The sequence below is a fragment of the Amycolatopsis sp. NPDC057786 genome (assembly GCF_042797905.1).
Classification (GTDB): Bacteria; Actinomycetota; Actinomycetes; order Mycobacteriales; family Pseudonocardiaceae; genus Amycolatopsis.
The window spans coordinates 1-57,671 of record NZ_JBHVKW010000045.1 but is presented as its reverse complement, the minus strand read 5'-3'; the positions used below and the strand labels follow the sequence as shown (position 1 = coordinate 57,671).

Sequence of the window (57,671 nt, the reverse complement as noted above, 5' to 3'; positions counted from 1 at the left end):
CGTGTTCAAGGGCGGTTCCGGCGGCTTGTTCGACGTAGACGCGATCACCTTCGAGGAGAACTGATGAGCCGTCCGATCACCCTGTTCACCGGCCAGTGGGCGGATCTCCCGTTCACCGAGGTGTGCAGGCTGGCCAGTGAATGGGGCTACGACGGCCTCGAGATCGCGTGTTCCGGCGACCATTTCGAGGTCGACCGCGCACTGTCCGAAGAGGACTACGTGCCCGGCCGCCTGAAGCTGCTGGCCGAGCACGGCCTGAAGGTGTGGGCCATCTCCAACCACCTCGTCGGCCAGGCCGTCTGTGACGACCCGATCGACGAACGCCACCAGGCGATCATCCCGTCCAGGGTGTGGGGCGACGGTGAACCGGAAGGCGTCCGTCAGCGGGCGGCGAAGGAAATGGCCGACACCGCCCGCGCGGCGGCGAAACTCGGTGTGGACACGGTGATCGGCTTCACCGGTTCGAAGACCTGGAAGTACGTCGCGATGTTCCCGCCGGTGTCGCAGGCGGTCATCGACGACGGCTACCAGGACTTCGCGGACCGGTGGAACCCGATCCTCGACGTCTTCGACGAGGTGGGCGTGCGGTTCGCCCACGAGGTCCACCCGTCGGAGATCGCCTACGACTACTGGACCACGAAACGTGCGCTCGAAGCTGTCGGCGACCGTCCGGCATTCGGGCTGAATTGGGATCCTTCGCATTTCATCTGGCAGGACCTCGACCCGGTCGGCTTCATCCTCGACTTCGCCGACCGGATCTACCACGTGGACTGCAAGGACACCAGGAAGCGGTTCGACGGACGGAACGGACGGCTCGGCTCGCATCTCCCCTGGGGAGATCCCCGACGCGGCTGGGACTTCGTTTCGACCGGGCACGGCGACGTGCCCTGGGAGGACTGTTTCCGCGCACTGAATTCGATCGGCTACGCCGGTCCGATCTCGGTGGAGTGGGAGGACGCCGGCATGGACCGGCTCCGGGGCGCGGCGGAGGCCGTGACCTTTCTGCGGGGGCTCCTGTTCGACAAGCCGTCGGCGGCCTTCGACGCGGCTTTCAGCAACCAGAAGTGAGGGCGGTTTCATGTGCGGTGAAGAAGCTGAGCAGTTCCACTCTCGGCGGGCGCTCCTCCGCGGCGCGGCGACGGCGGCGGTCGCGGTCGGCGCGGCGGTAGCCCTGCCGAGCCTGGCCAGTGCGGCAACCGAGGCGGAGACCCAGGGACACGGCCACCACGGTCGGGGCCGTGTCCCGGTGGACAAGATCAGCATCCAGCTCTACTCCCTGCGCACCGCGCTGCAGGCCGATCTGCCGGGAACCCTGTCCGCGCTGGCGGACATCGGCTACCGGAAGGTCGAACTGGCGGGCACCTACGGCCGCACGGCCGAGGAGTTCCGCGGGCTGCTGGACAAGAACCACATCAAGGCGACGTCCACGCACATCGGCATCGACGGTGACCTCGACAAGACCATCGCGGACGCGAAGATCCTCGGGAACACCCGCGCCAACGTGCCGTGGGCGAACTTCGACACCATCGACGGCTGGAAGCAGTTCGCCGGGCGGATGGACACGGCGGCCCGGAAGTTCCGCCAGGCCGGTATCCCGCTCGGCTACCACAACCACGCGCACGAGTTCGCGCCCATCGACGGCGTGCGCCCGTACGACGTGCTCACCAGGAACACGAACCCGCGTTACGTGCACCTGGAGATCGACCTGTTCTGGGCGGTGGAAGGCGGGATGGACCCGGTTTCGCTGTACCGGCAGCACTGTCCGCGCGTGGTGCAGTACCACGTCAAGGACCGGACCGCGGACGGCAAGATGGTCGACCCCGGCAAGGGTGTCATCGACTTCCCCCGCATCTTCCGGCACACCCGTCCCCACCTCGCCGAGTACATCGTCGAGCACGACAACCCCACGGATCCCCTGAGCACCGCCCAGACCGGATTCACCTATCTCCGTAACGTCCGCTTCTGACTGGGGAATCCACAATGGACAAGCAGAAACGCGGGCTGTCCCGCAGATCGATGCTCGCGGGCACCGCGGCCGGGGTCATCGCCCCGGTCGTGGTGTCGGCGAGCGCGGGTTCGGCACCGGCCGCCGCGGCCGGGATGACCCGCCACATCACCATCTACGCCGACTACGTTCCCGGTTCGACCCGGGTCGGTTACGGGCTGGAGCCCGGGAAACCGACGATCCCCGGGCCGCTCCTGGAGTGCTACGAGGGTGACACGCTGGTGATCGAGCTGGTCAACAACACCGACCAGCGGCTCTCGATCCACCCGCACGGCGTCAACTACGACACCAAGTCGGACGGTTCGCCGTTCAACGATTCCTTCAACAAACCGTACGAGACCAAGACCTACACCTGGCGGACGCGGACGGCGTATCAGGCGGCCAACGGTTTCTGGATGCCCGGCAGCGCGGGGTACTGGCACTACCACGACCACGCGTTCGGCGGCGACCACGGCACCGTGGGCCTGATGAAGGGCCTGTACGGCGGACTGATCGTGCGCAAACGCGGGGATCTGCTGCCCAGCAAGCAGTTCACCGTGGTGTTCACCGAAATGTGGATCAACCACCAGGTCGCCCCGAACACGCCGATCTTCGAGGCGAACCTCGGGGAACGCGTGGAGTTCATCTGCATCGGGCACGGCAACCTGATGCACACCTTCCACCTGCACGCGCACCGCTGGGCGGACACCCGCACCGGCATGCTCACCAGCGCGACCGACAACGCCCCGATCCTCGACAACAAGACCCTGGACCCCGGCAACTCCTTCGGGTTCCAGGTGATCGCCGGTGACGGCGTCGGGCCGGGCGCGTGGATGTACCACTGCCACGTCCAGCAGCACTCGGACGACGGCATGTCCGGGGTGTTCCTGGTCCGCAACGCCGACGGCGGGATGCCCGCGGGCGCCCAGGAGGCGATCGACCGCTTCAAGGGGCACCAGCACACCACGTCCACGCCGAACGCCACCGGCGCCTCGGCCCACCACCACTAGTCTTGAAAGGAGCGAGAACTTGAGACGAGTATTTTCGCAACGTCGGCTCCGCAGACGTTCGCTGGCCGCACTGGCGGTCGGCGCCGTCGTCACCTCCGGGCTTCCGCTGGCCATCGCACCGGTGACCGCCGAAGCCGCGACGAACGTCCCGATCAACGTCCTGGTCTTCCACGGCACCGCCGCGGACCAGAAGGACCCCGTCCTGCGCGCCACGGACGCGATCGCGAGCCTCGGCCAGGCGAACGGCATCTCCGTTTCGTCCTCTTCGGACCCCGCGGTGTTCACGCAGGCGAACCTCGCGAAGTACCGCGGCGTCGTTTTCCTGTCCGCACAGGGCATCACGCTGAACCGTGACCAGGAAACCTCGCTGCAGAACTACATGAAGGCGGGCGGCGGTTTCCTCGGCCTGTCCGACGCCGCGCGGGCCCAGGACGGTTCGCAGTGGTTCTCCGGGCTGATCGGCGCCCGTCCGGTGGGCGCGCGTCCCACACCGGAGGCGGTCGCCTCGGTCACCGCGAGCGCGGAGAACCCGCCGAACGAGACCAAGGAAAAGCTCGCCGACAACAACGAGAACACCAAGTGGCTGGCCTTCCAGCCGACCGGCTGGGTCGCCTACAAGATGGCCGCCCCGGTGGCCGTGAGCAGCTACGACCTGGTGTCGGCGAACGACTTCGCCGGGCGCGACCCCAAGAGCTGGACCCTGCAGGGATCCAACGACGGGACGACGTGGACCGATCTGGACACTCGCACCAACGAGACGTTCCCCGACCGGTTCGTGAGCCGCAAGTTCACCTTCGCCAACACCACGGCGTACGCGAACTACCGGCTGAACATCACCGCCAACGCCGGTGACCCGCTCATCCAGCTGGCCGATTGGAAGCTGTACAAGGACAACTCGACCACCCCGCCGCCGCCGGAGGCCCCGCCTGCCGAGGCGACCGTCGACGTCCTCGACAAGGCGAACCCGGCCACCGCTGGCCTGCCGCAGAAGTGGGTTCGCACCGACCGGTGGCTCAACTGGGAGGTCAACCCGGTCGGCACCGTGCACACGGTCGCGCAGGTCGAGGAGTCGACCTACAAGCCGGGTGTCGGCGCGAACGGCGCCTTCCACCCGATCTCGTGGTGCCGTGACTACGACGGCGGCCGCTCCTTCTACACCGGGATGGGCCGGACCGAGGCCAGCTACGGCGAAGCCCAGTTCCGCAGCCACATCCTCGGCGCGCTGAAGTGGACCACCGGCATGGTGCGCGGTGACTGCAAGGCGGGTATCGCGGCCAACTACAAGGTCGAACGCCTCACCGGGATCAACCAGCCCGGTCAGATGGACCAGATCGGCGAGCCGCACGGGCTCACCATCGCGCCGAACGGCCGGGTCTTCTACATCGGCCGTGCCGCCTGCGCCGGCAACGTCGTGCCCGCGCCGAACGACTGGACCAACCCCGAGATCGGCGCCGGCTGCGGCACGATCCACCAGTGGGACCCGGTCACGAAGAAGCCGAAGCTGCTCACCACGCTGAAGGTGATGGGCAACCGCGGCAGCGGCGACGAGCTGGTCAAGAACGAGGAAGGCCTCCTCGGTCTCGTGCTGGACCCGAAGTTCAGCGAGAACGGCTTCATGTACGCCTACTGGATGCCGCACGCGTCGATCGACCTCGACAAGCGGATCGGCAAGCGCACGGTCTCGCGGTTCACCTACGACCTGAAGAACCAGACGCTGGACCAGGCGACCCGCAAGGACCTGCTGTCCTGGGACGTCCAGATCCACAGCTGCTGCCACGCCGGCGGCGGGATGGACTTCGACAAGGACGGGAACCTCTACATCGGTTCCGGTGACAGCAACTCGTCGCAGGGGTCCAACGGGTACTCCGGCAACAACTGGACCCAGGACTACAAGGGCGTCTCGTTCCAGGACGCGCGCCGCACCGCCGGTAACACCAACGACCTCAACGGCAAGATCCTGCGGATCCACCCGGAGCCGGACGGTACCTACACCAACCCGGCGGGCAACCTGTTCCCCGAGGCCAACGACCCCGGTGACAAGACCAGGCCCGAGATCTACGTGATGGGCGTGCGGAACATCTCGCGGCTGCAAGTCGACAAGAAGACCAACTGGCTGACCGCCGCGTGGGTGGGCCCGGACGCGAGCTCGCCGAGCCCGGAACTCGGCCCGGCCAAGTACGAGACCGCCACGATCATCACCGAGGCGGGCAACCACGGCTGGCCGTACTGCATGGGCAACAAGCAGCCGTACCGCGACCGCAGCAGCACCGACGCCGCGGTGCTCACCGGCTGGTACGACTGCGACAACCCGGTCAACACGTCACCGCGCAACACCGGCCTGGTGAACCTGCCGCCGATCAAGAAGAACATGATCTGGTACGCGCCGGACGGCGGCGGACCGGTGTTCCCCAACCGGCCCAACAGCTCCGTCCCGACGTACAACGCGGCCGAGGCCACCTACACGCAGCCCTACCTCAAGGGCGGCGGCCAGGCGGTCATGACCGGGCCGACGTACCACCGCGAACTGGTCAACACCAACAGTGGTGTCGCGTGGCCCGCCTACTGGAACGACAAGTGGTTCATCGGTGACCAGAGCAACGGGCAGAACCGGATCGCGGTCACCGTCGACCCGAACGGTGTCGGGAAACAGGATCCGCCGTTGTTCGCCGAGACGGTGCGGCAGATCATCCCGACCGGTGGTGGCGACACCAAGCTCAACCAGTGGATGGACGCCAAGTTCGGGCCGGACGGCGCGCTGTACGTGCTCGACTACGGCGGCGGCTTCTTCACCCTGACCAACAACCAGAAGCTGCTGAAGATCAGCTACGTCGGCGGCGAGGCCACCCCGTCCGCGGCGGCTTCGTCGACCATGGTGCAGAACAAGCCGCTCACCGCGGCCTTCACCGGGTCGAAGTCCGGCGGCGTCTCCTACAAGTGGGAGTTCGGCGACGGCACGATCTCGACGCAGCCCGACCCGCGGCACGCCTACCCGCGCACCGGGCTGTACACCGCCAAGCTGACCGTGACCTACGCGAACGGCGAGACGGTGACCACGCGGAACTCGGTGAACGTCGGGTGTCTCGTGGCGGACCCCAGTGCCACGGTGACCATCGGTGACACCGACACCGGGGTGACCAACCGGAACGCCGGTGGTGGCTGCACGGTCGACGACATGATCGACGACGACAGCACGTGGACCTCCCACGCCGGCTTCGTCAATCACGTCACCCAGGCCGTGGACCGGCTCGGCGACCTCGGCGTGCTGAACGCGGCCGAGTCGGACAAGATCAACGCCGCGGCCGCCGCGTCGCCCATCGGCAACAAGGGCGTCACCGGCTACGACGCGATCTACGACGGCACGCCGGAGTCGTTCCGGAACTGGTCGCAGGCGCCGTCCGGGCAGTTCGCCATCCAGCCGGACGGGTCACTGCGACCGTCGGGCGGGCTGGGCATGCTGTGGTACTCGGCACGGCAGTTCGGCAACTTCTCGGTGAAGCTGCAGTTCAAGGACATCGCCCCGAACGGCAGCGCGAACAGCGGTGTGTTCGTCCGGTTCCCGGATCCGCGCACGCCGCTGGAGCAGCGTCCGCCGGGCAGCTGCGGCACGGTCGGTTCGGCTCGGACGTCGCAGGCCTGGGTCGCGATCTACTGCGGTCACGAGGTCCAGCTCTACGACGGGGCCACCGGTGAACCGCAGAAGACCGGGTCGATCTACAACTTCGACCCGCGGCCGCTGGACCAGGCGGGCGTGAAGCCGAAGGGGACCTGGAACGAGTACGAGGTCAAGGTCGTCGGGCAGAAGTACACGATCATCCGCAACGGTGTGGTGATCAACGAGTTCGAGAACGCGCCGGGGATCCAGTCGTCGCGGGCGGGCGATCCGTCCACCGACTTCCGGCAGTTCGTCAGCGGGTTCATCGGTCTGCAGAACCACGGTGACAACGACCTGATGGAGTTCCGCAACATCCGGGTGCGGCAGCTGTAGCGCGAAAGCCGGCCGGGCGCGCGGGTCCGCGTGCCCGGCCGGTCTCCCTTGTACGGAAGGTTTCCCTGCGATGTCCCCAAGAACCCTCGTCGCGGCGTTGCTCGCCGCGGCGCTCGCGATACTGGGCCTGGTGTTACCGAGCTCGTCCGCCCCCGCCGTCGCCGCCCCCGTCCAGACCCTGGAATGGACCGCGGGCGACAGCACCGACCACTACCTCAGCGCGCCGTCGACCGCGGTGGCCGGTGAGACCACGATCGTCTTCAAGAACACCGAAGAGCTCGGCTCGACGATGTCGCACACGCTGACGTTCGACACGTCGACCGCGGGCTACAACCACGACGTCAGCCTCAACATCCTCGCCAACCCCTACGACGACAAGAACGGCGTGCACCAGGCCACGGTGACGCTGACCCCTGGCAAGTACCGGTACTACTGCACGATCCAGGGCCACACCAAGATGATGGGCGAGTTCGTCGTCACCGGCGAGCCGACCCCCGACACCACGCCGCCGACCGTGACCGCGAACGTGACCGGTACCAAGGACACCGCCGGGAACTACGTCGGTTCCGCGACGGTGAACCTGGCCGCTTCGGACAGCCAGTCCGGTGTGGACAAGGTCGAGTACCAGCTCGACGGCGGCGCCTGGACGGCCTACACCGCACCCGTGGCGGTCACCGCCGCCGGTTCGCACATGGTCCACTACCGGGCGTCCGACAAGGCCGGAAACGTTTCACCGGAAGGGATGTCGTCGTTCACCGTCGTCACCGGGCAGCCCGGCGACACGACTCCGCCGACGGTGACTTCCGAGGTGACGGGCACCAAGGACACCGCGGGCAACTACCTCGACACGGCCACCGTGAAGCTCACCGCGACCGACGCCGGCACCGGTGTCGACAAGGTCGAGTACAAAGTGGACGAAGGCGCGTGGACCGCGTACACCGCTCCGGTCGCGGTCTCCGCGCCGGGAATGCACATGGTCCACTATCGCGCCTCGGACAAGGCGGGCAACGTTTCGCCGGAAGGCATGGCGCACTTCACCATCGTCAGCAGCGACACCACCGCGCCGACGGTGACCTCCGAGGTGACCGGGACCAAGGACACCGCCGGGAACTACGTCGGCAAGGCGACCGTGACCCTCACGGCCACCGACGCCGGTTCGGGGGTCGGCAAGGTCGAGTACCAGCTGAACGGCGGTCCGTGGCTGACGTACTCGGCGCCGCTCGCGCTCACCGTCGTCGGCGCGCACACGGTGAAGTACCGCGCCACCGACAAGGCGGGCAACGTCTCGGCGGAAGGCACGGTGACGTTCACCATCGTCGAGGGCGACGACAGCACCGCGCCCGCCGTTTCGGTGGTGGTGAGCGGTGATCTGGACGGAAGCTGGTCGTACATCGAAGACGCGACCATCAACCTGACCGCGACGGACACCGGGTCCGGTGTGGACAAGATCGAGTACAAACTGGACGGTGGGGCCTGGACGGTCTACACCGCGCCGGTGAAGGTGACCGAGCTCGGCACGCACACGCTGACGTACCGGGCTTCGGACAAGGCGGGCAACGTCTCGGCGGAACAGGGCGGCGCGTTCACCATCGTCGCCGCACCGCCGGGCCCGGACGCCTGCCCGGACTCCGACGTCCGGGACACGGTGATCCTCGGCACGGCGGACAGCCAGGTCGAGAACCGCGACACCGGTAACGGCTGCACGATCAACGACGTGATCGACGACGAGTCGGACTACTCGTCGAACGACCAGTTCGTGACCTACGTGCGGGCCGTGACACAGGAACTCCTCGACGGCGAGGTCATCTCGTCCTACGAGCGTGAACTGATCGTCACGGCGGCGATCGACTCCGGTATCGGCGGCACGACCGCCGAGCCCGAGCCGGAGCCCGAACCCGGCAAGACGAAGAAGCCGAAGACGTCGAACCCGGGCATGAAGAAGGTCGTGAAGACGCCGATCCGGGACGTCTGAGCGAAGTCGGTTACCTTTCTCGCGTCGCGCTCGTCATGTCCATGACGGGTTCGGCGCGAGAAAGGTATCGACATGACCGGCGAAGCCCTGGCCAGCGCGTTCGAGGAGCAGCGCGGGCGTCTGGTGGCCGTGGCGCAGCGGATGCTCGGCTCGCGCGCGGACGCCGAGGACGCCGTCCAGGAGGCCTGGCTGCGGCTGGCCCGCCAGGACGCCGACACGATCGACAACCTCTCCGGCTGGCTGACCACCGTCGTCGGCCGCGTCTGCATCGACGTCCTGCGCTCCCGCAAGACGCGCCCCGAGGACTCCTACGACGAGCCGCCCGAGCTGCTGGTGCTCGAGGACTCGCCGGAAGAGGACGCACTGCTCGCCGAATCGGTCGGGGTGGCGCTGGTCGTGGTGCTCGACACCCTCGGCCCGGCCGAGCGGCTGGCCTTCGTCCTGCACGACCTGTTCGGGGTCCCGTTCGCCGAGGTCGGGGAGATCCTCGGCAAATCCGCGGACGCGGCCAAGATGCTCGCGAGCCGGGCCCGCCGGAAGGTGCGGGGACAGCGTCCGGCCGACGAGCCCCGGCAGCACGCGGTCGTCGAGGCGTTCCTCGCGGCAGCGCGCGAAGGAGACTTCGAAAGCTTGGTCGAGATGCTCGACCCCGACGTGACGTGGCGTTCGCGGAGCCGTCACGGCGAGGTCGTACGGCTCGGTGCGTACGAGGTGGCCACGCGGGTCCAGCGCGGGGCGCGCGCCGTCGTCACCACCCGTCCCGCGCTGGTCGACGGCAAACCGGGAATCGTGTCGTGGAGCCGGACCGGCAAGCTGCTGGGCGTGATGTCCTGCACCATCGTCGACGGCCGCATCGTCGAAATCGATTCGGTGAGTGACCCGCGTCGCCTCGCGGCCATGGGTGTTACCTCTCGGGAGCCCTCCTCGTCGGAGTAAGTGAAGACCGACGAGAAGGAGAAATCCCATGCAGGCAAGGATCGATTACCTCAAGACCGCCCTCGCGCCGAAGCTGGTGAAGCACCTCGTTTCCGCTGCGAAAGTCCTCGACGGCAGCGAACTTCCTTTGGCGACAAGGGAATTGGTGAACATCCGGGCCAGCCAGATCAACGGCTGCTCGGGCTGCCTCGACATGCACACCAAGGACGCGGCGCACGCGGGGGAGACCACGACCCGGCTGAACCTGGTCGCGTGCTGGCGCGAGGCGACGGTCTTCACCGAGGCCGAGCGCGCCGCGCTGGAACTCACCGAGCAGGGCTGCCGCCTCGCCGACGGCAGCGGCGTCACCGACGAGGCGTGGGCGGCGGCCGCCAAGCACTACGACGACGAGCAGCTCGTGGCGCTGGTGACCCAGATCGCGCTCATCAACGCCTTCAACCGGCTCAACGTCATCACCCGGCAGCCGGCGGGCGACTACACGCCGGGCCAGTTCGCGGGGCACTGATGGACACCGCACTGTGGATCGTCGCCTGGCTGCTGGCCGTCATGTATGTCGTGTCCGGTGTCGGGAAACTGTTCCTGCGAAGGGAAACGATCGCCGGGGTGGGGTCGGCCGCGGGCTGGGTGCTGGATGTCACCCCCGGCACCGTGAAGTTCATCGGGGTCGTCGAGATCCTGGGCGCGGTCGGCCTGATCCTTCCGGCCCTGCTCGACATCGCGCCGGAACTGGTGCCGCTGGCGGCCCTCGGCCTGGCGCTGGTCATGGCGGGTGCCGTGGTCGTGCGGCTGCGGCGGCGCGAACCCCTGGTCGCGCTGCTGGATCTCGGCTACCTCGCGCTGTGCGTTTTCGTCGCCATCGGGCGCGCCTGAAGTACATGAAGGCCCCCATCCTTGCGCCTAGGTACAGGATGGGGGCCTTCATGTACTCACGGGATCAGGTGCGCTGTTTCGCCCGCCCGAGGATGCGACGGCGTCCGCCGTGGCTGTTGGTGCGTTCCTCGTGGAGTTCCTTCAGCGACAACATCATCGCGTCCTCCTGCTTCATCAGCGGGTCGTTGCGCAGGTCCTTCCAGACCGACACGCACAACCCGACCATCACGAACACGAACGGCACCGCGATCAGGATGGTGAGGTTCTGCAGACCGGTCAGCGCCTTGTCCCCGCCGACGAGCAGCATCACCGCCGCGACGGCGCCCATCAGCACGCCCCAGAAGATCACGACACTCTTCTTCGGATGCACGCTTCCGCGCTGGGACAAGGTGCCCATGACCACCGACGCCGCGTCCGCACCGGAGACGAAGAAGATGGAAACCAGGATCATCACCAGGATCGCGATCGGGATGAACCACGGCAGCGTCTCGAGCAGTTCGAACGTCGCCGACTGGGCGCTTCCCGCGCCCGCGATGTCCGTCCCGGCCCGTTGCCTGCTGATCGCCGCGCCACCGAAGATCGCGAACCAGATCAGGCTCACGATGCTCGGGATCGCGATGACACCGAAGATGAATTGCCGGATCGTGCGGCCGCGCGAGATCCGCGCGATGAACATGCCGACGAAGGGCGTCCACGAGATCCACCACGCCCAGTAGAAGACCGTCCAGCCGCCGAGCCAGGTCTGCATCTCCTCGCCGCCGGTCATCCCGGTGCGTCCCGACATCTCCGCCAGTTCGCGGAAGTAGTCGCCGATGGCTCCCGGCACGATGTTGAGGATCAGCACGGTCGGCCCGACCACCAGCACGAACACCGCGAGCACCGCGGCGAGCACCATGTTGATGTTGGACAGCCACTGGATGCCCTTGGCCACGCCGGAAACCGCCGAAGCGATGAACGCGATGGTGAGAATCGCGATGATCGCGACCAGCAGTCCCTTGCCGGGGTCGTCGATCCAGCCGACGGCACCCATACCGCCGCCGACCTGGAGCGCGCCGAGGCCGAGTGAAGCGGCGGAACCGAACAGCGTGGCGAAGATCGCCATGATGTCGATCGCCTTGCCCAGCGGGCCTTCGGTGCGCCGCTTGCCGATCAGCGGCGCGAACACCGAACTGATCAGCTGGGTGCGGCCCTTGCGGAAGGTGCTGTAGGCGATCGCGAGACCGACGACCGCGTAGATCGCCCACGGGTGCACGGTCCAGTGGAACAACGTCGTCGCCATCGCGGTGTGGACGGCTTCGTCGGAGTTCGGGGCCGCGGTGCCCGGGGGCGGGCTCGCGAGGTGGGAGACCGGTTCGTACACCCCGAAGAACATCAGGCCGATGCCCATCCCGGCGCTGAACATCATCGCGATCCACGACGATGTCCGGAATTCGGGCAGTTCCTTGTCCCCGCCCAGCGGGATCCGGCCGTAGCGGCTTATGGCCAGACAGACCGCGAAGAGCACGAAACCACTCGCGGTCAGCACGAAAGCCCAGCCGCCGTAAGGGATCACGGCGTCGTTCAACAGGGTCGACGCGACACTCGCCAGGTTCTCCGGGGCCAGCACGCCCCAGACGATGATCGCGAGCGCGAGCACCGCCGCGATACCGAAAACGGTCCGGTCGGTCTCGGCGGGTCGTTCGGAGGCGAGGTCGAGGGGGACGTGCTCGTCGGGCGGGTGGCCCGGGCCTGTCGTGTCCGGTGCGTGGGCGAGATCGGCCGCGGTCTCCGCGACGACCTCTTCTTCCGCTTGTTTACCGTCCTGCGAACTCATGTTCAGTGACGCGCCGACTGCGGCGCGCTCTCCTTCCGCCCGATGTTAACCCGTTTGCACCACTGCACCCTAACCAGAAAACTGGTAACCGGCAGAAAATACGGGCGAAGTGGTTTAAAGCCGTGATTACGGGTTTGACCTCGGCGGATGACGGTCAGGTTCGCGGTCCGGGCGGGGAACGTGGCGCTCGTGACACCGGGGCCTTCGCGGCCCGGTGTCCTCAGATCGTGGCGCCGCCTCTCCAGAAGGGGCGGACCAGCGGGTCTCCGCCGGCGGTGTCCGGACGGCCCTGGCGCGTGTGGTTGCGTTCCAGCAGGTAGCCGACGAGGGCGAGCAGGGCGAGGGTGACGAGGATCGCGGTCATGGCAGTAATTTTGCGCCACCTGAGATCCTGCCAAAAGTGGCAGTTCTGTCGTTGTGCGACAAAATCCTGCCAGCTATGCTCCGGTCATGCTGAAGAGCGTCGCCGTGGTGCTGCTGGACGATTTCGCCGCCTTCGAGTTCGGTGTCGTCTGCGAGGTGTTCGGCTACGACCGCACCGATGACGGTGTGCCACTGCTCGACTTCCGCGTGTGCGGGGAGCGGGCGGGAGAACCGCTCAGCCTCGGCCACGGCGTCAAAGTGACCCCGGAGCACGGCCTCGAAGCGACGGAGAACGCGGATCTCGTCGTCGTCCCCGCGTGCGACGTCCGCGACGAGTATCCGCCCGCGGTGCTCGAAGCGCTCCGGGCGGCGTCGGAGCGCGGCGCCACACTGCTTTCGGTTTGCACGGGCGCGTTCGTGCTCGGCGCCGCCGGGTTGCTCGACGGACGGCGGTGCACGAACCATTGGCGCCACAGCGCGGCGTTCCGCGAGCGGTTCCCGCAGGCCCAGCTGGATCCGGACGTCCTCTTCGTCGACGACGGCGACATCGTCACCAGCGCGGGCACGGCCGCCGGTATCGACGCCTGCCTGCATCTGGTCCGGCGCGAACTCGGCTCGGCCGCGGCCACCGTGATCGCCCGGCGCATGGTGGTGCCGCCGCAACGGGAAGGCGGGCAGCGCCAGTTCGTCGAGGTGCCGATCCCGGAATGCACCGGGGAAAGCCTTCAGCCGGTGCTCACCTGGATGCTCGACACCATCGCCCACGACCATCCGGTCGCCGATCTCGCCCGCCGGGCACGGATGTCCGAGCGCACCTTCGCGCGGAAGTTCGTCGCGGAGACGGGCACCACGCCGCACCGATGGCTTTCGACGCAACGGGTTCTGCACGCGAGGTCGCTGCTGGAGGAGACGACGATGAGCATCGACGAGGTCGCGCGCCGTTGCGGCTTCGGCTCGGGAGCCTTGCTGCGGCACCATTTCCACAAGGTCGTCGGCGTTTCCCCGCAGGACTATCGCCGGACCTTCGCGCCGCAGCGAGTTTGACCGTCGTTCGGGCGGAACGCCGTCCGACGACCTCGAAGACCGGTACTAATCCTTCGGTGCCTTGGTGAACAGGCCGAGGGATTGAGCCAGCGCCGCCCCACCCGCCAGGAAGACGAGCGGCAGTGTCTTGGCCCAGAAGGCGCCGACGTCGAACGAGATGAGCAACGCGAGCAGCCCGCCGGCCAAGGCGGCCAGAACGAGCATTCCCAAGGCGAGGCGGGGTTTCGAGACCATGTGTCCTCCCAAGAAACGGTTCGGAAGAGCAAGCCTCGCGAGGGTTCCGCAGGGAAAAGAGGTCATTTTTGCCGCGCCGCGACTTTCAGAGCGAGCCCCAGGAACGCGCGCGTTCCAGCAGTCTGTCGCGAATGAGGGTCACCACCGGCCGCGCCGTCCCCGACCGGTGCGCGACATAGATCGTGTTGAGCGGCGGCACTTCCGGGGTGTGCACGATCGAGACCGAGCCCGCTTCGAGCGCCGCCGCGGCGATGTAGCGCGGCAGCACGCTCACTCCGGCGCCCGTGACGACGACGGCGAGGATCGCGCGGAGGTCGGGGACGACCATCGCGACGCGGTTCGGCGGCCGCCGCCCGAATTCGCTGCGCCAGTAACGGCGGATGATCGGCAGATCGTCGGCGTACGCGATCAGAGGTAGATGCGCCAGCGCGGGCACCGGGTCGGTCGCGAGCAGTGCGGGATCGACGCTCCGCGCGAGGGCAGGAGCGGCGACGAGGACGAATTCCTCGTCGATCAGCGGAATGGCGGTGATCCCGCGCTGCCTCGGGCGGATCGAGGAGATGACGAGGTCCAGACGCGCGGCTTCGAGCGCGGACAGGAGTTCGTCGGCGAGCCCGAGGGTGACGGAGACGCGCAGCCCGCGTTCGGTCAGCGGAGCGAGCGCGGGCAGGAACCGCGTCGCCATGCCGTCGCTCGCACCGCCCAGCGCCACCCGCTCGCGGTACTGGACGTCGTCGTCGCCTGTCGTCAGCGCGCCCCGCAGTTCGTCGATGCGGGTGCCGATCCTGGCGGCGAGTTCGGCCGCGCGGGCCGTCGGCGCCGCGCCTTGGCGCGACCGGACGAACAACTGCTCACCGAGTTCTTCCTCGAGTTTGAGCAACTGCCCGGTGACGGCGGGCTGGGACAGGCCGAGTTCGGCGGCGGCCGCGGAGAGCGAGCCCTGACGGTAGATGGCCAGGAAGGTCGCCAGCCGATCCAAGTTGGGCATGCAAGTCGCCTTCCATAAGAAATCTTATGGATCGTAGCCGACTGGTCGGAGTACGCGCAGGGAAGACCTCGTTGAAGCCGCCAGTGGGGCACACCGCCCCGGAGAAACGAAAGGAACAGTCATGGCGCGGATCCTCATGATCGTCTCGGCCGCCGACCACGTGCGGCTCACCGATGGCACCGACCACCCGACCGGGTTCTGGGCCGAAGAGGTCGCCGCATCGCATCGGGTGCTCGCCGCGGCGGGGCACCGGGTGGAGATCGCGACCCCGGCCGGGCTCCGGCCGACCGTCGATCCCATCAGCCTCGACGAACGCGGCGGCGTCGACCCGGCCGAGGGCGCGAAGTTCGCCGAATACCTCAAAGGGCTCGATCTTTCGGCGCCGCTCAAGCTTTCGGACGTCTCGGCCGATGCCTATGACGCCTTCTACCTGCCGGGCGGGCACGGTCCGATGACCGACCTGGTGGACGACGCCGAACTCGGCGCCCTGCTGAACGACGCCGACGCACGCGGCAAGACCATCGCGGCGCTCTGCCACGGACTGGCCGCCTTGCTCAGCGCGCGTGGCGAAGACGGCTCGTTCACCTTCGCCGGCCGTTCGATGACGTCGTTCAGCAACGAAGAGGAGCGGCAGGGCGGGCTGGGCGACAAGAGTCCGTTCTTCGTCGAAACCCGGCTTCGGGAGCAGGGCGCGATCGTCACTCCGGCTGCCGCCTGGTCGAACGAAGTCGTCGTCGACGGAAACCTCGTCACCGGACAGAATCCGCAGTCCAGCGTCGCGACCGCGGAGCGCGTGGTGGAGCTTCTCAAGGCGGTCTGACCGCCGTGTTTGCGTCGCGGCCGGATCCGGGCATACGATCAGGGCAGTCGTACAGGACGAACGCCCTAGGAGATGAACCGGTGGCAGGATCCCCGGCCGCGGCGCGCGGTCAGCTCGTTCGGCGGCGGTTGCTCGAAGCGGCCGTCGCGCTCGTACCCGAGCTCGGCTGGTCCGCGGTCAGCACGCGGATCCTGGCCGAACGCGCGGGTGTCACGCCGAGCGTCGTGCACTATCACTTCCCTTCGCTGCAGGCCTTGTTGATCGAGGCCGTACTGGGGGCGATGCGCGAGGTCGCCCTCGCCTTCGAGCCGGCGCTGGAAACCGTCGAGACACCCGCGGACGCGGTCGACGCGCTGCTGGCGTCGGTCGGCGGATACTCCGGCACCGACCCGATGTCGTTGCTGTTCGCGGAGTCCTACCTCGCCGCGACCCGCGACGACACCCTGCGCCAAGGCATCCGTGAACTGCTCGCCGACCTGCGCACCCGGCTCGGCGACTGGCTGGCGCGGCATGGGGTGGCCGACGCCGAGGACACGGCCTCGGTTCTTTTCGCGGCGGTGGACGGGCTTTTGCTGCATCGGGCGCTCGGGCCGGATTCGGGCACTGTCTCTCCTGCCGTCCTGCGCAGGCTGGTCGACTGAACCGAAAGGGAGGAACTCCATGAAGGTGGCGATCTGCGGTGCCGGGATCACCGGGCTGGCGCTGGCGCACCGGCTCGCGACGCTGGACGTCGAGGTCGTGGTGCTGGAGCGGGCCTCGGGGCCGCGGGAACAGGGCTACATGATCGACTTCTTCGGTCCCGGCTTCGACGCCGTCGAAGAGATGGGCCTGCTGCCTCAGGTCGAAGATGTGGCGTACCGGGTGGACGAGGCGAGTTTGCTGGACGAGCGCGGCCGCCGCCGGGCGGCCATCGACTACGTCCAGTTCGCCAAATCGGTGCGGGGCAGGCTCTGCAGCATCATGCGGCCCGATCTTGAGCGCGTCCTGCGTACCGCGCTTCCGTCCACAGTGGACGTCCGGTTCGGTGCCGGGGTCACGGGAGTCGAGGATCTCGACGACCGGGTGCGGGTCACTTCGGCGGACGGCGGGACGGTCGAAGCCGATCTGCTGATCGGGGCCGACGGGATCCATTCGACCGTGCGGCGGCTGGTCTTCGGTGAGGAGAGCCGGTTCTCGCGTCATCTCGGGTTTCATACGGCGGCCTTCGTTTTCGAGGACGAGGAGATTCGTGCGCGGGTGGGGGAGCGGTTCTGCCTGACCGACACGATCGGGATGCAGATGGGTTTCTACGGTCTCCGCGACGGCAAGCTCGCGGCCTTCGCCGTGCACCGCACGACGGATCCGACCCTCCCGGACGACGCGCGGGCGGCCCTGCGCGCGACCTACGGTTCGCTGGGCTGGGCGGTACCCCGAGCGCTCGCTCTGTGTCCGCCTTCGAGCGAGGTGTACTACGACCAGGTCGCGCAGATCGAGATGCCGTCCTGGAGCCGCGGCCGAGTCGTGCTCGTCGGCGATTCCTGTTATGCCGTCTCCCTTCTCGCCGGACAAGGCGCTTCGCTGGGTATCGCGGGCGCGTTCGTGCTGGCCGAACAGCTCACCCGGTCACCCTCGATCGAGACCGCGCTCGCGGAGTACGAAAAACTGGTCCGCCCGGTGGTGACCGAAAAGCAGCAGGTTGCCCGCCGCGGCGCCCGATGGTTCCTGCCCGCCAACCGATTCCTGCTTCAGGCACGCCGGGCTTTCCTTCACCTGGCACGCCTTCCCGGGCTCGAACGGCCGCTCGCGGCCGCGGTCACCGGAAAGTCGACGGCGCTGGTGACGAATCTGAGGCGTGGGGCCGAGATTCGGAGCCGGTGATGGTCTGGGGTGCCCGGCGTCGCCGGGTGCTTCGGAAGCTTCGGGGTTCGGCCTAGGTTCTGAGGTGCATGGTGTTTCGTCTTGGTGTGCCGGTGGGGTCGAGGTAGGTGGGTGGGGTGAATTCGGGGAGTCCATTCCGCACTGGTCCCGGACGCGGCGACTCCGGGTCGGCGAGATGACCACGTAGTCCGGCGTCGCGGCCCGGCGCCGCCGGGTCGACTCGGCTTCGGAAGCTTCGGGGTTCGGCCTATGTCCTGAGGTGCATGGTGTTCCGTCTTGGTGTGCCGGTGGGGTCGAGGTAGGCGGGTGGGGTGAATTCGGGGAGTCCGTCTTGGGCGATCTGGACTGTCCATTCGCTGTGGTGGATCAAGCGGTGGTGCTTGGTGCAGAGGAGTACGAGGTTGTCGATTTTCGTTTCGCCGTGGTGGCGCCAGAAGACGATGTGGTGGGCGGTGCAGCGGGGTACGGGCATGTCACAGCCGGGGAACGCGCAGCCGCCATCGCGCAGGGTCAATGCGTATTTTTGGGCGAGGGAGACGGTGCGTTTGGAGCGTCCGATGTCGAGGGGTTCGCCTGCGGTGCCGAGGACGCCGGGGCGGACGCGGGCGTCGCAGGCGAGGATGCGGGCGTCGGTGGCGCTGATCGGTCCGACGAGGTCTAGGTGGGCTTCGCCGAGGTCCCGGATGAGGTCGTCGTAGGACATGGTGACGAGGATGTGGGTGGCCTCGCCCGCCTGGCCGGGAAGGTTGCGGCTGGTGGTCTTCAACCGGACGTAGTCGGTGAAGGCGTCTCCGTAGCGTTCGTCCTGGGTGCGGGAGTCGCGGATTCCGTCGATGGCTTTGTGGGGTTTGGCCATGGGGTCGAGGTCGGACTTCAGGCGGGCGTAGGTTTCGAGGTCGAGTCTGGCTTTGATGCCGAGGGTGCCGTCGCGGTGGTGGACGAATCGCAGTTCCGGTCGGGTGTCTTTCGGGTCGTCGTTGCGGGGTTCTTTCCCGTCCGGGTCGAGTTTGTCCAGCAGGCGACGTCCGGCGCGCGCGATCTGCCGAGGCCCGGCGTGACGGGCGAGGTCGACGAGGATTTTCTCCCCGGCCCGTACCTTCTCCTCCGGCACGCTGGGCGGGATACGGGCCAGGGTGCGGATGATGGCGTCGATCTGCGAACCCCCGATCGCGCCCTCCGCGGCGGCCAAAGCGGTCAACGGCGCCAGCGGTGGTTCGGGGTCCCCGCCGATGGACGGGCCGGGATGCAGTGCCAGGACCCGGTCGGCGCGGGCGTCGGCTTCCTTATCGGTCACGAGGAAGTCCTCGAATATCAACGCTGCCAACGTCGAATGACCCGAACATCCACGGACCCCGCGGGAATTGATTTCCGCCAGGATCGCGTTCTGCTCCGCATCCGCCCGACGCTTAAGAACTTCGAGTTCCTGTTTGCGGGCATGCAACGTCGCGGTATCGACGCGCCACCACTCGGCGGACGTCCCCGGAGCTGCATCGTCACTGGCCACGACACCGACGTTACCTTGAATCGAACACCTGTGCTATCGCATATTCAGACTAAAGGCGAGCGGTTAAGGCATAAACATTCACTGGCTCTAATACATGCTGATGGCAGCAGCGCGCGACGAGTAGCCGTCACAGAACCCGAATCCGCAATCACCAAGTGGGATGCGCGGAGACGCCGCCGTCCACGGTCAGGTTGTGCCCGGTGATCCACGCCGCGAGTGGCGACGCGAGGAACAGGCAGGCGTTCGCGACGTCGCCGGGGGTGCCGAGCCTGCCAAGGGGTGCGGCCCGCTCCCAGCGGGAGACGCCCTCCGGCCAAGCGTCGCCGAGGCCGGGGCGGTCGATCAGGCCGGGGGAGACGGCGTTGACGCGCAGGCCCCGCGGCCCGTATTCCAGCGCGGCGGCGCGGGCGTGCACGACCAGGGCGGCCTTCGCACTGCTGTAGTGCGCGTGTCCCGGCGCGGGGTGGGCCGCTTCGATCGAGGCGATGTGGATGACGCTGCCGCCGTCCATCACTTCGGCGGCGGCCTGCGTGCATGAGAACGCGCTGGTGAGGTTCGCGTCGAGGACGGCGCGCCAGCTTTCCGCCGACATCTCCGGCAACGGCTCGATCGGCTGCACACCGGCGTTGTTGACCAGCGTGTCCAGCCGTCCGGTCCAGGTCGCGGCGGCGGCCACGAGACGGCGGCATTCGCCGTCGTCGGTGAGGTCGGCGGAGAACGCCTTGGCGGCGCCGCCCGCTTCCTCGATCCGCTCGACGACGGCGAGCGCGGAGGCTTCATCGCGGTGGTAGTGCACGGCGACGGCACTGCCCGCTTCGGCGAAGCGCAGGGCGATGCCGTGGCCGATGCCGCCGCTGGCCCCGGTCACGAGGGTCGTGGTGCCGCTCAGGTCGAGCATCGAGGTCCTTTCCGCAGCGCGAGAACGGCCGCGGCGACGAGGAAGACCAGGCCCGCGGCGACGTAGCAGTTCCCCAGCCACTGCTGGGCGGCCGTCCACGTCTGGCCCGGCCGGTCGAAGGCGGGGAAGTACCGGAACGGCGCCGCGACGAAGATCGCGGCGACGACCCCGGTTACGGCGAGCCAAACCATCGCCCGGCGCCTGAGCGCCACGTAGGCCGCGGTGGTGAACAGCGCCGGGGCGATCCACACCCAGTGGTGTGACCACGACGTCGGCGAGATGAGCAGGGCGAACGTCGCGTTCAGCAGTAGCGCCGGCACCACGGCCGAGCGGTACATCGTCACTGTCACCAGAATCAGCAGAACGCCGGTGAGGACGATCCACAGCGGTTTCGCGGCGCTCTCGACGCCGAAGCGCGCCAGCACGGCCTGCAAGGTCTGGTTGGTGTGGAACGAGGTGCCACTGATGCCGGACGCCCCGGCGAGTCCGCCGAACCAATAGCGCGAGGAGGCCTCCGGGGCGACCGCGAACGCGACGGCGGAGGCGGCCACGAACGTGCCCGACGCGGTCAGCGCGCCGCGGAAGTCCTTGCGTACCAGGAAGAACAACAGGAACGCCATGGGCGTCAGCTTGATCGCGGCCGCGAGACCCACGCCGATGCCCCGGTGCCGGCCCCGCGCCAGCAGGCAGTCGGCCGCGACGAGACCCATCAGCAACAGATTGATCTGGCCGAAGCCGAGCGTCTGGCGGACGGGTTCGAGGAAGAGCGCCGGTGTGATCGCCAGCGACGCGACGAGCAGTGCCTTCCGTCGGTCCCCGGACGGCCACAGCGTGCGGGCGATCCCGTAGAAGGTGATCCCCAGCGCGGTCAGGCTGAGAGCGAACAGCAGGAGTACCGCGCCGTCCCAGGGCACCAGGGCCAGCGGGGTGAGCACCAGCGCGGCGAACGGCGGATAGATGAACAGCAGGGGGATACCCGCGTCGGAAAGCGGCAACGCGCCATAGAGGTCTCCGCCGTTCCACAGGGTGTCGACGCCGAAGCGGTAGATCTCGAGGTCGCTGTGGGAAGCGCCCGTCGTCGCCCAGGCCACGGCACAAGCCAGCGCCAGCGCGGCGAACGCGCCGACCGGCCACCAGGTCCGACCGCGCGACTTGGTGGGAGACATCGCGTGGTGACCCTTCGGACGTGCGTCGATGATCCCGACTGTACCCCGACGGCGAAAAGCGACTTCCGTCGGCAGCCGACGTCCCGGCTATTGGTCTAGACTTTTCATTCCCAGTGTGGTGAAAGGGACCGGTCCATGCGCGGAACGACGGTGTTGCCGAGGACGCCTTGCCTCGAACCGAAGGCGGGGGAATTGCCACTGCATCGGCTGGAGGTCCGCGCGCCGGACGCCCTGCCGTTCACGGTCGGCACATTCGACACGATCGGGCCGATGTCGCGGGCGGCGTTCCCGCATCGGCACACCTTCTACGAAATCGTCCATGTCACCGGCGGTACCGGCGACCACGTCATCGATTTCACCCGCTGGGAATTGGGGCCGCCACAACTCGCGGTCATAACACCGGGGCAGGTGCATCATTGGGATGCCCGCGATCTCAGTGGATTCGTCGTGTTGTTCACCGACGATTTCCTGCTCGAACATCCTTCGGATCGCGAAACCCTGCGAAGGCTCAGCCAGCAGCCGTGGCGGCTCGACGAGCGCGCGGCCGAGGAGACGGCCAGGATCGTCGCCGAACTGGACGAGGAATTCCGTTGTGGCGGCCAGGGGACCGATTCGGTGCTCCGGGCCCTGATGCACGTGCTGATCGTGCGGGCGGGACGCCTCCCTGGATTGGCGGACCCCCGTCCGCCCGCCAGAGCACAGGCGGTGGGCACGGAATTCGCCAGGTTGCTCGGCAGACCCGATCTGGGGCTCTGGTCGGTCGGCGCGCTCGCGGAACGCATCGGGGTCACGCCGGGATATCTCACCGACGCGGTGAAAACGGCGACCGGCCGGACGGCGGCGCAACTGATGCGCGAGGCGAGGACAAGGGAGGCGAAACGATTCCTGCGCGGTACGGATCTCACCGTGCGGCAGGTCGCCAGCCGGGTCGGCTTCGCGGATCCCGCCTATTTCTGCCGCTTCTTCCGGCGGGAAACGGGGTTGAGCCCCGGTGATTACCGCAGGACCGGTGACGCGCCCCCGGAGATTCACCACGACTGACCACCTCAGTCCATCGTCCGTGGCTGATCTTCTCCATACCGTCGAGGGTGATTCCCGAAGCCCCCACGAGGAGCAGGTATGGACGAGGAAAACAAGCTCAGCCGGAAGACCGTGCTGAAGGCCGCGCTCGTCGCGGGCGTGGCGGCTCCGGTCGCGTTGATCGGCGGCCCGGCTCTCGCGCGCACCACCGTCGAGACCGGCCGGGTACCCGAGCTGACCCCCGCCTGTGACGACGGAGACGACCCGACCCCGCCGCAGACCGAAGGTCCTTACTTCAAGCCGAATTCCCCGCAGCGGACGTCGCTCGTCACGCCGAACACGCAAGGGACGAGGCTCACCGTCTCCGGCTACGTCTTCGGCCTCGGGTGTCTTCCGATCTCGCGGGTGCTGCTGGACTTCTGGCAGGCGGACGTCAACGGCGCCTACGACAACGTGGGGTACACCTTCCGCGGTCACCAGTTCACCAACGACCAGGGCGCGTTCTCGCTGAGTACGATCGTGCCCGGCCTGTACCCCGGCCGTACGCGGCACATCCACGTCAAGGTCCAGGCGCCCGGCAGGCCGGTGCTGACCACGCAGCTCTACTTCCCCAACGAGCCGCGCAACAACACGGACTCGATCTTCGACCCGCGGCTGCTGATGACCGTGCGCGACCAGCCTCCCGGCAAGCAGGCCGCGTTCGACTTCGTGCTGAACGTGCCGCAGACGCCGACGTCGACCTCACGGCCGACCAGTACGACGCCGACTTCGACCTCCAACCCGCCCGGCGGGACGACCTGGGCGGCGGGAACCGGCTATTCCGCGGGCGCCCGGGTCACCTACAGCGGTCGCGGTTACGTGTGCTTGCAGGCGCACACGGCCCAGCCCGGCTGGGAGCCGCCGTCCACACCCGCGTTGTGGCGCGCGGAGTGACGGACAGCCGCTGCGGAGGGAGATAAACGCGGGTGGACTTCCGCCGCCGGGACCCATACCCCGGCGGCGGGTCCACCCGCTTTCGTGGGGTGGGCGGTAGGACGTTCGTGACGCCGAGCTGAGAAGGTAGTGACGTCGCGCCCGTTTAGGGGGTTTTAACCCGGTTTACCTGGCGTGCCGCGACGGATCTCGGTAGTAGTCGAAGTGTTCCGGTACCCCTGTTCCAGTACCCAGCGGAGGAAATCCCTGATGTTCAAACGGATGCTCAGCGCCTTCGGGGTCGGCGGTCCGTCCGTCGACACCGTGCTCGACTCACCGCACGCCGTTCCCGGCGAGGTGATCACCGGCCAGGTCCGCATCCAGGGCGGTTCGAGCGACGCCCAGATCGAGGAGATCCTGCTTTCGCTGGTCACCAGGGTCGAGGTGGAGCACGGCGACCACGAGCGCGCCGGGACCGCGGAGTTCCTGCGGGTCAGCGCCGGCCGCAAGGTGAAGGTGGCGGCGGGGCAGCTGACCACGGTTCCGTTCCGGATCGCGCTGCCGTGGGAGACGCCGATCAGCGCGGTCGGCGGACGTGAACTGCCGGGTGTGGTCGTCGGCGTGCGGACCGAGCTCGTCATCGCCGGCGCGCCGGACAAGGGCGACCTGGACCCGGTGCTGGTCGGGCCGCTCGAATCCCAGGACCGGGTGCTGGAGGCGTTCGGCGAGCTGGGCTTCTCGTTCCGCAGCGCCGACGTCGAAGCCGGGCGGCTGCACGGCGTCCGGCAGGAGCTCGGGTTCTTCCAGGAGATCGAGTTCTTCCCGCCGTCGCGCTACGCGGGCCGCGTCAGCCAGGTGGAGCTGACCTTCGTCGCGAGCCCGGACGACCTCGTGGTGGTGCTGGAGGCCGATCGGCGCGGTGGCATGTTCCGCTCCGGCGGCGACTCCTTCGGCCGCTTCCACGTTTCGCACGAGGAGGCCCTGCGCACCGACTGGGCGGCGGCCATCGACGGCTGGCTGACCAAGGTCGCCGAGTCGGGCGGCGGGCACGCCATGTTCGGCGGGCACCAGGAGCACTATGGCCACGACTACGACCACCATGGTCACCACGGCAGGCGTGGACCGGGGATGGGCGGCGTGGTCGCCGGTGCCGCGGCAGGCGTGGTCGGCGGCATGATCCTCGGCGAGGTCATGGAGGACGCCTTCGACGGTGGCGACGAAGGCTTCGAGGAGTGATCCGGCTCCTGGGCACACCGGGCGCCGGTGTGCCCAGGGGTCACTTCGCGGTGGCCGGCTCAGGTGTACCAGGTGGGTTCCGGGAGTTCGTTCAGCAATACGTACGCACCGACTTCGCGGCGCTTATAGGCCACCGGATCGTGCAGTGAATGCGTGCGCAGGTTCCGCCAGAAGCGGTCCAGACCGTATTTCGTGGCGCTCGCCCGCGCACCGGTCAACTCGAAGATCTTCGTGCCGATTTCTAGGCCGGTTTCGATCGCGCGTTGTTTGGCCGCCGCGATGAGGACCGCGACTTCGCCGCGGGCTTCGGGGGTCAGTTCCTCGCGCGGTGCGTGCAGAACGGCGGAAATCGCGGCCCCGGCCTTGTCCGCGAGTGCTTCCGCCGCCCACAGCTTCGACTGGAGATCGCCGTAACCGTCGAGGATGTACCACTCTTCACCCGCGGAAGTCTTGTTGTCGCCGCCGTACGGCCAAGCGCGGGTGTGCTCGCGGGTGTAGGTCAGCGCGGTTTCCAGCGCCCCTTGCGCGATGCCGAGGTAGAAGTTGGTGAACACCAGCTGGATCGCCGGGACGTTGAGCGTGTTGTAGGTCAAGGGGTGGAACTTCTTGTCGACGTAGCCCGCCGCGCTCGCCCACGGGACGCGGACGTCGGTGATGGTCACGCTGCCCGATTCGGTGAGCCGCTGGCCGATGTTGTCCCAGTCGTCGTGGAAGACGATACCGTCCTGTTCGGACGGGACGATGGCGAAGACGTGGTCCTCGGTGCCTTCGAGAACACCTTCGAGCACGGTCAGATCGGAGACCTTGCCGCCGGTGGAGAACGACTTGTGTCCGTTGTAGACGATCTCGTCGCCCGCTTCGGTGATCTTCAGGTCGGAGTCACGCGGATTGACCGCGCCGCCGAAGAAGAAGTTGTTCCGTGTGTACAGTTCTTCGACCGCGGCGATCTGGTCGTCGGTCGCGACCAGGCGCGCGGCCCACGCCCAGAGGTAGTGGTAGCCGAGCAGCTGGCCGATCGAGCCGTCGCCGCGCGCGACCTCGCGGATCACGCGGTAGGCGGTCTCCCAGCTCTGGCCGCCACCGCCGTGCTCGACCGGGCCGAGCAGGGTCACCAGACCGGAGTCCTTGAGCAGCCGCACTTCCGCGTAAGGCGTCTCGTTCTTCCGGTCGCGTTCGGCCGCGTCCACCGCGAGTTCGGCGGCGACGTCTTTCGCGGCCGCCAGCCATTCACTGGCGGGTCGGACGCGGTTCTCGGTCGTGGTCATGGGTGAATTCCGTTCTGTGCGAGGGCGAACGGGTTTCCGGGCAGCATGCGACGCCCGGAATTCCCGGGTGTTTCCGAAATGAGCGGACACTGATTCAGGCCGGACAGCGCATGCGTCCGAGTAGAGCAGTGGCGTTACGGGGTGTCAACGAACGTCCGCGCTCTGGGACCGGGGTAATCTCCGGTCGTGCCGGATCACGTTGATCACATTCTGCGCCAGTGGGCCGAAGCCCGTCCCGACCTGGACGTCTCCCCGATGGGGGTCATCGGGCGGTTGACCAGGCTGACCCGGGTCATGGAGGGCGAGCTGCGCAAGACGTTCGCCCGTCACGACCTCGACCGGTCGTCGTTCGACGTCCTGGCGACCCTGCGCCGGTCCGGCACGCTGACCCCCGCCGACCTGATGCGCTCGGCGATGGTCACCTCCGGTGCGATCACCCAGCGGCTCGACCGGCTCGAAGAGCGCGGTCTGGTGGTCCGCGCGCCCGACGAGACGAACGGCCGCCGGGTGCTGGTCGACCTCACGGAGCAAGGGCGCGAACTCATCGACCGTGCCCTGCCCGATCACGTCGACACCGAGCACCGGCTCCTGAGCGCGGTCAGCCCCGAGGAGCGGGACGAACTGGCCGCCTTGCTGCGAAATCTGTTGCGGTCACTGGGAGATGTCGCTCTCGACGACTGAGGTGCCAACTCGTTTGACTTAGCGCTAAGCATCGAATAGCTTAGCGCTAAGAGGTTCGCGGGGTCGTCCCGCGTGCCGTCGATCCTTCTGGTGCGAAGCACCCCAGGGGCGGAATCGCCGTGCCCGCAGGGGTTTCTTCGTCATGCTCGTCATCGAGAGAGAAGAAATGGCCACCCGAACCGAAAACGCGCATTCGACCCTGAAGGGCTGGGCAGGGGTCGCCGCCATCACCGCCAGCCTGTTCGTCTTCCTCACCACCGAACTGATGCCCGTCGGCCTGCTCACCCCGGTGAGTTCCAGCCTGGACATCTCGGTGGGCGCCGCCGGCCTGATGGTCACGCTGTACGGCGTCTCGGCAGGCCTCGGCGTGCCGTTCGTGGTCGCGTGGACGCGGCGGATCAACCGGCGCGTCCTGCTGTCCACGTTGCTGGCGATCCTGACCGCCGGCAACCTGATCACCGCCCTCGCGCCCGGTTATCCCCTGGTACTGGCGACCCGGCTCGTCATGGGCTTCGCCAACGGCGCGTTCTGGGCCATCGGCGTGGGGATGGCGATGCGGATCGTCCCCGGCAGGCACGCGAACCGGGCGGCGGCGGTCGTGATGTCCGGTATCTCCATCGCCACCGTGCTGGGGATGCCGCTGGGTACCGTCCTGGAACGCCTCGTCGGCTGGCAGTCCACGTTCCTGATCTGGAGCGGGCTCAGCGTCCTGGTCTTCCTCGCGGTGCTCGTCCTGGTCCCGTCCCTGCCGTCGGCGAACGCTGTCCCTGTTCGTGAAGTCTTCGGCCTGCCACGGGTGAACGCGCGTCTGCGGTCGGTCCTGATCACCGTGGTCCTGTTCGTGCTCGGGCACTTCGGCGTCTACACCTTCATCCGTCCCTTCCTGGAAGGCACTTCGTCGGCGTCGCCCGCTTTCGTCACGGTGTGCCTGATCGTCTTCGGTGCCGGGGGAGCGGTGGGGAACTTCGTCGCGGGGCATTTCGTGGCGAAGAACGTGCTCGTCAGTTTCGCGGTCGGAGCGGTCGGACTCGTGACGTCGCTGTTGCTGCTGCTCGCGGTCGGCCACGGCCAGGTGGGTGCGCTGGCCGCGCTCGTGCTCTGGGGACTGTCCTACGGCGTGGTGCAGCTGAGCCAGCTGACCATGACGCAGCGGTCCGCGCCGGACACGTTCGAGGCCGCCATGTCGCTCAACACCTTGGCGTACAACACTTCCATCGCTCTGGGCGCGTTGATCGCGGGGCTGCTCGCCGACCACGCCGGGATCACCAGCGTGGTGTGGTTCGGCGTGGTGCTGACCGCGGCGTCGCTGCTGTTCACGGTCGGCACCCGCCGGACCTGATCAGAACCAGTGCAGGCAGTGCGGCGCGCGTTCGGTGCGGAACAGAGCGTCGGCGAGCGCGGCCGCGTCCGGGCGATGGGCCCGGACGCGGCCCGCCCGCACGAGCAGGCTCGGGGCGGTGCCGCCGAGATAGATCGAGCCAAGGTCGCTCACGTCCAGGGACAGGTCGGGTTCGGCGCCGGTCGGGACGCAGTCCGCCTCACCACCCCGGACGGTGAGCAGGTACCGGCCGCGTTCGCCGAGCGCCGGGTCGTCGACGTCGAGGACGAGCTCGCCGTCGGTGGACCAGCCGCGTGCGGTGAGCGCGCGGGGCACGTCCAGCAGCCGCACCCAGAGCCAGTCCGTGTCGCCGCCGACTTCGCCGGCACGGAAGTCTTCGAGCTGCCACCGCAGCGGATGGTCTGGCGGGCAGTGCTTGAACACGACCTCGGTGACCAGGTCGTGTCCGAGCGCGAACCGGGCGAGCGCCGTGGACACCTCGTCGTCGACGGCGATGGTCTCGTCGACCGTCAGCGTGCTGGGCTCGGTGAGCGAGTACGAGGCGTACCCGTCCGGGACGCCGTCGGCGTCGCGGTGCACGGCGATATGGCGCGCTGCCCGGGAGATCGGCGGCTGCCCGGCGCCCAAGGACCACCAGCGGTGCGGCCGCGACAGCGCGCCGGGCCGGGCGCGGCGATACCGGTCGTAGATCTCCTCCAGGAGTTCGCCGCACTCGGCCCGGCGCAGCACGTCGATCGAGCCACCGGCCGTCCCGACGGCGAGGGCGGCCCGATGGCGCGGCACCGTCAGACGCCGGGTGTAGGTCGCCGGGCCGTAGCCGAATCGCCGGTAGATCAGCGCTTCCGATGCCAGCAGGACCGAAAGGAACTCGCCCCGCTCGCGGAACTCGGCGAGCTGACGCCGCATCATCGCGCTGAGCACACCGCGCCGCCGGTGCGAGGGCAGGACGCCGACGGCGGTCACCCCGGCGGCCGGGACGACGACGTCACCCGGCAGCGTGAGCTCGAAGGTGTACGCGGCGGCCGTGCCGACGGGCCGCCCGTCGTCGGTCACCGCGAGCAGGCCACGGTCCAGTTCGAGCGCGGACCAGGTCTCGCCCGCGGTGTCCGGGAACCGGGCGAACGCGGCGAACATGGTGTCGACGAAGACGTCGCGGTCCTCGGCGGTCGTGGAACGGATCTTCATCGGCCCAGTGCATTGCCGTTCCCGCGTGGCGTCAAGCGATTTGCAGGTCGAGGAACCCGGCGTACCGGCCACCGAGCCGGACCAGCGCGTCGTGGCCGCCCTCCTCCACGATCCGGCCGTCGTCCACGAAGACCACGTGATCGGCGCGTTCGACGGTCCGCAGCCGGTGCGCCACCATCACCACGGTCCGGCCCGCCATGAGCCGCTCGATGCCTTCGTGGACGGCCGTCTCGTTGACCGGATCCAGCGCCGACGCCACCTCGTCGAGCACCACGATCGGCGCGTCCTTCAGCAGGGCGCGCGCGATCGAGACCCGCTGGCGTTCCCCGCCGGACAGCAGCGCCCCGCCTTCGCCGACGTTCGCGGACCAGCCGCCCGGCAGCCGCTCGATCACCTCGTCCAACCGGGCCGCCGTCGCGGCGGCGCGCACTTCGGCGTCGTCGGCGTCCGGACGGCCGAGCCGGATGTTCTCCTCGATCGTGCCGTCGAAGAGGTGGACGTCCTGGAAGACGATCGCGATCCGCGCCATCAGGTCCTCGGTGCTCATCGCGCGGACGTCCACCCCGCCGACGCGCACCGCTCCCGAATCCACGTCGTGGAACCGGGCGAGCAGCTGCAGCACCGTGCTCTTCCCGGCACCCGAAGGCCCGACGACGGCGAGCTTCTGTCCTTCGTGGACGGTCAGCGACAGGCCGTCGAGCACGGTGCGGCCGCCGCGGGTGAAGACGACGGACTCGAATTCGAGGTCGTGCCGCTCCGGCCGGACGGGGTCCGGCGGTTCCGGCAGCGGTTCGGTCCGCAGCAGCGCGTCGAGCCTCGTCAGCACCGAACGCGCGCCGCGGAGCTTGCCGCCGATATCGGTCAGCGAGAGCAGCGGATCCGCGCAGCGCGCGGCCAGGACGAGGATCGTCAGCACCTCGGGCGCCCCGATGCCTCCGCCGAGCGCGAGGAACGCGCCCAGCACCAGCAGGACGGTGAACATCGCCTGCACCGTGAACGTCAGCCCCACGACACCGGGCAGCGCCGACAGCGTGGACCGGCGGTTCGCGCGCTGAAGGTCCCGCAGCGAGTCGTCGAGCAACCGGAATCGTTCTGCGGTCCGGCCACCCGCGCGCAGTACCGGCTGCGCCTGCAGATACTCGATGACCCGCCCGGTGGCCTCGTTCCCGCGTTCCGCGGCCTCCTCGTCGGCGGCGGCCATCGAACGGCCCGTCCAGGCCTGGACGGCCGCCACGACCGGGGCCGCGATCAGCGCGGCCAGCCCCAGCCGCCAGTCGAAGACGAGGATCACGAACACGATCGTCAGCGGAGTGACGCAGGCGGCGATGAACGGCGCCAGCAGATGCGCGATCACGCCCATCGCCTGCAGGACACCGGGTCCGGCCAGCGACGACACCTCACCGACCCGCTTACCGCTGTACCAGCCCATCGGCAGCCTGGCCAGATGGTCGCCGAGCCGGTGGTACATCCCGCGTAGCAACGTCGTCCCGGCGCGGAAGCCGGAGAGATCGGCGCGGTAACGCAGGATCGCGAACACCGAGAACGCCGCGCCGAACGCGATCAGCCAGGGGACGGCGTCGTCCGGTGTGCTCCCGAGCAGCGCCCGCAGCAAGGGGACCAGCAGCGCGTAGGACAGGCCTTCGACGATCGCGGTCGCCGTCATCAGCACCACGGTGCGCCGCACCGGCGGGGCGTGGTCGGGGCCGAGGACGCTCAGCAACATCCGGATCATCGAGGTTCCCCCAGTGGTTCGGCGGAGCGGTGGGAACGCCAGAAGGCGGCGAACCTCCCGTTCCGCGCCAGCAGATCCGCGGGTTTCCCGCGTTCGGTGATGGAGCCGTTCTCCAGTAGTACGACGGTGTCGGCGTCGACCACAGTCTCCAGGCGATGGGCGATGACCAGGACCGTCCGGTCGGCGCGCGCCGTCGTCAGTGCCCGGCGCACGGCCAGTTCGGTCCGCGGGTCGGCGAACGCGGTGGCCTCGTCGAGCACCAGGACGGGCGTGTCGGCGAGCAGCGCACGAGCCAGCGAGATCCGCTGCGCTTCGCCGCCCGACAGCCCGGTTTCCTCGTGCAGCACCGTTTCGTAGCCATGCGGCAGTTCCAGGATGCGATCGTGGATCTGCGCGAGCCGGGCGGCGCGCACGACGTCTTCGCGATCGGCGTTCGGCACGGCGAGCGCGATGTTGTCCGCGACCGACGCGCGCAGCAGGCGGAAGTCCTGGAACACGAAGGAGACGTTGCGGTACAGCTCCCGGCTGCCGATCTCACGCAGGTCGACGCCACCCAGCAGCACCGAACCGCCCGTCGGGTCGAAGAACCGCGGCAGCAGAGTGACCAAAGTGGACTTTCCGCCGCCCGACGGCCCGACGAGCGCGGTGACCGTTCCCGGTTCGAGCACCAGATCGATCCCGCGCAGTACCTCGCGCTCCGCCTCGTAGCCGAAGCGGACACCGCGCAGTTCCACCCGGTGGCCACGCGGCGCGACGGGTTTCGACGGCTCGGGCAGCGACGGTACGCCGAGCACTTCGCGGATCCGGCCGGTCGCGCGACGAGCGGCCTGGAGTTCGTCGAAGCCGTGGCCGAGCGCGGCGACGGGTGCGGTCAGGCCAAGGCCGAGTACCAGGAACGGCAGGAGATCGACCGGGGCGAGGCCGCCGCCGATGATCAGGAGCGTGCCGCCGATCAGGACCACCAGCAGGACGAACGGTGGCGACAGCGCCAGCTGCATCCCCGCCGCCGGCCCGGCCATGCCGTGCACCCACCGGGTGAACGTGGCGACGAAGGCGTCCGCCCCGGTGCGGAACCTGCGGTGGGCGCGGCCCGCGCCGCCGAACGCCTTGACCACGGCGATGCCCTGGACGAACTCGACGACCGAATCCGAGATCCCCGCCATGCCCCGGTCGAACTCCTCCTGCTCACGCAGCCGGGACGGCGTCATCATCAGCGGGACCATGGCCACCGCCAGCACCATCGGGATCAGCGTGATCAAGGTGAGCCGCCAGTCGATGGTGAGCAGGTAGACCAGTGACACCAGCGGGACGACGAAGGCGGACACGAGCTCGCCGGGGGTGTGGGCGATGAACGGGTGCACGGCGCCGACGTCCTCGCCGACGACCTTGGCCAGTTCACCGGTGCGGCGGCTCGAGAACCAGCCGATCGGCACTCGGCCCAGGCGTTCGGCAAGCAGGCGGCGGAACGTGAGCTGAACCCGGCCGTCGAGCAGATGCCCGATCCCGGACGACGCGGCCGTGAGCACCAGCCGGACGAACATCCCGGCCGCGCCCACGGCGACCGCCGTCCACACCCGGCTCTCGTCGGCCGGACCGGGTGCCAGCAGTGCCCTGCCCAGTTCGACGACCGCCAACAGCGGCGCCAACCCCGAGATGGCGCCGATGACCTGCAGGACGACGACAGCGGCGAAACTCCCGGCGAACGGGCGCAGCAGCCGGGCCGTCGTGGGTGGCGCTGTGGGTGCTGTCATGACCCGGCCAGCGCGCGGCGCAGGACGCCGCCCAGTTCGTCGATCTGACGGCGGGACACCTCGGCGGACAGGATGGCCTGCGACCCGTGGAAGGTGCCCGCCCACTGGTGCAGCTCGACCGAAACCCCCGCCTGCAGCAGCCGGAGCGCGTACTCGATGTTCTCGTCGCGATTGGGGCAGAACTCGGCGGAGGCCACGTACGCGGGCGGCAGGCCGGAGAGGTCGGTGGCCCGCGAAGGGGCGGCATACGGTGAAGGCGCGGGCTTTCCGGCCAGGTAGTGCCCCCACGCGGCGGTGATCTTGGTGTGGTTCATCCACGGCGTGTCGGTGAAGTTCCGCGCCGACCACGACTCCTGCCGGTCGTCGAGCCCCGGCTGGTTGAGCAGCTGGAAGCAGATCCGCGGGCCGTCTTCGTCGCGGGCCCGCAGTGCCGTCGCCGCCGCGAGCCCGCCGCCCGCGCTGTGCCCGCCGATCGCGATCCGGTCGGGGGAGACACCGAGTTCTGCCGCGTGGTCCGCCGTCCAGTTCAGCACGGCGTAGACGTCGTCGAACGCGGCCGGGAACGGGTTTTCCGGTGCCAGCCGGTATTCGACCGAGATCACTGTCGCGCCGGAGGCTTCGGCGAGCCGCGCCGCCCAAGGGTGTTCGGTCTCCAGGTTGCCCATGACCCAGCCGCCGCCGTGCAGCCAGATGATGGCGCCCTGCGCCTCCCGTGGCCGGTAGATCCGGACCGGGACGCCGGGATCACCGGGCACCGTCCGGTCTTCGACCTCCATGGCCGACGTGTCGGGCTGCGGTACGGACGTGGCGAGTTTCGCGAAGCTCTCGCGGTCCGCGACCGGGTCGTCGAGTTTCGCCTTCGGGAACAGGGCGATGAAGGCTTCGAGTTCGGGATCCATGACCACGATCCTTCCGGCTCCGGACGCGGAAGGCGGCCGCCATCCGTCGCGTGTGATCGCCCCTTCGCGCGACGATCGCCGCGTACGCTCGCGGACATGGAGGCACTGGCCGCGCGGTTGTCGCATCTGGATCCCGACGTCGAAGGCGCGATCCGGGTCGTGATGTTCTACGACACCCTGATGCGACGGCGGGTCGACCTCCCCGCGCTCGCTCGCGCCACCGCGGGCCTGGCGGAATGCGTGGCGGGCATCCGGCTCCACAGCACGGGTCGCATCATCCGCATGGCGCCCGACGGCCGCGAAGCCGCGCCGACCGACGTGCCCGCGTCCATCACGGCGGCGGTCACCCTCGACGACGAGGAGATCGGCACGGTGTGGCTGGAACGCGAGGGAGCACCGGTCGCCCTCGACGAAGCGGTGCTGGACCGGCTCGCGATCGCCGTGGCGACGGTCGTCGAACGGTACGGACCGGCCCGCACCACCATGGCCGATCCGGCGCTGGTGGAACTCGTGATCAGCGCCGCCGGTGACGACGCCGCGAGGAGCCGGGCCCTGCGGCTGCTGGGTTTCCCGGGTGACGCGCCGATCAGGGTGGTCGCCGTCCGGTCGGGGCTCCCGCTCGAGAAGGTCGGGAACCTGATCTGCCCCGGGCGCCCGGTCAAGGCCGCGTCCCTCACCGACGTCGGCATCATCCTCGCCACCGCGGTGGATCCGGAGCGTTTCCCGGAGGACGTCCGGGCGGGGATCGGGGAGGCCGAGTGCCCGCATCGGTCCTGGCAGGACGCCAGGACGGCCTTGCGGTTCACGACCGCGCGCTGTCCGGTGATCCACTACGGCGACCTCGGAGCGCTGGCGCTGCTCGCGCGGATCCCGGAGGAGGACACGCGGGCCAACGCCGACGTCGTCGCGATCTCGAAGCTGGCGGCGGATGCCGAGGACCTGCGGACGCTGGACGCCTACTGCGCCACGGGTTCGGTGCGTCAAGCCGCGGATTTCCTGCACCTGCACCACAGCAGCGTCGCGCGACGGCTGACCCAGATCGGCAAGAGCCTGGCCGTCGACCTGACCGACTCGCTCGGGCTGACCAGGGCGAGGCTCGCTCTCACCGCGTGGCGGCTGCTCGGCGAATGACTACCTCAGCACGCTCCCGCCGCCCCCGATTTGTCATTTGACACTCAACTCGGAGCCGATCGACGCGATAATGTGGCGGTCGGCGCCGTGGGTCGGCGCCGTGGACCTTGGGAGGGGGCCAGTGGCGCGACCGACGCGGGCTCTCGACCGCACGATCGTCGTGGTGGACGTCGTGGGGTTCACCGCGCCGGACCGCAACCGGCTCGACAGACTCGCCGTGCACCAAGGCATGTACGAGGTGCTGAAGACGGCGTTCGCCGAAAGCGGTATCGATTTCGATTCCTGCGCGCACGAGGACCGCGGCGACGGCGTGCTGGTCCTTCTTCCGCCCGGAACGACGAAAAGCCTGGTCGCCGACCTGTTTCCGGAGCGTATCGCGGTCGCCCTCCGCCGGTACAACCACACGCGGACGCCGCAGGCGCAGATGCGGCTCCGGGTGAGTTTCAACTCCGGCGAGGTGATCGACGCCGGCAACGGGTGGGTCGGTGAAGCGGTCGACATCGCTTTCCGCATTCTGGACGCGCAGCAGGCGAAGGACGCGTTCGCGGAATCCGGCCGGATGATCGCGTTCATCTGTTCGCAGCGTTTTTTCGCCGATGTCATCGAAAAGGACCCGGGCCTGTTGCCCGAGTCGTACAGTCCGATACCCGTTTCGGTGAAGACCTTCACCGGAACGGCTTATTTACGACTGCACGGAGAAGGTATCGCGCCGGTCGCCAAAGCTCCCGAACCGGCGGTGGTGGCCGCCGAAGACCTCTTTCTGACCGATCTGAACAGCGCCGTTCTGGAGTTGGTCCCGCGCAAGGATCTGGTCGGTCTGCACCGAAGGCTGACCCGGCTGGAAGTCCCCCAGATGGCGGTCATGGTGGCCCGCGCGCTCGGTCCCGCGGTCCCGTTGCCCCAGCTGGACGGCGTCACCGACGCGTGGGGCGCTTTCCAGTTGCTCGCGGACTTCAACGCGGGGCCGGACGGTGTCCCGCCCGCCCTGTCTTTTCTCGGCCTGCTCGCGGAAAACGTGGACGGCGAGCCCGCGGCCATGATCGCGAACTGGATCGCCGACCAGGCCAGATCGTTGCGGCTCGGCCCCGCCCTTCTGCACCAGCGGCAGAGCAGGCCGCCGATTCCGGAGCGGCCCCATTTGCATCTGTTGATCATGCTCGAACCGGTTTCCGGGGACCCCACGCGGTGCACGCTCGCGTTCTGGCGGCAGGACGATCCGGAGGTCTGGCCACCGTCACTCGGTGGGGTGCGGGAAATCGGGATAGAAGAGGTCGAGTTCAGGGTCGATGACGTCATCTTGGAGACTGAAGGTGTCTGGTCCGGCCAGAGCATGTCCGCGTCGGTGGAATTCCTGCTGCCGAGGACGTTGATCAATTTGCCCGTGCAGCGCTGGGCGAAGGAACATGAGACGGGCCATCCCCAGCCGTTGCGCTACGGGTACCGGCTCGGAATTCGGTCATTGGAGAGGATGCGGGCGAGGCATTGGCATCGCGCATGGCATGTTCGCTGGGATTCGATGGTGAAGGACCCCGCCGCCGACCGGCTGCACTATTCCGGGTGCGCGGAGTTCGAGGATCACCCGATCGACGCCATACTGAGCGACGATCACTGGGTCGGCCTGGTAATGGCGAAACCCCCGTCGCCCCAAGCGGAACCGGGCGGCGTACCGGACGAACTGACGACCGCGCTCCGCAGCGGCCTTCCGGTGGTGCTCTGGCATCCGGACGCCGAGCCGGAGAACCTGCGCGAGTTGCTCGACTGGGTATTGGCCGCGGACAGCGGTTTTATCGAACTCCCGGATCGCCGCAAACTGGCGAATTCGGGGGCGGCGGTACCGTTCAAGAATTCTCTGGCTCACGATCTGGTGGTAATGTGGGACGACCCGAAACGGGTGATCGTTCTGGACCAACCGTTGATCCCGACTCGACTGTAAGGGGATGCCGCGGATGAGCGGGAACGATCAGGACGCGGCCGTGAACGGCCGGACGCCGCAGCACGACGCACCCGATTGGTGGATCTACCGGGGGACCGGAAGGCCCATTCACGACATCGATCTCGCGCAGCTGCTGCCCGCGCCGCCGCCGTGGCGTTCGTATCGCGGGGATCCGCCACCGGAGAACGACGTGCCGCCGCCGGACGACGGCGAGGCGGAACGCCGTCTCGGTACCGCGTTCACGCTTTCGGAGCTGACCGTCGACGACGGTGAGCTGAACATGGTCAACGCCGCCCTGTACCTGCGCCGTCCGTTGCTGGTCACCGGAAACCCGGGAACCGGGAAATCCAGCCTCGCGTACCGGATCGCCAGGGAACTCGGTCTCGGCAGGGTGCTGCGCTGGGCGATCACCAGCCACACCGCGCTGAGTTCCGGTCTCTACGGCTACGACGCGATCGGCCGGGTGCAGGCCGCGGCGACCAGCCAGGCGCAGCGCGGCGGCGAGGCGGAAGAACCCCCGATCGGCGATTTCGTCCGGCTCGGCCCGCTGGGCACCGCTTTCCTTCCGAGCAGGCTGCCGCGGGTCCTGCTGATCGACGAGCTGGACAAATCCGAGGCGGATCTGCCCAACGACCTGCTGTCGCTCTTCGAGGACGGCGAATTCTCCATCGACGAATTGGCTCGCGTGCGCAACCGGCAGCCCGAGGTCACCGTGCACACCGCCGATCCGCAGCGCACCGCGGTGGTCCGCGACGGCCGGATCGCCTGCCACGCCTTCCCGATCGTCGTCATGACCAGCAACGGCGAACGGGAGTTCCCGCCGGCCTTCCTGCGCCGCTGCCTGCAATTGCGGATCGAGAACCCGGACGAGGAGCAGCTCGCGGCGATCGTGGCGGGCCATCTGGTCGGCGAGAACGGCGAACACCGGGACAGGCTCATCCGGGAGTTCGCCGAACGGAGCAAGGCGGAAGGCGGTCTCCCCACCGACAGGCTGCTCGACGCCGTCTATCTCGCGACGTCGGGCGCGTACCAGCCGGATCAGGAGGCATGGCCGCGGCTGGTGGACGCCCTCTGGCAACGACTGACGGTGCGGTGACATGGAGGGGCCGGGCGGTGTGTCCGACTCGCGTTCCGCCTCGGTGGCGGAGCGGCGGAGAACCGGTTCCCCTCAGGGGGTCAAGCGGTTCGGGTTCGAGGACCTGAACTGGACCGATGTCGCCGACATCGTGTGGCTGGCCGCGGCCATCTCGCCGCGGCGGGCGGCCGACCCGGCCGAGCCCGCCGATGAACCGGAGCGGCCTTCCGGGAAGACGAGGATCCGCAACGCTCCCGCCGAGCGCGGGGAAAACCCGGAACCTCCCGAGTCGCGGCCGTCCCGGTTCATCGAAACCGAGGCACCCGCCGAGGACGACGGTGAGGTCGTCGCGATCGAGGCCGTACCCGGTGAGCTGCCCGAACCCGCGGTGGACGGCACCGGGCCGGGGGGAGTGGTACTCCTCGAATCGCTGGAGTACTTCCGCGCACTGAGATCACTGAAACGGGAGACGGTGTCGCGGCGACACAACAACGTGGTCCTGGACGAAGTGGCGACCGCCGTCCGGGTCGCGGAGACCGGCCGGTGGTGGCCGGTCACCCGATCGAAAAAAGAGCGCTGGCTCGACCTGACGCTCGTCCTCGACAATGGTCCCTCGATGGCCCTGTGGCGGCCGAGGGTGTCGGCGTTCGTGGAATTACTGCGGCAGGTGGGGGCTTTCCGCACCATTCAGGTCCGGCTGCTGGAAACCGCGAAGGACAGCGAAGAGGGGCTCGTTCTTCGCGGTGGCACGCCCGGCGCGCCCGCCCGCGATCCCGACGAGATCGTGGATTCCTCGGGACGGCGGGCCGTATTGCTGCTGACCGACGGTGTCGGCGATGCCTGGCAGAACAAGGACGCGCTGTACCCGATGCTCGCGCGCTGGGGCAGGAGAATGCCGGTGAGCATCGTCCACCTGCTCCCGCCATGGCTGTGGGGCCGGTGCGGCATGGAACCGCACAAGGCGTGGTTACGCGTCCCGAACGCGTTGGCGCCCAACAGCCGGTGGCGTTGCGACCTCGCTGACGCCTGGCTCGAACCCGGCTCGAAAGTGCCCGGCCACCTCGTCCCCGTGCCGGTGCTCGAATTGCGGCCGCGGTCGCTGGGGTGGTGGGCCGGACTGATGACCGGCGAAAACACCGGTGCCGCCGAAGGAACGGTCGTCCTCGCCACGGAACGGGTTCCCCGGTCCGATTTCACGGACCCGCCGGTAACTTTGTCACCCGCCGAAAGAGTGCACAGATTCCGCAGTGTTGCGTCGCCGCCGGCGCTACGCTTGGCGCAGTTGCTCGCGGCGGTACCGGTCCGTCTCGACGTTGCGAAGCTGGTGGGACAACAGTTCGTACCGGAAGCGGGAGTGGAGCACCTCCTCGAACTTTTACTTTCGGGGATGATGTACGCTCCCGCACTCAGGGAGGGCGAGTCCACTTGGGACACCGACGGGGTCTTCGCTTTTCCCGAGGCAGTCCGGGAATTGCTGCTCAGTGGCGCGCGACGGTCGGAAACGGCCAGTGTCGTCCGAGTGGCCGCCACCCATTTCGGTGACCGGATCAGGTTGCTCGGTCACCTCCGGGACGCCATCGCCGACCCGAACAACACACCGGATCCAGACCTCACCCGCGAGTCCCCGGCCGATGTGGAATTGGAAAGCGCGCTCATGCGCGCGCTTTCCGGACCGTACCTGTCCCGGGCCGACCGGCTGCGGAACGCGGTACGAAACCGGGGTCTCGTCGCATTCGACGCTGAATCACTAAAGAAGGCTGTGAGCCCAAAGATGCCTGAGACGGCCGAACGTCCACCTGCTTCGACCGCTGTGCCACAGGGACGCTCGACTTATCTCAGCGAGCCCGACGCGAACGAACCGACGACCAGGATCGTCCATCCTTCGGCGGCGGACAGTTCCCGGCACTTCCCCGACCGCCAGCCCGAAGACCCGCCACTGATCTTCGGGAACGTCCCCCCGCGGAACCCCAACTTCACCGGTCGCGACGAATTGCTCGTCCAGCTCACCAAGCGGTTGAGCAGCGGTACCACCGCCGTGCTCCCTTCGGCGTTGCACGGTCTCGGCGGTATCGGCAAGACGCAGATGGCCACCGAGTACATCTACCGGCACCTCCAGGACTACGACCTCGTCTGGTGGATCGACGCGGCGCACACGACCCAGATCCGTGCCGGTCTCACGGAACTCGCCGGGATGCTCGGCTTGCAGGGCGCGTCCGAAGCCAGCGTCGCCGTCCCGGCGGTCATCGAGGCGCTCCGGACCGGACGGCCGTTCCGCCGGTGGCTCCTGGTCTTCGACGCCGCCGAGAGCCCGGATACCGTGCTGCCCTTCTTTCCGCGCAACGGTCCCGGCGAAATCCTGATCACCTCGCGGAACTCCGACTGGGCGGGGATCGCGCGCCCGCTGGAGCTCGCGGTGTTCAAACGCGAGGAAAGTGTCGAGTTGCTCGGCCGCCGCGGTCCGGAGATCGACCCGGCCGACGCCGACGAACTCGCCGAAAAACTCGGCGATCTGCCGTTGGCCGTCGAACAGGCGGCGGCCTGGCGCGCGGTGACCGGGATGCCGGTGCAGGAGTATCTGCGGTTGTTCGACGAGTCGGTCGAAGAAATCCTCGACACCGCCTCGGCGCCCGACAACGAGGTATCCGTCGCCGCGGCCTGGAACGTTTCGTTCGAGGAACTGAAGACCCGCAACCCGGCGGCGCACCAGATCCTGCACATCTGCGCCTTCTTCTCGCCGGAGCCGATTTCGCGCGATCTGCTCACCGGGGTCAACCGGGTGTCGATCTCCCCGGAGCTCGACGCGGCCCTGCGCGACCCGATCAAGCTCGCGCGGGCCATCCGGGACATCAACCGGTACGGCCTCGCGAAAATCGACCACGGCAACAACACCCTCCAGCTGCACCGGCTGGTCCAGCTGGTGCTGCGCAACCGGGTCATGGCCCGTCAGGTGCACGCGCGGATGCAGCACGGCGCACACCAGCTGCTGGCGGCGCTGGACCCGAACGACCCCGAGTCCAGCAGGCACTGGTCGCGCTACCGCGAACTGCTGCCGCACGCCTACGCGGCGAACGTACTGGACTGCGACGACGATTGGCCGCGTCAGCTCTACATCAACCTGATGCGCTACCTGTTCGAGTACGGCGACCACGAGGAGGCCGCCCGGCTCGGCCTCGAAGCGCGGAAGCGGTTCACCGACGCCCTCGGGCCGACCCATCCGCAGACGCTCGAAGTCTCGTCGAGGCTGGGGCTCTATCTGTGGGCGATCGGCCGGTATTCCGATGCCGCGGAACTCAATCAGCGCACTCTCGCGCTGCGCCTTCAGGTATCCGGCGAGGAGAACGAAGAGACGTTCGCCCTCCAGCGGAACATCACGATCGACCTCCGCGCGCAGGGCGATTTCGCCGCGGCGACCAAACTGAGCGAAGAGATCTACCAGAAGTCCAAGCGGATGTTCGGCGAGGACGACCCGGAGACACTCAACGCCGCGTACCAGCACGCCATCAGCCTCCGGTTGTCCGGCGCCTACCGCGCCGCCGCGGAACTGGACCAGGACACCCTCCGGCGCCGGATCGAAGTTCTCGGGCGCGATCACATCCGCACCTTCAGCGTCAACAGTTCCCTGATCGTGGACCTGCGCGAGGCAGGGGACTACGGCCAGGCCCGGGTACAGCAGGAAAGGCTCACGGAGAACTTCCACACGCGCTTCGGCCCGGACCAGCTGGACAGCGCGACCCATTCCTTCCTGCTTTCCGTGACCCGGCGTAAGGACGGCGACCATCCGGGCGCGCTGAGCTTGTCCACGGACGCCCTCAAGAGGTACCGGCTCGCCTATGGTGACGACCACTCCGTCACGATGAGCTGCGCACTCGCCCATTCGCTCGATCTCCGTCACTCGGGTGACTTGGCCGCGGCCAAGCGCCTGGGGGAAGAAACCTTCGAGCGATACCGGAGCGGGCTCGGCGAGCATCACCCGCACACCCTCGTCGCCAATGTCGACCTGGCGGTCACCTTGCGGCTCATGGGCGACGCCGCGGGCGCCCGCGTCCTCGACGAGCGCGCCCTCGAGCAGTTCCGGGCCGGTATCGGCCCGGACCACCCCTACGCCGTCGCCGCCACGATCAACCTGGCGAGTGACCTGGCGGCGCTGGGTGAGCTCGACCGGGCGGCCGAACTGGGACGGGACGCGGTCGAGCGCGGTACGCAGGTACTCGGCGAAGAGCATCCGACGGTACTGGCGGCGTCCTTCAACCTCGGACTGGACCTGGCCGCGCTCGGCCGGACGGACGAGGCCGCACCGTTCCGCGATCCGATCCTGGTGCGGTACCGCAGGGTCCTCGGTGAGGCCCACCCCGGAACGCAGGCGGCAGGCCGTGGTGCCCGCGCCAACTGCGACATCGATCCGATCCTGATGTAGCAGGCGGTGTCCTAGCCCGGAACGAGTTGCCCGATCCACGCGGCGAGCCGCTCCACGGTCGGTGGTCGCGGAACGGCTCGCAAGGACCGATGTACGGCACGGACGAGTTCGGGGCAGTGCAGCAGGGCGCGGGCGGCGGGATGCGGGCCTCGGGCGGCGAGCGCGAGGCCCAAGCCGGCCAGGGAGTTCGGCCGGTCCGGATCCACGGCGAGTTCCCGCCGGTAGCCCTGGACGGCGTCGAGGAAGTCGCCCGCGGTGTAGGCGAGATCCGCGGCGGTGGCGCCGGGTACCGTCGGCGGCCGTCCGTCCGGCGACAGCGAGGTGCCGCCGACGGCGAGCCGGATCAGGTCCGTTCTGGCGTGGGACCAGGCTCCGTCCGGTACCGGCGTCGGGGGAAGGTCCGGGGCGTCGACGGTGACCGGCGGCCTCGGTCTTCCGGCGAGCCATGCCGCCGCCAGTTCGGTGACCACGGACGGGTCCGGTCGCAGATGGCGGACCCGCCAGCCGGCGAGGTGATCCCGGCCGGCGGCCGCGGCCAGTTCGCGCGCCTCCGCCGCCACGGGCTCGGCCTGCCAGGGGCCGAGGCGTTCGGCGATGTCGTCGAGGAACCGGCGTCCGGCGTCGGTCAGTGTCGAGTCCCCGCGCAGGACGCGCAGGGTGCGCCACGTCTGCTCGCGCCAGAACGCGAATTCGAAGGCGGAGCGCCGAGGGCATTCACCGGCATGTGCCAGCGCGCGCCAGAACGCGGTGACCCCGAAGAACGCGTAGACCCCTTGCAGGGCACCACTCACGGGCCGTGGATCATCCCGCCAGGTCACGTAGATCCGTTCACCGGGGTCCGGCTCGTACAGCTCGACCAGATGCAGCAGCCCGCCGAGCACGATGTGCTGGAACTCGTGGATCAAGGTCTCCGCGAGGGATGCGCCGTCGGCGGGCAGGCCGACCACCGCGCTGCCGAACGCCTCCCCGGTCGACGCGCTCGGATTCCGGAACAGCACCTGGGGTTTCGGCACCAAGGAGGCGAGCCCGACGGGCATGATGCGGGCCAGACCGGGGAGATGGGCGGCGACCAGGCGGCAGGCCTCGTCGATCAGCCGCTGCCAATCCGCCAATTCCTTGTCCGGCAGCCGTTCCGGTGGGACCGGTTCGTAAAGCCCGCGATAGGGATCAAGATCGTCCAGCCACAGGGTGAACCGGTGCGTGCCGACCTGGCTCCGGACTCGCCGGATTCCCCACCAGCCAGGGGCATCGGCGTCGGGCGAGCCGGGCAAGCGGACCGTCGTTTCGGCGTTGGAGACGAAGTACCGGCCTTTCTCTCCTCGCACGGTGGCCGAAGAAAACGCCGCGGTACCGGGAAATCTCGCCATGCCGAGGGAAGGGAGCATGGCGTTGCCGTGCCAGGCCGGGACGGCCGTCTCGAAGTCGAGCTCCGCCCGGATCGCCGCGGCCGCCGCGATCGCGTGCGCGTGGCCCAGATGCATCCACAAAGGACCGACGCCGTCGATTCCGTCGCGCAGCAGACGAGTCGTGTAACCCGCCCAGCTTCCGGTGTACGGGTTGGTGAGCATTCGGTTCACCGCGCGCGGTGCCCGTGCCTCGGCACGTGCGAGGAGTTCCCAGGCCGAATCCAGCGGGGGCAGGGGGCCCGGATGGCCAGGTGTCTTCGTGGCCTCGGTCAGCAACGCGTGGATCAGCAGTTTGCGACGGCTTCGCTCGGCCCGCCGCAACCGCCGAGCCATGTCCTCGTCGCCGTCGAGGCGCGCCAGCGCGTCGAAGTCCCGCCACGACAACCGGTGGAACGCGGGGCTAGCCTCGGCGGGCGGCGGCATCAGTCGATGCGCTCGCCGCCCGTGCTGCCAGTGCTTCTGTAGCGCGCGTGGACGCGTCGGGTGCGTTCGACGACGTGAAGCGCGGACTGGCGGAAGGCTTCGCCGTCCAGCTCCCGTAACGCGGTGAAGGAGACCGCGTCGAGATCGAGCAACGCCGATTCGATATCCGGTTCGGTGCTTGCCGAGAAAGAACTCATCGTGCCGATTCCCTCCACCCCGTGGAACGGTTGCGAGAGTTGAACCTCGACAAGGATAGCCGAGATTTCGTGACCGATCAGGCCTCGGCGGGCGGCGGTGGCCGTCCGGCCGCCAATTCCCGTAACGCCCGAGGACGGGTGATGGTGACGCGCTGACGCGCGGTGCGCACGACCCCCAGCCGCCGGAGTTCTTCGAGGCCACGGATCAGAGTGCTGCGTGAGACGCGCGCGAAGCCCGCCAATTCCCCTTGGTTGAACCGGAGATCGACCTGCTGCCCGTCCGTCCAGTCGACGGCCTGCTGCAGCGCCAGCTCCAGGAGGACCGCGGCGAGGCGTTGCGGGAAATCCGGCCCGCCCGCTTCGAGCCGCAACCGGTCGGACTGCTGCAGCCGGATGGCCGCGGTACGGAAGATCTCTTCGGCGATCCGGGGCCGGTCCCGCAGGACGCCGAGGAACTTCTCCCTCGGCACGACCAGGGTGCGCACCTCGTCGATCGCCGACATGGTGGCGGACCGGGGGAGCCCGCTGATGGGGGCCAGTTCGCCCACGATCTCCGCGGGGCCGCGGGCGGCGAGCGGCGCGTCCTCACCGCGATAGTTGGTGGCGCTGATCTTCACCCAGCCGTGGAGGACGACGAACATACTGGTGGGCGGACTGCCCTGGAGGGCGAGGATCTGGCCTGGCCGCCACACTTTCACATGGCCCGCGTGCCGGAGAGCGGACTGCTCCGCGGGCGTCAGCCGCCCCCAGGTTCCGAAGCCCCCGTGGTCACCCGTTGGAGAACCGGTCATCCTGGCCCTCCGGATCGCCGGGGGCCGGATTCGCGCTGTGTTCCATTTGACGCATCAGCCACTCCCCCGACTCGTCAACATGGTCAGTGGGCAGAACGACCCGGAAGTTTCGCACCGCAACCGGTAATTGTGCCAGCCAAGGGGTGACTTCACCAGGCCTCGGGCCGGCGACGGGGGAGGACGTCATGCGCAGCGCCGAAAGTGTCATGGGACGGCCGAAGGATCACCGGCGTGAGCCGGCCGTACCGAATCCACGGACGCCCAAGGCGTTCGGCCGAAGACCGGCCTTCTTCGCGCCGCATCCGCCGCTGATGTCCGGCGGGTGGTATCAGGGCGACGACCAGGAGGTCGTCGGGCCGGGGCGGTATCCGGTTCCGCGTCCGCCCGCCAAATCGGTGAAGGTGGCGTTGGCGTGGGTGCTCTTTCTCGGCCCGTTGGGGCTTTGTTACGTGTCACCCGTCGGTGGGTTGATCGCGACGGCGGCTTCGGTCACGGCGATCACCGTCGGCGGGGCCGCGTTGATGGCCGCGATCTGGCCGGTCGCCATGGTGCTCGCGGTGGCGGCGTTGTCCGGGCGTCCGGACGGCGACACGAAATGACGTCCGGCCGGTTTCCGGCCGGGTGAACCGGGTGGGGGACGCTCAAGGGGGGCGGCCCCCACCGCGGTTTGTTCAGTGCTTCACGACATCCCCACGGTCGCAAGGAAGGGGGCCTTCGCGCGCAGCCGCCGTGACTGCCGGGGCCACCATCCGAAAGTCGCGTTCTGTTGCTCCGATCATGCAGCCCGGCGGCGGAACCCTTGAACCGATCGGGTACCTATGCTTCTATCTGCTCGATAGTCGCCGAAAAGGTGCAGTTTCGAACACGATCGAACGGGTTCAACGCCATTCCGGGAGGGCTTCGTGCGCCGTCGTACCCTGCTGAAGGCCGCTGGCGCGGCTTCCGCGTTCACCTTGCTCCCGGCGAGCGTCCGGCAGGCACTCGCCGCCGACGCGCCGACGGGCGGGCTCGACGTCATCGAGCATGTCGTGGTTTTCATGCAGGAGAACCGGTCGTTCGACCACTATCTGGGGACGCTGCGCGGCGTGCGGGGTTTCGCCGACCCTGCCGCGATCAAGCTGCCTTCCGGGGCGTCGGTCTTCCAGCAGCCCGACGGCACGGGGACCCTGCTGCCGTACGCGATCGACGACCAGTTCATGGCCGATGTCGACCACAGCTGGTCCGGCGGGCACCGGGCGTGGAACAAGGGCCGCCACGACGCGTGGCGCGCGGCCAAGGGTGTCCGCTCGCTGACCTATCACCAACGTTCGGCGCTGCCGTTCTATCACGAACTCGCCGACGCGTTCACGGTCTGCGATGCCTACCACTGCTCGGAAATGGGGCCGACCAACCCGAACCGGATGTATCTGTTCACCGGCAAACTCGGCTTCGAACCGGACGGCACGACCCGCGCGATCGGCAATGACGCCTGGCGGAACCCCGGGCACACCGGCTACACCTGGAAGACCTACGCCGAGCGGCTCCAGGCCGCGGGCCGCAGTTGGCGGGTCTATCAGGAATGGGACAACTACGGCGACAATTCGCTGGACTATTTCAGTAGTTTCCTTGCCGTCGGCACCAAGGCCTTGTCGAAGGTGAAGGACTCCGCGGGCAAAGCCTTCCCGAAACTGGAGTACTTCTATTACGCCCTGGATTCGGCCTCGGCCGCCGAACGGACCCGGCTGCTGGACGGACTGGCCGCGGGGGTGGCGACCTTGACCGCGAACGAGCGCGCTCTCTACGACCGGGGCCTGGCCAGGGTCGCGCCGAAGCAGTTGCCTGCCGCCTTCAAGGCCGATGTCGACGCGGGCAGGCTGCCGTCGGTGTCGTGGATCGTCGCGCCGGAATCGCAGACCGAACATCCCGCGTGGGGACCCAACACCGGGGCCGAACTGGTGAAGTCGATCCTCGACACGATCGCGTCCGAACCCGGCGTGTGGAACAAGACCCTGTTCCTGCTGACCTACGACGAGGACGGCGGCTTCTTCGACCACATGCCACCGCCCGCGCCACCGGCCTCGGACGGCGAGGGCAAGAGTTCCGTGGCCACGACCGACGAATTCGTCTCCGGTGAACCCATCGGGCTGGGCGTGCGGGTGCCCATGTTCGTCATCTCGCCGTGGAGCCGGGGCGGGAAGGTGTGCTCGGAGGTCTTCGATCACACCTCGGTATTGCGGTTTCTGGAACGGTGGAGCGGTGTCGCCGAGCCGAACATCTCGCCGTGGCGGCGCACCGTTTGCGGCGACCTGACCTCGGCGCTGGACACCACGGCGCCGAACGCGACCTATCCGGCGCTGCCTGAGCCGGTGCCGACGAGCGGGCCGTGGAACACCCAGCCGCAGCCGCCTTCAGTGCAGAAGCTTCCGGTGCCGGAAACCGGTGTCCGGCCAGCACGGCCCTTGCCTTACCGGTTGGAGGCTTCCGGACGGGTGACGGCAGAGCGGTTCTGGATCGACTTCGCCAACACCGGAACCGCGGGCGCTCATTTCTACGTCTACGCCAACGCGCACCGCACCGACGGGCCTTGGCGCTACACGCTCGGCGGGAACGCGACGCTCTCCGACTACTGGCAGGTGGGTTCCCCGGAAGGCGCGTACGACCTCACCACGCACGGCCCCAACGGTTTCCTGCGACGGTTCGCGGGCAACCGGATCACCGCGACCACCGGCGGCAAGCCGAATCCGGAAGTCGTGCTGCGGCCGGGTTCCGGTGTCGTGTACCTGAAGATGACCAACGCCGGCGCCGCGTGCGAGCTGACCGTGCGCACCGGCAACCGGGGTGGCGGGCCGTGGACGTACGCGGTCGCCCAAGGCGCGACGGTCGAGGACTGGTTCAGCACCGAAGGCGGCATGGGCGGCTGGTACGACCTGACCGTCCAGGGACCGGACGGCTTCCTTCGCCGCTTCGCGGGGCACGTCGAGACTGGCGCCGAGACCATCAGCGACCCGGTGATGGGCTCCGGCCCGCTCGCCGCCACCGTCCGTTCGGCAGACAGCCAGGAGACCGTGGGGGAGTCCGGTGCTGCCTCGAACGCCGTCGACGGCGATCCCGCCACCCACTGGCACACCAGGTGGTCCGGCGGGGAAGACCCGCTGCCCCACGAGATCCAGCTCGATCTCGGTACCGCCCGCACCGTCACGGGCTTGGCCTATCTGCCGCGCCAGGACGGTTCCGCCAACGGCCGCGTCGGCGCGTACGAGGTCCATCTGAGCACCGATGGGTCGGCCTGGGGGAGCCCTGTCGCCACGGGTACCTTCGCCGACGACGCCGCCCGGAAGACCCTGCGATTCTGGCCTGCCCAGGCCCGCTACGTTCGGTTCCGCGCTCTCACCGAGGCGGGCGGGCGCGGCCCGTGGACGTCCGCGGCGGAGGTCGTCCCGCTCGGCTGGACGTAGCCCGGACCGGAACGCTCACTCCAATGACGTGTCGCCGAAGTGTTCGAGCAGCAGTCGCAGGCCGCCGATCAGTTCGGCCCACTGTGCCGGTTTCAGCTCGGGCAGAAGGGCGGCTTCGTTCTCCAGGTGGAGCACGAAGACCTCGTCGACGACTTCGCGGCCCTTGCCGGTCAGGCGGATCTTGACCGAACGACGGTCGTCGCTGTCCCGCACCCGCTCGACCAGACCCTTGGCCTCCATGCGGTCGATCCGGTTCGTGATCGCCCCCGAGGTGACCATCGCGGCTTTGAGTAGCGCGCCGGGGGTCAGGCCGTCGGCTTCGCCTGATCGGCGGAGCGTGGTGAGCACGTCGAACTCCCACGACTCCAGGTCGTGCCGGGCGTTGAACTCCTTGAGCTTCCGGTCGAGGATCCGGGAGAGCCGCTGAACCCGGCCGATCACCTCGGCGGGCCAGAGCTTGTCTTCGAGGTCCGGCCGTTCGTGCCGCCACAACGCGATCACCGCGTCCACCGCGTCGGCCATGACGCCCTCCAATCGTCTCAACATTAAGAGACTTGACATTGACAGAAGTCGCTGGTGTTATCTCAACGTTGAGATTATCAGTGAGGAGACATCATGGCGGTCATCGCCGAACGGCCTGTCGCTCCGACCGAGCAGGCGGCCGCGAAACCGACACTCCGCGACGCCGGGCTCGCCGCGCTGGCACCGGCCAGCTGGGGCACCGTGTACGTCGTCACCGCGACCCTTCTGCCCCCGGACCGGCCGCTGCTGGCAGCCGCGCTGCGGGCGCTGCCGGCCGGGTTGCTCCTGCTGGCACTGACCAGACGGCTGCCGCACGGGTCCTGGTGGTGGAAGACGACTGTGCTCGGAATGCTCAACTTCGGCGCCTTCCTGCCGTTGATCTTCCTCGCCGCGTACCGCCTTCCCGGCGGCGTCGCCGCGACCCTCGGCGCCCTCCAACCACTGCTGGTCGCCTTGCTCGCGCTGCCGATGCTGCGCGTCCGGACACCGGCTCCGATCCTGCTCGCCTCGGTCGTCGGCGCCGGTGGTGTCGCCCTGCTGACCCTTACGGCGGAAGCCCGCCTCGACCCCATCGGCCTGGCCGCCATGTTCGCCGCCGTCGGGCTCATGGCCGTTTCCCTGATCCTGACCAAGAAATGGGGCCGCCCCGAGTACCCGCTGGCGATGACCGGCTGGCAGCTGGCCTTGGGCGGCGTCGTCCTCGCCCCGGCCACGCTCCTGTTCGAAGGTCTCCCGGACTCGCTGACGACCGCGAACCTGCTCGGCTACGGCTACATCGGCATCGTCACCACCGCGCTGGCCTACCCGCTGTGGTTCCGCGGCATCGACCGCCTCGCCCCGGCGTCGGTCTCCCTGCTGACACTGACCAACCCCCTCGTCGCCACGGCCGCCGGGTTCCTGGTGCTCGGCCAGACGCTCACCGGCTGGCAGCTCACCGGCTTCGCCATCGCCCTGACCGCGTTGACACTCAGCCAGACCCTCGCCCGCCCCAAGAGCTGAGGGAAGCGACCGGCCGGTCATTACCCGAAGGTATAGCCGCGCTGCTCCACGCTGGTACGAAAGGGACGCGGTCGCGAACACAGCGAAGTCTTTTCGCGCCCGATCGTGCACTATCGGCCGGTGAATCACGCATTCCAGACTGGGAGTCCGGCGGAAACCAGGAGGAATCATGACCGAGACCGTGACCACCCACAGCTTCGAAGCCGTTGAAGGAGAACAGAAACAGGAACTCAAGGTTCCTCATGACGCGAAGCGTGGCCGGTTCAAACTGCGCGGCGGGCAAGGAGGACACGGCAACGCGGATTCCGGGGGTCCCGGGCACGGGGCCGAAGTCGAGGCCACCGTGCCGGTCAAAGGCGGCGAGATACTGATAGTCCAGGTCGGGAAACAGGCGGGGAGATCCGGCGGTTCCGGATTCACCATCGGCGGGAGAGGCGGCTCGGGGGAAACCGAGTCTGGCCGTAACGGCGGTGGCGGAGGAGGATCCAGCGCGGTCTGCCGCGGCTCCGTGCCGTTGATCGTGGCCGGTGGCGGAGGCGGGGCCGGTGGCGGATCGCTGGTGGCCCGCGGTGGCGACGGCGGCGCGGGTGACGCGAAGCCGCACAACGGCGACAAAGGCGGGCGCGGAACGCTCGGCGTGGGTGGCGACGGCGGAGGTGGCGGAACCGCGAAGGCGTCCCAGGGCGACAACGGCCAGGGTGCGCCCGGAGCGTCGACGGCCGGTGGCGGTGGGGGCGGCGGCGCGGGATACGCGGTGAAGGGCGGCGGTGGAGGCGGAGGCGGCAAGTCGGGCACCAACGATTCGGCGGGAGGCGGCGGTGGCGCCGGCGCTTCCTACTACGTCGCGGGCGCGGTCGACGCGTCGATCCGCAAGACCGGTGCGAAGGGGCACGGAAAGGTCGAAGTGCTGGAGTGGCTCAAGAACTGAGCGCGAGGGCGGCCCTCCCCGGACGGCGGGGAGGGCCGTCATCCTGCCTATTCCGTCCAGGTGACCGGCAACTCGTGGACGCCGTAGATGTTCATGTCGGTCTTGAGCTTGACCTCCTCGGCGGGGACGGCGAGCGCGAGCGTCGGGAAGCGGCGCAGCAATCCCTCGAAACCCGCCTTCATCTCGATCCGCGCCAGCTGCTGGCCGAGGCACTGGTGGATGCCGTGCCCGAAGGACAACAACCCACGGGCGTTGCGGTGCAGGTCCAAGGCGTCGGGGTTCTCGAACCGCCGCGGATCACGGTTGGCGGCCAGCAGCGAGATGATGACGGTCGAGCCCGCGGGGATCGTTTCGCCGCCGAGCTCCAGGTCTTCCGTGGCGTAGCGGAAGAAGATGTCGGCGACGGACAGGTAGCGAAGAAGTTCCTCGACGGCGCCGGGCAGCAGTTCCGCGTCGGCACGCAGTTCGGCCAGCTGTTCGGGGTGCTCCAGGAGCGCGAAAGTGCCCAGTGACAGCATGTTCGCGGTGGTCTCGTGGCCCGCGAGCAGCAGCAGGAAGGCGGCACCGGTCAGTTCCTCGATGGTGAGGTCGTCGTGGCGGCCGAGGTCGGACAGGATGTCGTCGCCGGGCGTCTCGCGTTTGCGGGTGACCAGTTCGGTGAGGAAGGTGTTCATCCCGATGAACGCGGCCATCTTCTCCTCCAGCGTCTGGTCCCTGACCATGAGCTGGGCGGAGTTCGCCTGGAAGTTCTCCCGGTCGTCGTAGGGGACGCCGAGCAGTTCGCAGATCACCAGCGACGGCACCGGCAGCGCGAACTCCTTGACCAGATCGACCGGCGGGACCAGCGCGGCCATCGCGTCCAGCCGCCGCTCGGTGATCTCGACGATGTGGTCTTCGAGCTGTTTCATCCGCTTGACGGTGAAAGCGCCGGTGAGCCGCTTGCGCAACCGGCCGTGGTCCGGCGGGTCCATGGCGACGAACATGCCCGGAATCGGCGGGGACGGTTCGGTCTGGGCGGGCATCCCCGGCGTCTCGTAGGGCGCGTGCAGGATGCCGATGTCCTGGCGCGAGCTGAACCGGGTGTCGGCCATCAGCTGCCGGACCTCGTCGTAGCCGGTGACGAGCCAGCCCTCGTGGCCGTCGGGGAAGACCATGGGACTCACCGGGCGGGCTTCGCGCAGCCGGGTGATCTCGCGGGGCGGGTCGAAGGGGCCCGCGTCGCGGTCCATCGGGAGACCCTGCGGGACGGGAACCGTCTGAGTCATCGCTTCGCCTTTCGTGGTGGTTGTGACCACCACTGTCCTCGCGGGGCCTGACATCGGGCTGACACGGCGCTGACACCGCCCGTGTCAGCGCCGTGGCGGGGGCGTGTCAGCGCGGCCGCCCAGAGTGGTGCCCATGACAGAAACAGCGATCGCGGTCTCGGGACTGCGAAAGACCTTCGGGGACAAGGTCGTGCTCGACGGTATCGACCTGGAAGTCCCCGCCGGCACCATTTTCTCCCTGCTCGGCCCGAACGGGGCTGGGAAGACGACGACGGTGAACCTGCTGACCACGTTGATGAAGTCCGACGGCGGGACGGCGAAGGTCGCCGGCCACGATCTCGTGACCGAGGCCAAGGCGGTACGCGCGGCGATCGGCGTCACCGGCCAGTTCGCGGCGGTGGACGAACTGCTGACCGGCCAGGAGAACCTGCAGCTGATGGCGGACCTGAGCCGCGGGACCACGGGCAAGCGGGTCGTCGCCGACCTGCTGGAACGCTTCGACCTGGTGGAATCGGCGCGGAAACCGGCGTCGACCTACTCCGGCGGTATGCGCCGGAAACTGGATCTGGCGATGACGCTCGTCGGCGATCCGCGGATCATCTTCCTCGACGAGCCCACCACGGGACTGGACCCGCGCAGCCGCCGCACGATGTGGTCGATCATCCGCGAACTGGTGGACGGCGGCGTCACCGTCTTCCTCACCACCCAGTACCTCGAAGAGGCCGACCAGCTCGCCGACCGGATCGCGGTCCTCGACCAGGGCCGCCTGGTCGCGCAGGGCACGCCCGACGAGCTCAAGCGCCGGATGCCCGGAACGCATGTCCGGCTGCGGTTCACCACCGTCGCCGAACTCGACGCGGCCGCGCGGATCTTCCCCGGCGCGACCAGGGACGACGAGGCGCTCACCCTGCGGGTCCCCAGCGACGGCGGGACGAAATCCCTGCGCTCGCTGCTCGACCGGCTCGACGAGTACGCGGTCGCCGCCGAAGAGTTCTCCGTCCACACCCCCGATCTCGATGACGTTTTCCTCGCCCTGACGGGCCACAACACGGAGGCAGTGCAGTGAAATCCGCGTCCACGGTGATGTTGCGCCGTAACCTCAAACACCTCGTCCGCAACCCGACCTCCGTGTTCAACGCGATCCTGATGCCGGTCGTGATGATGCTGATGTTCGTGTACGTGTTCGGGGACGCGTTCAGCGTCGGCGTCGATTACGTCGACTACGCGACGCCGGGACTGATGCTGCTGGCCGTCTGCTACGGGCTCGGCGCGACCGCGACCGCGGTGAACTCCGACATGACGAAGGGCATCATCAACCGGTTCAAGGTCATGGACGTCTCCCGCGGCGCGGTGCTGAACGGGCATGTCGTCACCAGCGTGCTGACCAACCTGCTCGCCATCGCGGCGCTCACCGGGGTGGCCTTCCTGCTGGGCTTCTCCCCGGCTGGCGGTTTCCTCGACTGGCTCGGCGTGGTGGGGATCGTCGTCCTGCTCGGTTTCGCGGCGGCCTGGCTCACGGTCGCGCTGGGGCTGGCGGCGAAATCGCCCGAAACCGCGGGGATGGCCTCGGTGCCGCTGGTCATGCTGCCGTTCTTCAGCAGCGCGATCGTGCCCGCCGAGAAGATGGGACCCGGGCTCCGGGAATTCGCCGAGTACCAGCCCTTCACCCCGATCATCGAAACCCTGCGCGGGCTGCTCGACGGGGCGCCGGCCGCGGGCGACGTCCTTCCAGCCCTCGGCTGGTGCGCCGGGATAGCGCTCGCCGGCTACCTGTGGGCGTCCTCGACGTTCAAGAAGCGAGCGTGACCTCGGCCAGCCGCTTCCAGTCCGCTTCGGTGCCCTCTCGCGCCGCCTCCGCGAATTTCGCTTCGCCGAGGCGGCGCAGCACTGTCTCCTCGATCCGGGTCACGTCCGGACGGGACCGGTCCGGCAGCCCGCGCAGTTCGTCGGCCGCCCCGAGCAGCCGTGCGGCCTGCTCGGGATCGTCCTGGCGCAAAGCCAGATCCGCGATCCCGACGAGCATGTGGGCGATCAGGGGCACGTGCCGCACCTCGGCCGCCGCGTGCCAGGCCGTTTCCCGGTGCGCGCGGGACTTTTCGAGTTCCTCCGCGAAATAGCCCAGAAGGTCGTGGCTGATGGCGCGGACGTGGCCGAGATCGGCTTCGGTGCCCATCACCGTCGTCGCGATGTCGAGCTGCCGCGCCGCCTCCTCGGTGTCGCCACGCCAGTGGGCGAGCTCCGCGTGCGCGAGAGCGAGCATGCCCAGGGCACCCGGCCACGTGACCCGCTCGGAGTACCGCTGCGCTTCGGCGACGGCGGCCGCGCTGGCTTCCTCGTCGCCCATCAGCCAGTAGAGCTGCGCCTGCCGCGACCGCAGCCGGATGAGGTCTTCGAAGGAGCCGACCTCGGTCACGACCGTGACCGCCTCTTCGTAGTACGCGCACGCGGTGGCGAAATCGCCGCGGGTGGCGATCCGGTCCGCCAGTTCGGTCAGGGCGAAGGAGATCCCGAACCGCTCGCCGATCGCCCGGAACTCGCGGAGTGCCTGCTCCAGGTACTCGTCCGCCTCCCGGCCGGGATGGCCGAGCGTGATCCGCGTCTTGCCGAGGTGCAGCCTGCCCAGCGCGCGAACCCACGCGTTTTCGTCCTCCAGCACCGGTTCCCACGCGGACAGCGCTTCGTCCCCGGCCAGCATGCGTTCGAGCGGGACGACGAGCCCCAGCAAGGGGTGCCGCGACTCGCTGTTCCTGCTCAGCCGGTACGACTCGTGGATCCACTTCGCCGCGGTGTGTTCGTCGGCGAAACCGGAACTCACGAACAGCGAGACGAGCCCGTACACCACGGCCGCGACGTCGTCTGACACCTCGCCCGGCGTCTTGACGGCCGCGCTGACCAGCTCCATGCCTTCGGTGCGGTGCCCGCTGAGCCACCAGTACCAGCCGCAGGCGGCCGCCAGCCGCATCGCCTCCGGCCCTTCGCCCGCGGCGAGGGCGCCGCGCATCGCGGACGTGATGTTGTCGTGCTCGGCGTTGAGTTTGGCGAGCCAGTCCAGTTGCTCGGCGCGGCGGAGCATCGGCTCCGCGGCCTCGGCGAGCTCGGTGAAATAGCCGAGATGCGCGTGGCGTGCCACCACCGTTTCGCCCGCCTCGGCGAGCCGTTGCGCGGCGTACTCCTTGATCGTGCCGAGCATCCGGTAGCGCGGCGCTTCGTCGCCCGCCGCGACCAGCAACGACTTTTCGGTCAGCGTGGTGAGCAGTTCGAGGACCTCGTACTGCTCGACCGCCTCGCTGACGCAGACCCGCTCGGCCGCTTCGAGGCTCGCCCCGCCCGAGAACACCGAGAGCCTGCACAGGACCGTCCGCTCGGCGTCGGTCAGCAGCTCCCAGCTCCAGTCGACCATGGCGCGCAACGTCCGGTGCCGGGGCAGCGCGGTCCGGCTGCCGCCGGTCAGCAGGCGGAACCGGTCGTCGAGCCGGTTCGCGAGCTGCTCGATGGACATGGTGCGCAGCCTCGCCGCGGCCAGTTCGATCGCCAACGGCATCCCGTCGAGGATCCGGCAAACCCGCGCCATCGTGGCCAAAGTGGCTTTGTCGGCCACGAAATCCTTGCGCACCGCGCTCGCCCGGTCACGCAGCAACCGGACGGCGGGGGAGGATTCGATCTCGCCGGGGCCGGCGTGCCGGTCCGGTACGGCCAGCGGCACGACATGCCACAACGTCTCGCCGGTGATGCCGAGCGGCTCCCGGCTCGTCGCCAGAATCCGGAGACGGCGGCATTCACCGAGCACGCGATGGGCGAACGCCGCGGCCGCCTCGATCACGTGCTCGCAGTTGTCGAGGATCAGCAGGACTTCCCGGTCGCGGATCGCGGCGATGACCCGTTCGGCGGGTTCCGCGTTCGATGAGTCGCCGAGCAGGGCGTCCCGCAGGCCGAGCGCGGCGAGAGTCGCTTGCGCGACATCTCCTTCCGGGCCGATGGCCGCGAGTTCCACCAGCCACGCGCCGTCCGGCAGATCGCCGAGCAAGGTGCGCGCGGTTTCCGTGGCCAGCCTGGTCTTTCCCGAGCCGCCGGGACCGAGCAGGGTGGTGAGGCGGTGCCCGCCGACGAGATCGCGGACCTTGGCGACGTCGGCGTCCTTGCCGACGAAGCTGGTCAGCTCGGCGCGCACGTTGGTCTTGCGGTTCTCTTCCCGCCGTCCCAGCTCGCCCCGCAGCAGCGCGACGTGCACCGCGGACAGCTCCGGCGACGGATCGACGCCGAGCGCGTCGGCGAGGGCTTCCCGCGTGCGTTGGTACACGAGCAGCGCTTCGGTGTCGCGGCCCGTCGCCGCGAGAGCCCGCATCAGGGCGGCGACGAGCCGCTCACGCAACGGATGCGCGGCCACCAGATCGGTCAGTTCGGTGACCAGTTTCGCGCCGTGGCCGAGGTCGAGCTCCGCGTCGAACCGATCCTCCAGCGCCGTCAGGCGAAGCCCTTCGAGCCGGGTCACCGCCGCGTCGAAGGCGCCGCTGTCCTGCAGGCCGACGTCCTGCATTGCCGCGCCGCGCCACAGGGCGAGGGCCTCACGCAACCGCTTCGGCTCCTCGTCACCGCGGGCCTGGCCGACGAGACGCTCGAACCGCACGGCGTCGACGGCGTCGGGCGACACCTTCAGCCGGTAGCCGTCGGTCTGGCCCTCGACGGCCCCTTCCGGCAGCACCTTGCGCAGGCGGGAAACCAAGCGCTGCAAGGCGTTGGTCGCGTCGGCGGGGGGCTGTTCGCCCCAGATCCAGTCGACGAGCGTCGCCTTCGGGACCACCCGGCCCGGTTCGAGCGCGAGCGCGATCAACAATCCCCTCAACCGGGCACCCGGCACGTCGGCGAGACCGCCTTCGTCCGTGCGCACCTCGAAGGGCCCCAGCATCCCGATCTGCATTGCGCCGATTTTGCCACGGGTGACCAGGGGACTTACGACTCGCCGGTGATCCTCGCGGAGCCGATCGACGCCGCGGTGATCGCCCCGGCCGCGGTCCGGGTCGACGAACCGGAGTTCAGGCCGGTGAGCGACGTCCGGTCGAGGGCGTGCACGACGAACTCGTAGGTGTTCACGGTCGAGGGCGAGCACGGGCCCTGGTAGCCGTAGAGGCTCGCGCTCCCGCGGTAGTAGACCTGCCTGGAGCCGGCGGGCACCGGTGGCCGGTAGACGTGCTGGACGTTCTGGGGGAGCGAGGCCGTGGTCGCCGGGATGTCGTAGATGACCCAGTGGATCAGGCCGGCGTTGTCGAGGTCTCGCATGACGATCGCGTAGCTCTTCGCCGCGGAGGGAGCGCCCGACCACGCCAGCGGCGGCGACTCGTTCTTCTTGGCCGGGTCCTGCCCGCCGCCGCTGGTGCACTCGTGGACCTTGGGCATGAGGCCACCGTCGGTGAAGGCGGTACTGGACAGGGCGAACGCGGATCGTGCCGCCGACGCCGTCGGGGAAAGGCAGGCGGCGCCGAGGGCGAACAGGGCGCAGAACACGATTCTCGTTGCTCTCATCGGAGACTCCCGAGGCCGTTTGTGGTTCCCGTGCGCGGAATTCAGCGTAGGTAGCCCGGAACGCGGCGGCAGCGCACTTTTCCCGGCTATCGAGGTGTTTTCGCCGGATCCCGCCCGCGTAACTCGCGTGATCGAAGGCGTAACTCGCGTGTTTGGAGGCGTAACTCACGAG

47 protein-coding genes (1 of these 47 running past the window's edge) are annotated in these 57,671 nt (G+C 68.7%); 28 read left to right on the top strand and 19 right to left on the bottom strand.

Going from position 1 to position 57,671, the window contains the following annotated elements:
• The 9 genes from ACFVM3_RS22965 to ACFVM3_RS22925 form a co-directional block, all read left to right on the top strand.
• Window positions 1-64, top strand: partial view of a ThuA domain-containing protein gene (locus tag ACFVM3_RS22965; protein WP_378441579.1) — the final stretch only. 3,065 nt of this gene lie to the left of the window's left edge; the window shows 64 of its 3,129 coding nt (coding positions 3,066-3,129); its start codon lies off the left edge, out of view; it ends in the stop codon at window positions 62-64.
• Window positions 64-1,068: a sugar phosphate isomerase/epimerase gene (locus ACFVM3_RS22960; RefSeq protein WP_034313678.1), complete on the top strand. Its 1,005-nt coding sequence runs from the start codon at window positions 64-66 to the stop codon at window positions 1,066-1,068. The genes ACFVM3_RS22965 and ACFVM3_RS22960 overlap by 1 nt, the downstream gene beginning before the upstream one ends.
• A 10-nt stretch (window positions 1,069-1,078) precedes the next feature.
• Window positions 1,079-1,966 (top strand): sugar phosphate isomerase/epimerase family protein, encoded by an 888-nt coding sequence (locus ACFVM3_RS22955; RefSeq protein WP_378441577.1) that lies wholly within the window; start codon window positions 1,079-1,081, stop codon window positions 1,964-1,966.
• A 14-nt stretch (window positions 1,967-1,980) separates the two neighbouring features.
• Entirely contained in the window at window positions 1,981-2,994 is a 1,014-nt protein-coding gene (locus ACFVM3_RS22950) for a multicopper oxidase domain-containing protein (protein WP_378441576.1), read from the top strand.
• Window positions 2,995-3,013: 19 nt separating this feature from the next.
• Window positions 3,014-6,979, top strand: coding sequence for a ThuA domain-containing protein (locus ACFVM3_RS22945; protein ID WP_378441574.1), 3,966 nt, complete (start codon window positions 3,014-3,016; stop codon window positions 6,977-6,979).
• A gap of 70 nt (window positions 6,980-7,049) precedes the next feature.
• A complete protein-coding gene (locus tag ACFVM3_RS22940; protein WP_378441572.1) occupies window positions 7,050-8,951 on the top strand; it encodes an OmpL47-type beta-barrel domain-containing protein in 1,902 nt (633 codons plus the stop codon).
• 72 nt (window positions 8,952-9,023) lie between these two features.
• Window positions 9,024-9,887 (top strand): sigma-70 family RNA polymerase sigma factor, encoded by an 864-nt coding sequence (locus ACFVM3_RS22935; protein ID WP_378441570.1) that lies wholly within the window; start codon window positions 9,024-9,026, stop codon window positions 9,885-9,887.
• Between the two features lie 28 nt (window positions 9,888-9,915).
• On the top strand, window positions 9,916-10,392 hold the full coding sequence (locus tag ACFVM3_RS22930; protein WP_340685831.1) for a carboxymuconolactone decarboxylase family protein: 477 nt from the start codon (window positions 9,916-9,918) through the stop codon (window positions 10,390-10,392).
• Entirely contained in the window at window positions 10,392-10,757 is a 366-nt protein-coding gene (locus ACFVM3_RS22925) for a DoxX family protein (RefSeq protein ID WP_378441568.1), read from the top strand. Before ACFVM3_RS22930 ends, ACFVM3_RS22925 begins: the two co-directional genes overlap by 1 nt.
• 64 nt (window positions 10,758-10,821) lie before the next feature.
• Here ACFVM3_RS22925 and ACFVM3_RS22920 read toward each other — a convergent pair whose 3' ends face one another.
• Together ACFVM3_RS22920 and ACFVM3_RS22915 are read right to left on the bottom strand one after the other, a co-directional pair.
• Entirely contained in the window at window positions 10,822-12,570 is a 1,749-nt protein-coding gene (locus ACFVM3_RS22920) for a BCCT family transporter (protein ID WP_378441566.1), read from the bottom strand.
• Window positions 12,571-12,790: 220 nt separating this feature from the next.
• Window positions 12,791-12,934, bottom strand: coding sequence for a hypothetical protein (locus ACFVM3_RS22915; RefSeq protein WP_378441564.1), 144 nt, complete (start codon window positions 12,932-12,934; stop codon window positions 12,791-12,793).
• Window positions 12,935-13,020: 86 nt separating this feature from the next.
• On the opposite strand from ACFVM3_RS22915, the gene ACFVM3_RS22910 reads away from it, so the two are divergent.
• Entirely contained in the window at window positions 13,021-13,977 is a 957-nt protein-coding gene (locus tag ACFVM3_RS22910) for a GlxA family transcriptional regulator (protein ID WP_378441562.1), read from the top strand.
• Window positions 13,978-14,022: 45 nt separating this feature from the next.
• Here the strand turns inward: ACFVM3_RS22910 and ACFVM3_RS22905 are convergent, their stop codons facing one another.
• Together ACFVM3_RS22905 and ACFVM3_RS22900 are read right to left on the bottom strand one after the other, a co-directional pair.
• Window positions 14,023-14,211, bottom strand: a complete 189-nt coding sequence (locus tag ACFVM3_RS22905; RefSeq protein WP_378441560.1) for a hypothetical protein — start codon at window positions 14,209-14,211, stop codon at window positions 14,023-14,025.
• An 85-nt stretch (window positions 14,212-14,296) separates the two neighbouring features.
• Window positions 14,297-15,199 (bottom strand): LysR family transcriptional regulator, encoded by a 903-nt coding sequence (locus tag ACFVM3_RS22900; RefSeq protein ID WP_378441558.1) that lies wholly within the window; start codon window positions 15,197-15,199, stop codon window positions 14,297-14,299.
• Window positions 15,200-15,320: 121 nt separating this feature from the next.
• On the opposite strand from ACFVM3_RS22900, the gene ACFVM3_RS22895 reads away from it, so the two are divergent.
• The 3 genes from ACFVM3_RS22895 to ACFVM3_RS22885 all read left to right on the top strand — a co-directional run bounded on the left by ACFVM3_RS22895 (window position 15,321) and on the right by ACFVM3_RS22885 (window position 17,876).
• Window positions 15,321-16,019 carry a type 1 glutamine amidotransferase domain-containing protein gene (locus tag ACFVM3_RS22895; protein ID WP_378441556.1) on the top strand — a complete coding sequence of 233 codons (699 nt, stop codon included), beginning with the start codon at window positions 15,321-15,323 and terminating at the stop codon, window positions 16,017-16,019.
• 80 nt (window positions 16,020-16,099) lie between these two features.
• On the top strand, window positions 16,100-16,660 hold the full coding sequence (locus tag ACFVM3_RS22890) for a TetR/AcrR family transcriptional regulator (RefSeq protein ID WP_378441554.1): 561 nt from the start codon (window positions 16,100-16,102) through the stop codon (window positions 16,658-16,660).
• A gap of 19 nt (window positions 16,661-16,679) precedes the next feature.
• Window positions 16,680-17,876, top strand: coding sequence for an FAD-dependent monooxygenase (locus ACFVM3_RS22885; protein ID WP_378441553.1), 1,197 nt, complete (start codon window positions 16,680-16,682; stop codon window positions 17,874-17,876).
• 247 nt (window positions 17,877-18,123) lie between these two features.
• Here ACFVM3_RS22885 and ACFVM3_RS22880 read toward each other — a convergent pair whose 3' ends face one another.
• From ACFVM3_RS22880 to ACFVM3_RS22870, 3 genes are all read right to left on the bottom strand, one after another.
• Window positions 18,124-19,380: a DUF222 domain-containing protein gene (locus ACFVM3_RS22880; protein WP_378441551.1), complete on the bottom strand. Its 1,257-nt coding sequence runs from the start codon at window positions 19,378-19,380 to the stop codon at window positions 18,124-18,126.
• Window positions 19,381-19,528: 148 nt separating this feature from the next.
• Window positions 19,529-20,278 carry an SDR family NAD(P)-dependent oxidoreductase gene (locus ACFVM3_RS22875; protein ID WP_378441549.1) on the bottom strand — a complete coding sequence of 250 codons (750 nt, stop codon included), beginning with the start codon at window positions 20,276-20,278 and terminating at the stop codon, window positions 19,529-19,531.
• Window positions 20,266-21,444, bottom strand: a complete 1,179-nt coding sequence (locus tag ACFVM3_RS22870; RefSeq protein ID WP_378441547.1) for a glycosyltransferase 87 family protein — start codon at window positions 21,442-21,444, stop codon at window positions 20,266-20,268. Before ACFVM3_RS22870 ends, ACFVM3_RS22875 begins: the two co-directional genes overlap by 13 nt.
• A 135-nt stretch (window positions 21,445-21,579) precedes the next feature.
• Here ACFVM3_RS22870 and ACFVM3_RS22865 point away from each other — a divergent pair, with 135 nt between their 5' ends.
• The 3 genes from ACFVM3_RS22865 (at window position 21,580) to ACFVM3_RS22855 (ending at window position 24,612) form a co-directional block, all read left to right on the top strand.
• The gene (locus tag ACFVM3_RS22865; RefSeq protein WP_378441546.1) at window positions 21,580-22,485 is read left to right on the top strand and encodes an AraC family transcriptional regulator; all 906 of its coding nucleotides are present in this window, start codon (window positions 21,580-21,582) and stop codon (window positions 22,483-22,485) included.
• Between the two features lie 78 nt (window positions 22,486-22,563).
• Window positions 22,564-23,397: a carbohydrate-binding protein gene (locus tag ACFVM3_RS22860; RefSeq protein ID WP_378441544.1), complete on the top strand. Its 834-nt coding sequence runs from the start codon at window positions 22,564-22,566 to the stop codon at window positions 23,395-23,397.
• Window positions 23,398-23,646: 249 nt separating this feature from the next.
• Entirely contained in the window at window positions 23,647-24,612 is a 966-nt protein-coding gene (locus ACFVM3_RS22855) for a sporulation protein (protein WP_378441542.1), read from the top strand.
• Between the two features lie 59 nt (window positions 24,613-24,671).
• Here the strand turns inward: ACFVM3_RS22855 and ACFVM3_RS22850 are convergent, their stop codons facing one another.
• Window positions 24,672-25,877: an acyl-CoA dehydrogenase family protein gene (locus tag ACFVM3_RS22850; protein ID WP_378441540.1), complete on the bottom strand. Its 1,206-nt coding sequence runs from the start codon at window positions 25,875-25,877 to the stop codon at window positions 24,672-24,674.
• A 186-nt stretch (window positions 25,878-26,063) separates the two neighbouring features.
• Here ACFVM3_RS22850 and ACFVM3_RS22845 point away from each other — a divergent pair, with 186 nt between their 5' ends.
• Both ACFVM3_RS22845 and ACFVM3_RS22840 read left to right on the top strand, forming a co-directional pair.
• On the top strand, window positions 26,064-26,558 hold the full coding sequence (locus ACFVM3_RS22845) for a MarR family winged helix-turn-helix transcriptional regulator (protein ID WP_378441538.1): 495 nt from the start codon (window positions 26,064-26,066) through the stop codon (window positions 26,556-26,558).
• A 166-nt stretch (window positions 26,559-26,724) separates the two neighbouring features.
• Entirely contained in the window at window positions 26,725-27,897 is a 1,173-nt protein-coding gene (locus ACFVM3_RS22840) for an MFS transporter (RefSeq protein ID WP_378441536.1), read from the top strand.
• Here ACFVM3_RS22840 and ACFVM3_RS22835 read toward each other — a convergent pair whose 3' ends face one another.
• From ACFVM3_RS22835 to ACFVM3_RS22820, 4 genes are read right to left on the bottom strand one after another with little or no spacing between them, the layout of a single operon-like run.
• Window positions 27,898-29,082, bottom strand: coding sequence for a GNAT family N-acetyltransferase (locus ACFVM3_RS22835; protein ID WP_378441534.1), 1,185 nt, complete (start codon window positions 29,080-29,082; stop codon window positions 27,898-27,900).
• A 31-nt stretch (window positions 29,083-29,113) separates the two neighbouring features.
• On the bottom strand, window positions 29,114-30,814 hold the full coding sequence (locus tag ACFVM3_RS22830; RefSeq protein ID WP_378441532.1) for an ABC transporter ATP-binding protein: 1,701 nt from the start codon (window positions 30,812-30,814) through the stop codon (window positions 29,114-29,116).
• The gene (locus ACFVM3_RS22825; RefSeq protein ID WP_378441530.1) at window positions 30,811-32,565 is read right to left on the bottom strand and encodes an ABC transporter ATP-binding protein; all 1,755 of its coding nucleotides are present in this window, start codon (window positions 32,563-32,565) and stop codon (window positions 30,811-30,813) included. The genes ACFVM3_RS22830 and ACFVM3_RS22825 overlap by 4 nt, the downstream gene beginning before the upstream one ends.
• Window positions 32,562-33,464: an alpha/beta hydrolase gene (locus tag ACFVM3_RS22820; protein ID WP_378441529.1), complete on the bottom strand. Its 903-nt coding sequence runs from the start codon at window positions 33,462-33,464 to the stop codon at window positions 32,562-32,564. Before ACFVM3_RS22820 ends, ACFVM3_RS22825 begins: the two co-directional genes overlap by 4 nt.
• A gap of 96 nt (window positions 33,465-33,560) precedes the next feature.
• Between ACFVM3_RS22820 and ACFVM3_RS22815 the strand changes: the two genes are divergently transcribed.
• The 4 genes from ACFVM3_RS22815 (at window position 33,561) to fxsT (ending at window position 42,017) form a co-directional block, all read left to right on the top strand.
• A complete protein-coding gene (locus ACFVM3_RS22815) occupies window positions 33,561-34,595 on the top strand; it encodes a PucR family transcriptional regulator (RefSeq protein WP_378441527.1) in 1,035 nt (344 codons plus the stop codon).
• A 121-nt stretch (window positions 34,596-34,716) separates the two neighbouring features.
• Window positions 34,717-36,528: a hypothetical protein gene (locus tag ACFVM3_RS22810; protein WP_378441525.1), complete on the top strand. Its 1,812-nt coding sequence runs from the start codon at window positions 34,717-34,719 to the stop codon at window positions 36,526-36,528.
• Between the two features lie 13 nt (window positions 36,529-36,541).
• Entirely contained in the window at window positions 36,542-37,624 is a 1,083-nt protein-coding gene (locus ACFVM3_RS22805; protein WP_378441523.1) for an AAA family ATPase, read from the top strand.
• A 1-nt stretch (window position 37,625) separates the two neighbouring features.
• A complete protein-coding gene (gene fxsT / locus ACFVM3_RS22800; RefSeq protein ID WP_378441521.1) occupies window positions 37,626-42,017 on the top strand; it encodes an FxSxx-COOH system tetratricopeptide repeat protein in 4,392 nt (1,463 codons plus the stop codon).
• Between the two features lie 11 nt (window positions 42,018-42,028).
• Here the strand turns inward: fxsT and ACFVM3_RS22795 are convergent, their stop codons facing one another.
• The 3 genes from ACFVM3_RS22795 to ACFVM3_RS22785 are packed head-to-tail and all read right to left on the bottom strand — an operon-like array spanning window position 42,029 to window position 44,834.
• A complete protein-coding gene (locus ACFVM3_RS22795; RefSeq protein ID WP_378441519.1) occupies window positions 42,029-43,846 on the bottom strand; it encodes an HEXXH motif domain-containing protein in 1,818 nt (605 codons plus the stop codon).
• A complete protein-coding gene (locus ACFVM3_RS22790) occupies window positions 43,846-44,061 on the bottom strand; it encodes a hypothetical protein (protein ID WP_378441517.1) in 216 nt (71 codons plus the stop codon). Before ACFVM3_RS22790 ends, ACFVM3_RS22795 begins: the two co-directional genes overlap by 1 nt.
• A gap of 59 nt (window positions 44,062-44,120) precedes the next feature.
• Window positions 44,121-44,834 (bottom strand): Crp/Fnr family transcriptional regulator, encoded by a 714-nt coding sequence (locus tag ACFVM3_RS22785; RefSeq protein ID WP_378441516.1) that lies wholly within the window; start codon window positions 44,832-44,834, stop codon window positions 44,121-44,123.
• 185 nt (window positions 44,835-45,019) lie between these two features.
• Here ACFVM3_RS22785 and ACFVM3_RS22780 point away from each other — a divergent pair, with 185 nt between their 5' ends.
• Window positions 45,020-45,433, top strand: coding sequence for a hypothetical protein (locus tag ACFVM3_RS22780; protein WP_378441514.1), 414 nt, complete (start codon window positions 45,020-45,022; stop codon window positions 45,431-45,433).
• 303 nt (window positions 45,434-45,736) lie between these two features.
• The gene (locus ACFVM3_RS22775) at window positions 45,737-48,268 is read left to right on the top strand and encodes a phosphocholine-specific phospholipase C (protein WP_378441512.1); all 2,532 of its coding nucleotides are present in this window, start codon (window positions 45,737-45,739) and stop codon (window positions 48,266-48,268) included.
• Between the two features lie 15 nt (window positions 48,269-48,283).
• Here the strand turns inward: ACFVM3_RS22775 and ACFVM3_RS22770 are convergent, their stop codons facing one another.
• Window positions 48,284-48,790, bottom strand: a complete 507-nt coding sequence (locus tag ACFVM3_RS22770) for a MarR family winged helix-turn-helix transcriptional regulator (protein ID WP_034313605.1) — start codon at window positions 48,788-48,790, stop codon at window positions 48,284-48,286.
• A 93-nt stretch (window positions 48,791-48,883) separates the two neighbouring features.
• On the opposite strand from ACFVM3_RS22770, the gene ACFVM3_RS22765 reads away from it, so the two are divergent.
• Window positions 48,884-49,789 (top strand): EamA family transporter, encoded by a 906-nt coding sequence (locus ACFVM3_RS22765; protein WP_378441510.1) that lies wholly within the window; start codon window positions 48,884-48,886, stop codon window positions 49,787-49,789.
• A 169-nt stretch (window positions 49,790-49,958) separates the two neighbouring features.
• Entirely contained in the window at window positions 49,959-50,717 is a 759-nt protein-coding gene (locus ACFVM3_RS22760; RefSeq protein WP_378441508.1) for a PE-PGRS family protein, read from the top strand.
• Window positions 50,718-50,764: 47 nt separating this feature from the next.
• Here ACFVM3_RS22760 and ACFVM3_RS22755 read toward each other — a convergent pair whose 3' ends face one another.
• The gene (locus ACFVM3_RS22755; protein ID WP_378441506.1) at window positions 50,765-51,982 is read right to left on the bottom strand and encodes a cytochrome P450; all 1,218 of its coding nucleotides are present in this window, start codon (window positions 51,980-51,982) and stop codon (window positions 50,765-50,767) included.
• A gap of 133 nt (window positions 51,983-52,115) precedes the next feature.
• Here ACFVM3_RS22755 and ACFVM3_RS22750 point away from each other — a divergent pair, with 133 nt between their 5' ends.
• The gene (locus tag ACFVM3_RS22750; protein WP_378441504.1) at window positions 52,116-53,048 is read left to right on the top strand and encodes an ATP-binding cassette domain-containing protein; all 933 of its coding nucleotides are present in this window, start codon (window positions 52,116-52,118) and stop codon (window positions 53,046-53,048) included.
• 17 nt (window positions 53,049-53,065) lie between these two features.
• Entirely contained in the window at window positions 53,066-53,788 is a 723-nt protein-coding gene (locus ACFVM3_RS22745; RefSeq protein ID WP_378441581.1) for an ABC transporter permease, read from the top strand.
• Here the strand turns inward: ACFVM3_RS22745 and ACFVM3_RS22740 are convergent.
• Both ACFVM3_RS22740 and ACFVM3_RS22735 read right to left on the bottom strand, forming a co-directional pair.
• Window positions 53,772-56,897 carry a BTAD domain-containing putative transcriptional regulator gene (locus tag ACFVM3_RS22740; protein ID WP_378441503.1) on the bottom strand — a complete coding sequence of 1,042 codons (3,126 nt, stop codon included), beginning with the start codon at window positions 56,895-56,897 and terminating at the stop codon, window positions 53,772-53,774. The two genes, ACFVM3_RS22745 and ACFVM3_RS22740, sit on opposite strands and share 17 nt — an antisense overlap.
• A gap of 32 nt (window positions 56,898-56,929) precedes the next feature.
• On the bottom strand, window positions 56,930-57,499 hold the full coding sequence (locus ACFVM3_RS22735; RefSeq protein ID WP_378441501.1) for a YbhB/YbcL family Raf kinase inhibitor-like protein: 570 nt from the start codon (window positions 57,497-57,499) through the stop codon (window positions 56,930-56,932).
• Window positions 57,500-57,671 lie beyond the last annotated feature (172 nt).

Coding starts and splice junctions, on each gene's coding strand:
- ACFVM3_RS22960 (WP_034313678.1), top strand. CDS start 64: ATGAGCCGTCCGATCACCCTGTTCACCGGCCAGTGGGCGGATCTCCCG.
- ACFVM3_RS22955 (WP_378441577.1), top strand. CDS start 1,079: ATGTGCGGTGAAGAAGCTGAGCAGTTCCACTCTCGGCGGGCGCTCCTC.
- ACFVM3_RS22950 (WP_378441576.1), top strand. CDS start 1,981: ATGGACAAGCAGAAACGCGGGCTGTCCCGCAGATCGATGCTCGCGGGC.
- ACFVM3_RS22940 (WP_378441572.1), top strand. CDS start 7,050: ATGTCCCCAAGAACCCTCGTCGCGGCGTTGCTCGCCGCGGCGCTCGCG.
- ACFVM3_RS22935 (WP_378441570.1), top strand. CDS start 9,024: ATGACCGGCGAAGCCCTGGCCAGCGCGTTCGAGGAGCAGCGCGGGCGT.
- ACFVM3_RS22930 (WP_340685831.1), top strand. CDS start 9,916: ATGCAGGCAAGGATCGATTACCTCAAGACCGCCCTCGCGCCGAAGCTG.
- ACFVM3_RS22925 (WP_378441568.1), top strand. CDS start 10,392: ATGGACACCGCACTGTGGATCGTCGCCTGGCTGCTGGCCGTCATGTAT.
- ACFVM3_RS22920 (WP_378441566.1), bottom strand. CDS start 12,570: ATGAGTTCGCAGGACGGTAAACAAGCGGAAGAAGAGGTCGTCGCGGAG.
- ACFVM3_RS22915 (WP_378441564.1), bottom strand. CDS start 12,934: ATGACCGCGATCCTCGTCACCCTCGCCCTGCTCGCCCTCGTCGGCTAC.
- ACFVM3_RS22910 (WP_378441562.1), top strand. CDS start 13,021: ATGCTGAAGAGCGTCGCCGTGGTGCTGCTGGACGATTTCGCCGCCTTC.
- ACFVM3_RS22905 (WP_378441560.1), bottom strand. CDS start 14,211: ATGGTCTCGAAACCCCGCCTCGCCTTGGGAATGCTCGTTCTGGCCGCC.
- ACFVM3_RS22900 (WP_378441558.1), bottom strand. CDS start 15,199: ATGCCCAACTTGGATCGGCTGGCGACCTTCCTGGCCATCTACCGTCAG.
- ACFVM3_RS22895 (WP_378441556.1), top strand. CDS start 15,321: ATGGCGCGGATCCTCATGATCGTCTCGGCCGCCGACCACGTGCGGCTC.
- ACFVM3_RS22885 (WP_378441553.1), top strand. CDS start 16,680: ATGAAGGTGGCGATCTGCGGTGCCGGGATCACCGGGCTGGCGCTGGCG.
- ACFVM3_RS22875 (WP_378441549.1), bottom strand. CDS start 20,278: ATGCTCGACCTGAGCGGCACCACGACCCTCGTGACCGGGGCCAGCGGC.
- ACFVM3_RS22870 (WP_378441547.1), bottom strand. CDS start 21,444: ATGTCTCCCACCAAGTCGCGCGGTCGGACCTGGTGGCCGGTCGGCGCG.
- ACFVM3_RS22865 (WP_378441546.1), top strand. CDS start 21,580: ATGCGCGGAACGACGGTGTTGCCGAGGACGCCTTGCCTCGAACCGAAG.
- ACFVM3_RS22860 (WP_378441544.1), top strand. CDS start 22,564: ATGGACGAGGAAAACAAGCTCAGCCGGAAGACCGTGCTGAAGGCCGCG.
- ACFVM3_RS22855 (WP_378441542.1), top strand. CDS start 23,647: ATGTTCAAACGGATGCTCAGCGCCTTCGGGGTCGGCGGTCCGTCCGTC.
- ACFVM3_RS22850 (WP_378441540.1), bottom strand. CDS start 25,877: ATGACCACGACCGAGAACCGCGTCCGACCCGCCAGTGAATGGCTGGCG.
- ACFVM3_RS22840 (WP_378441536.1), top strand. CDS start 26,725: ATGGCCACCCGAACCGAAAACGCGCATTCGACCCTGAAGGGCTGGGCA.
- ACFVM3_RS22835 (WP_378441534.1), bottom strand. CDS start 29,082: ATGAAGATCCGTTCCACGACCGCCGAGGACCGCGACGTCTTCGTCGAC.
- ACFVM3_RS22830 (WP_378441532.1), bottom strand. CDS start 30,814: ATGATCCGGATGTTGCTGAGCGTCCTCGGCCCCGACCACGCCCCGCCG.
- ACFVM3_RS22825 (WP_378441530.1), bottom strand. CDS start 32,565: ATGACAGCACCCACAGCGCCACCCACGACGGCCCGGCTGCTGCGCCCG.
- ACFVM3_RS22820 (WP_378441529.1), bottom strand. CDS start 33,464: ATGGATCCCGAACTCGAAGCCTTCATCGCCCTGTTCCCGAAGGCGAAA.
- ACFVM3_RS22815 (WP_378441527.1), top strand. CDS start 33,561: ATGGAGGCACTGGCCGCGCGGTTGTCGCATCTGGATCCCGACGTCGAA.
- ACFVM3_RS22805 (WP_378441523.1), top strand. CDS start 36,542: ATGAGCGGGAACGATCAGGACGCGGCCGTGAACGGCCGGACGCCGCAG.
- fxsT (WP_378441521.1), top strand. CDS start 37,626: ATGGAGGGGCCGGGCGGTGTGTCCGACTCGCGTTCCGCCTCGGTGGCG.
- ACFVM3_RS22795 (WP_378441519.1), bottom strand. CDS start 43,846: ATGCCGCCGCCCGCCGAGGCTAGCCCCGCGTTCCACCGGTTGTCGTGG.
- ACFVM3_RS22785 (WP_378441516.1), bottom strand. CDS start 44,834: ATGACCGGTTCTCCAACGGGTGACCACGGGGGCTTCGGAACCTGGGGG.
- ACFVM3_RS22780 (WP_378441514.1), top strand. CDS start 45,020: ATGCGCAGCGCCGAAAGTGTCATGGGACGGCCGAAGGATCACCGGCGT.
- ACFVM3_RS22770 (WP_034313605.1), bottom strand. CDS start 48,790: ATGGCCGACGCGGTGGACGCGGTGATCGCGTTGTGGCGGCACGAACGG.
- ACFVM3_RS22765 (WP_378441510.1), top strand. CDS start 48,884: ATGGCGGTCATCGCCGAACGGCCTGTCGCTCCGACCGAGCAGGCGGCC.
- ACFVM3_RS22760 (WP_378441508.1), top strand. CDS start 49,959: ATGACCGAGACCGTGACCACCCACAGCTTCGAAGCCGTTGAAGGAGAA.
- ACFVM3_RS22755 (WP_378441506.1), bottom strand. CDS start 51,982: ATGACTCAGACGGTTCCCGTCCCGCAGGGTCTCCCGATGGACCGCGAC.
- ACFVM3_RS22750 (WP_378441504.1), top strand. CDS start 52,116: ATGACAGAAACAGCGATCGCGGTCTCGGGACTGCGAAAGACCTTCGGG.
- ACFVM3_RS22745 (WP_378441581.1), top strand. CDS start 53,066: ATGTTGCGCCGTAACCTCAAACACCTCGTCCGCAACCCGACCTCCGTG.
- ACFVM3_RS22740 (WP_378441503.1), bottom strand. CDS start 56,897: ATGCAGATCGGGATGCTGGGGCCCTTCGAGGTGCGCACGGACGAAGGC.
- ACFVM3_RS22735 (WP_378441501.1), bottom strand. CDS start 57,499: ATGAGAGCAACGAGAATCGTGTTCTGCGCCCTGTTCGCCCTCGGCGCC.